This is a genomic window from Dactylosporangium cerinum (genome assembly GCF_042653625.1).
Lineage (GTDB): Bacteria > Actinomycetota > Actinomycetes > Mycobacteriales > Micromonosporaceae > Dactylosporangium > Dactylosporangium cerinum.
Genome location: NZ_JBHSIU010000060.1, coordinates 57,672 through 106,078 on the forward strand (window position 1 = coordinate 57,672; position 48,407 = coordinate 106,078).

General features: G+C 71.8%; 45 protein-coding genes and 1 pseudogene (1 of these 46 only partly in view). 17 read left to right on the forward strand and 29 right to left on the reverse strand.

The window, feature by feature from the left end; genetic code table 11:
• A protein-coding gene (locus ACFPIJ_RS41845; RefSeq protein WP_380124167.1) for a hypothetical protein crosses the window boundary here: on the reverse strand, window positions 1-320 show its 5' portion. It extends 73 nt beyond the left edge of the window; only the first 320 of its 393 coding nucleotides appear in the window; its start codon is at window positions 318-320; the stop codon falls past the left edge of the window.
• Between the two features lie 103 nt (window positions 321-423).
• Between ACFPIJ_RS41845 and ACFPIJ_RS41850 the strand changes: the two genes are divergently transcribed.
• Window positions 424-1,614, forward strand: coding sequence for a cytochrome P450 family protein (locus ACFPIJ_RS41850; RefSeq protein ID WP_380124169.1), 1,191 nt, complete (start codon window positions 424-426; stop codon window positions 1,612-1,614).
• Between the two features lie 27 nt (window positions 1,615-1,641).
• Here ACFPIJ_RS41850 and ACFPIJ_RS41855 read toward each other — a convergent pair whose 3' ends face one another.
• Window positions 1,642-3,078 carry a glycosyl hydrolase family 18 protein gene (locus ACFPIJ_RS41855; protein WP_380124171.1) on the reverse strand — a complete coding sequence of 479 codons (1,437 nt, stop codon included), beginning with the start codon at window positions 3,076-3,078 and terminating at the stop codon, window positions 1,642-1,644.
• Window positions 3,079-3,238: 160 nt separating this feature from the next.
• Window positions 3,239-4,078, reverse strand: coding sequence for a helix-turn-helix transcriptional regulator (locus ACFPIJ_RS41860; protein ID WP_380124173.1), 840 nt, complete (start codon window positions 4,076-4,078; stop codon window positions 3,239-3,241).
• 102 nt (window positions 4,079-4,180) lie between these two features.
• Here ACFPIJ_RS41860 and ACFPIJ_RS41865 point away from each other — a divergent pair, with 102 nt between their 5' ends.
• From ACFPIJ_RS41865 to ACFPIJ_RS41880, 4 genes are all read left to right on the forward strand, one after another.
• Window positions 4,181-5,137 (forward strand): aldo/keto reductase family protein, encoded by a 957-nt coding sequence (locus ACFPIJ_RS41865; protein WP_380124174.1) that lies wholly within the window; start codon window positions 4,181-4,183, stop codon window positions 5,135-5,137.
• Between the two features lie 64 nt (window positions 5,138-5,201).
• Window positions 5,202-5,753, forward strand: coding sequence for an RNA polymerase sigma factor (locus ACFPIJ_RS41870; RefSeq protein WP_380124177.1), 552 nt, complete (start codon window positions 5,202-5,204; stop codon window positions 5,751-5,753).
• Window positions 5,746-6,486 carry a hypothetical protein gene (locus ACFPIJ_RS41875; protein ID WP_380124179.1) on the forward strand — a complete coding sequence of 247 codons (741 nt, stop codon included), beginning with the start codon at window positions 5,746-5,748 and terminating at the stop codon, window positions 6,484-6,486. The genes ACFPIJ_RS41870 and ACFPIJ_RS41875 overlap by 8 nt, the downstream gene beginning before the upstream one ends.
• A 52-nt stretch (window positions 6,487-6,538) precedes the next feature.
• Window positions 6,539-8,560, forward strand: coding sequence for a methyl-accepting chemotaxis protein (locus tag ACFPIJ_RS41880; RefSeq protein WP_380124181.1), 2,022 nt, complete (start codon window positions 6,539-6,541; stop codon window positions 8,558-8,560).
• A gap of 28 nt (window positions 8,561-8,588) precedes the next feature.
• Here the strand turns inward: ACFPIJ_RS41880 and ACFPIJ_RS41885 are convergent, their stop codons facing one another.
• A complete protein-coding gene (locus ACFPIJ_RS41885; RefSeq protein ID WP_380124183.1) occupies window positions 8,589-9,056 on the reverse strand; it encodes a GNAT family N-acetyltransferase in 468 nt (155 codons plus the stop codon).
• A complete protein-coding gene (locus ACFPIJ_RS41890) occupies window positions 9,053-9,865 on the reverse strand; it encodes an alpha/beta fold hydrolase (protein WP_380124186.1) in 813 nt (270 codons plus the stop codon). Before ACFPIJ_RS41890 ends, ACFPIJ_RS41885 begins: the two co-directional genes overlap by 4 nt.
• Window positions 9,866-10,011: 146 nt before the next feature.
• On the opposite strand from ACFPIJ_RS41890, the gene ACFPIJ_RS41895 reads away from it, so the two are divergent.
• The 4 genes from ACFPIJ_RS41895 to ACFPIJ_RS41910 are packed head-to-tail and all read left to right on the forward strand — an operon-like array spanning window position 10,012 to window position 14,192.
• On the forward strand, window positions 10,012-10,602 hold the full coding sequence (locus ACFPIJ_RS41895) for a PadR family transcriptional regulator (protein WP_380124189.1): 591 nt from the start codon (window positions 10,012-10,014) through the stop codon (window positions 10,600-10,602).
• Complete coding sequence (locus ACFPIJ_RS41900; RefSeq protein WP_380124191.1) at window positions 10,599-11,318, forward strand: ABC transporter ATP-binding protein; 720 nt, start codon at window positions 10,599-10,601, stop codon at window positions 11,316-11,318. The genes ACFPIJ_RS41895 and ACFPIJ_RS41900 overlap by 4 nt, the downstream gene beginning before the upstream one ends.
• Entirely contained in the window at window positions 11,315-13,990 is a 2,676-nt protein-coding gene (locus ACFPIJ_RS41905) for an FtsX-like permease family protein (protein ID WP_380124194.1), read from the forward strand. The genes ACFPIJ_RS41900 and ACFPIJ_RS41905 overlap by 4 nt, the downstream gene beginning before the upstream one ends.
• Window positions 13,991-14,048: 58 nt before the next feature.
• On the forward strand, window positions 14,049-14,192 hold the full coding sequence (locus ACFPIJ_RS41910) for a hypothetical protein (RefSeq protein ID WP_203852308.1): 144 nt from the start codon (window positions 14,049-14,051) through the stop codon (window positions 14,190-14,192).
• A 60-nt stretch (window positions 14,193-14,252) separates the two neighbouring features.
• Here ACFPIJ_RS41910 and fusA read toward each other — a convergent pair whose 3' ends face one another.
• The 8 genes from fusA to asnB all read right to left on the reverse strand — a co-directional run bounded on the left by fusA (window position 14,253) and on the right by asnB (window position 22,792).
• Window positions 14,253-16,250 (reverse strand): elongation factor G, encoded by a 1,998-nt coding sequence (gene fusA / locus ACFPIJ_RS41915; RefSeq protein WP_380124197.1) that lies wholly within the window; start codon window positions 16,248-16,250, stop codon window positions 14,253-14,255.
• A gap of 234 nt (window positions 16,251-16,484) precedes the next feature.
• A complete protein-coding gene (locus tag ACFPIJ_RS41920) occupies window positions 16,485-17,783 on the reverse strand; it encodes an MFS transporter (RefSeq protein ID WP_380124200.1) in 1,299 nt (432 codons plus the stop codon).
• 78 nt (window positions 17,784-17,861) lie between these two features.
• Window positions 17,862-18,371, reverse strand: coding sequence for a YfbM family protein (locus ACFPIJ_RS41925; RefSeq protein WP_380124263.1), 510 nt, complete (start codon window positions 18,369-18,371; stop codon window positions 17,862-17,864).
• A 22-nt stretch (window positions 18,372-18,393) separates the two neighbouring features.
• Entirely contained in the window at window positions 18,394-18,552 is a 159-nt protein-coding gene (locus tag ACFPIJ_RS41930) for a hypothetical protein (protein ID WP_380124203.1), read from the reverse strand.
• Between the two features lie 17 nt (window positions 18,553-18,569).
• Window positions 18,570-19,412, reverse strand: a complete 843-nt coding sequence (locus ACFPIJ_RS41935) for a hypothetical protein (RefSeq protein ID WP_380124206.1) — start codon at window positions 19,410-19,412, stop codon at window positions 18,570-18,572.
• Window positions 19,409-19,771 (reverse strand): hypothetical protein, encoded by a 363-nt coding sequence (locus tag ACFPIJ_RS41940; protein ID WP_380124209.1) that lies wholly within the window; start codon window positions 19,769-19,771, stop codon window positions 19,409-19,411. The genes ACFPIJ_RS41935 and ACFPIJ_RS41940 overlap by 4 nt, the downstream gene beginning before the upstream one ends.
• A 468-nt stretch (window positions 19,772-20,239) precedes the next feature.
• Complete coding sequence (locus tag ACFPIJ_RS41945; RefSeq protein WP_380124211.1) at window positions 20,240-20,791, reverse strand: GAF domain-containing protein; 552 nt, start codon at window positions 20,789-20,791, stop codon at window positions 20,240-20,242.
• Window positions 20,792-20,926: 135 nt separating this feature from the next.
• Window positions 20,927-22,792: an asparagine synthase (glutamine-hydrolyzing) gene (asnB, locus tag ACFPIJ_RS41950; protein WP_380124213.1), complete on the reverse strand. Its 1,866-nt coding sequence runs from the start codon at window positions 22,790-22,792 to the stop codon at window positions 20,927-20,929.
• A 104-nt stretch (window positions 22,793-22,896) separates the two neighbouring features.
• Between asnB and ACFPIJ_RS41955 the strand changes: the two genes are divergently transcribed.
• Complete coding sequence (locus ACFPIJ_RS41955; protein WP_380124215.1) at window positions 22,897-23,595, forward strand: response regulator transcription factor; 699 nt, start codon at window positions 22,897-22,899, stop codon at window positions 23,593-23,595.
• Window positions 23,596-23,769: 174 nt separating this feature from the next.
• Window positions 23,770-25,431 (forward strand): sensor histidine kinase, encoded by a 1,662-nt coding sequence (locus tag ACFPIJ_RS41960; RefSeq protein WP_380124217.1) that lies wholly within the window; start codon window positions 23,770-23,772, stop codon window positions 25,429-25,431.
• Between the two features lie 44 nt (window positions 25,432-25,475).
• Here the strand turns inward: ACFPIJ_RS41960 and ACFPIJ_RS41965 are convergent, their stop codons facing one another.
• Genes ACFPIJ_RS41965 through ACFPIJ_RS41975 form a run of 3 tightly spaced genes read right to left on the reverse strand, consistent with a single transcriptional unit; the run spans window position 25,476 to window position 30,107 of the window.
• The gene (locus ACFPIJ_RS41965; protein WP_380124219.1) at window positions 25,476-27,269 is read right to left on the reverse strand and encodes an alpha-galactosidase; all 1,794 of its coding nucleotides are present in this window, start codon (window positions 27,267-27,269) and stop codon (window positions 25,476-25,478) included.
• Complete coding sequence (locus ACFPIJ_RS41970; RefSeq protein ID WP_380124221.1) at window positions 27,269-28,714, reverse strand: glycoside hydrolase family 43 protein; 1,446 nt, start codon at window positions 28,712-28,714, stop codon at window positions 27,269-27,271. Before ACFPIJ_RS41970 ends, ACFPIJ_RS41965 begins: the two co-directional genes overlap by 1 nt.
• A gap of 13 nt (window positions 28,715-28,727) precedes the next feature.
• A complete protein-coding gene (locus ACFPIJ_RS41975) occupies window positions 28,728-30,107 on the reverse strand; it encodes a family 43 glycosylhydrolase (RefSeq protein WP_380124223.1) in 1,380 nt (459 codons plus the stop codon).
• Window positions 30,108-30,353: 246 nt separating this feature from the next.
• On the opposite strand from ACFPIJ_RS41975, the gene ACFPIJ_RS41980 reads away from it, so the two are divergent.
• Together ACFPIJ_RS41980 and ACFPIJ_RS41985 are read left to right on the forward strand one after the other, a co-directional pair.
• Entirely contained in the window at window positions 30,354-30,704 is a 351-nt protein-coding gene (locus tag ACFPIJ_RS41980) for a hypothetical protein (protein ID WP_380124225.1), read from the forward strand.
• A 184-nt stretch (window positions 30,705-30,888) separates the two neighbouring features.
• Window positions 30,889-32,244 (forward strand): hypothetical protein, encoded by a 1,356-nt coding sequence (locus tag ACFPIJ_RS41985; RefSeq protein ID WP_380124227.1) that lies wholly within the window; start codon window positions 30,889-30,891, stop codon window positions 32,242-32,244.
• A 266-nt stretch (window positions 32,245-32,510) separates the two neighbouring features.
• Here ACFPIJ_RS41985 and ACFPIJ_RS41990 read toward each other — a convergent pair whose 3' ends face one another.
• Window positions 32,511-32,867, reverse strand: a complete 357-nt coding sequence (locus tag ACFPIJ_RS41990) for a tetratricopeptide repeat protein (protein ID WP_380124229.1) — start codon at window positions 32,865-32,867, stop codon at window positions 32,511-32,513.
• A gap of 143 nt (window positions 32,868-33,010) precedes the next feature.
• Between ACFPIJ_RS41990 and ACFPIJ_RS41995 the strand changes: the two genes are divergently transcribed.
• Window positions 33,011-33,499, forward strand: a complete 489-nt coding sequence (locus tag ACFPIJ_RS41995) for a hypothetical protein (RefSeq protein WP_380124231.1) — start codon at window positions 33,011-33,013, stop codon at window positions 33,497-33,499.
• Between the two features lie 2 nt (window positions 33,500-33,501).
• Here ACFPIJ_RS41995 and ACFPIJ_RS42000 read toward each other — a convergent pair whose 3' ends face one another.
• Both ACFPIJ_RS42000 and ACFPIJ_RS42005 read right to left on the reverse strand, forming a co-directional pair.
• Window positions 33,502-33,969: a hypothetical protein gene (locus tag ACFPIJ_RS42000; protein ID WP_380124233.1), complete on the reverse strand. Its 468-nt coding sequence runs from the start codon at window positions 33,967-33,969 to the stop codon at window positions 33,502-33,504.
• A 46-nt stretch (window positions 33,970-34,015) separates the two neighbouring features.
• A complete protein-coding gene (locus ACFPIJ_RS42005; RefSeq protein ID WP_380124235.1) occupies window positions 34,016-34,234 on the reverse strand; it encodes a hypothetical protein in 219 nt (72 codons plus the stop codon).
• Between the two features lie 275 nt (window positions 34,235-34,509).
• Between ACFPIJ_RS42005 and ACFPIJ_RS42010 the strand changes: the two genes are divergently transcribed.
• Complete coding sequence (locus tag ACFPIJ_RS42010; protein WP_380124237.1) at window positions 34,510-35,577, forward strand: lysylphosphatidylglycerol synthase transmembrane domain-containing protein; 1,068 nt, start codon at window positions 34,510-34,512, stop codon at window positions 35,575-35,577.
• Here the strand turns inward: ACFPIJ_RS42010 and ACFPIJ_RS42015 are convergent.
• The 9 genes from ACFPIJ_RS42015 to ACFPIJ_RS42055 form a co-directional block, all read right to left on the reverse strand.
• Window positions 35,564-36,391, reverse strand: coding sequence for an alpha/beta hydrolase (locus ACFPIJ_RS42015; RefSeq protein ID WP_380124239.1), 828 nt, complete (start codon window positions 36,389-36,391; stop codon window positions 35,564-35,566). The genes ACFPIJ_RS42010 and ACFPIJ_RS42015 overlap by 14 nt on opposite strands.
• 121 nt (window positions 36,392-36,512) lie before the next feature.
• The gene (locus tag ACFPIJ_RS42020) at window positions 36,513-36,914 is read right to left on the reverse strand and encodes a VOC family protein (protein ID WP_380124241.1); all 402 of its coding nucleotides are present in this window, start codon (window positions 36,912-36,914) and stop codon (window positions 36,513-36,515) included.
• A 34-nt stretch (window positions 36,915-36,948) separates the two neighbouring features.
• Entirely contained in the window at window positions 36,949-38,430 is a 1,482-nt protein-coding gene (araA, locus tag ACFPIJ_RS42025) for an L-arabinose isomerase (protein ID WP_380124243.1), read from the reverse strand.
• Window positions 38,427-39,101 carry an L-ribulose-5-phosphate 4-epimerase gene (locus tag ACFPIJ_RS42030; RefSeq protein WP_203852328.1) on the reverse strand — a complete coding sequence of 225 codons (675 nt, stop codon included), beginning with the start codon at window positions 39,099-39,101 and terminating at the stop codon, window positions 38,427-38,429. Before ACFPIJ_RS42030 ends, araA begins: the two co-directional genes overlap by 4 nt.
• The gene (locus ACFPIJ_RS42035; protein WP_380124245.1) at window positions 39,098-40,702 is read right to left on the reverse strand and encodes a ribulokinase; all 1,605 of its coding nucleotides are present in this window, start codon (window positions 40,700-40,702) and stop codon (window positions 39,098-39,100) included. The genes ACFPIJ_RS42030 and ACFPIJ_RS42035 overlap by 4 nt, the downstream gene beginning before the upstream one ends.
• On the reverse strand, window positions 40,699-41,688 hold the full coding sequence (yjfF, locus tag ACFPIJ_RS42040; protein WP_380124247.1) for a galactofuranose ABC transporter, permease protein YjfF: 990 nt from the start codon (window positions 41,686-41,688) through the stop codon (window positions 40,699-40,701). Before yjfF ends, ACFPIJ_RS42035 begins: the two co-directional genes overlap by 4 nt.
• Window positions 41,689-41,770: 82 nt before the next feature.
• Complete coding sequence (locus ACFPIJ_RS42045; RefSeq protein WP_380124250.1) at window positions 41,771-42,844, reverse strand: ABC transporter permease; 1,074 nt, start codon at window positions 42,842-42,844, stop codon at window positions 41,771-41,773.
• The gene (locus ACFPIJ_RS42050) at window positions 42,844-44,349 is read right to left on the reverse strand and encodes a sugar ABC transporter ATP-binding protein (RefSeq protein WP_380124253.1); all 1,506 of its coding nucleotides are present in this window, start codon (window positions 44,347-44,349) and stop codon (window positions 42,844-42,846) included. Before ACFPIJ_RS42050 ends, ACFPIJ_RS42045 begins: the two co-directional genes overlap by 1 nt.
• Window positions 44,350-44,360: 11 nt before the next feature.
• Window positions 44,361-45,350: an ABC transporter substrate-binding protein gene (locus ACFPIJ_RS42055; RefSeq protein ID WP_380124255.1), complete on the reverse strand. Its 990-nt coding sequence runs from the start codon at window positions 45,348-45,350 to the stop codon at window positions 44,361-44,363.
• 1,002 nt (window positions 45,351-46,352) lie between these two features.
• Here ACFPIJ_RS42055 and ACFPIJ_RS42060 point away from each other — a divergent pair.
• The gene (locus tag ACFPIJ_RS42060) at window positions 46,353-47,354 is read left to right on the forward strand and encodes a LacI family DNA-binding transcriptional regulator (RefSeq protein ID WP_380124257.1); all 1,002 of its coding nucleotides are present in this window, start codon (window positions 46,353-46,355) and stop codon (window positions 47,352-47,354) included.
• 75 nt (window positions 47,355-47,429) lie between these two features.
• Here the strand turns inward: ACFPIJ_RS42060 and ACFPIJ_RS42065 are convergent, their stop codons facing one another.
• Window positions 47,430-48,095 carry a hypothetical protein gene (locus tag ACFPIJ_RS42065; RefSeq protein ID WP_380124259.1) on the reverse strand — a complete coding sequence of 222 codons (666 nt, stop codon included), beginning with the start codon at window positions 48,093-48,095 and terminating at the stop codon, window positions 47,430-47,432.
• On the opposite strand from ACFPIJ_RS42065, the pseudogene ACFPIJ_RS42070 reads away from it, so the two are divergent.
• A pseudogene (locus ACFPIJ_RS42070) lies at window positions 48,061-48,407 on the forward strand (hypothetical protein); the annotation flags it as partial. The gene ACFPIJ_RS42065 and the pseudogene ACFPIJ_RS42070 sit on opposite strands and share 35 nt — an antisense overlap.

Sequence of the window (48,407 nt, forward strand, 5' to 3'; positions counted from 1 at the left end):
TCGGTGCGGCAGCGCATCCCGACGGAGACCCAGCGCACGTCGCCGTCGGCGCGCAGGGCGTAGCCGACGGCGATCTCGAACGTCTCGCCGCCGCACGGGCAGCCGGCCTCGTCGCCGTCCTGCTCGTCGGCGGTGTCGGCGCTGTCCAGCAGGTCGAACTCGTCCTCGCACGCCTCGCAGCGCCGGGCCGCATACCCGACCTCGTCGTCCACCCACAACCGGAACTCCGTGCCGCCGCAGTTGCCGCAGACCGACCGTTCGACCCGGTCCACGTCGTAGCCGCCGGCGCGGTAGGACCGCAGGTACGCGTCGAGCTCCACGATCGGAATCCTAATGAAGGACAGCACAGGGACATTCCCACCGGGAGGGTCACCTACCGTGACCGGGACAACGAAACCCGTGAGAATTGGCTACCGTGAATGGGTGACTACAGCGCCCAGCACGCCGATGTTCACGCAGGACTTCTGGGACGACCCGCATCCGGTCTACGCCGCGATGCGCGAGCAGGCCCCGGTGCACCGGCTGCAGCTGCCGACCGGCATGGAGATGTGGCTGGTCACGCGGTATGCGGACGCCAGGACGGCGCTCGGTGACCCGCGGCTGTCGAAGCGCAACGGCGCCACGGCCAACGCGGCGGCGCTCGCTCCGGAGATCAGTGCGCCGCTGACCAGGCACCTGCTCGCCAACGACCCGCCGGACCACACCCGGCTGCGCCGACTGGTGGCGAAGGCGTTCACGGCCCGGCGGGTCGAGCAGCTGCGGGTCCGGGTGGAGGAGCTCAGCGCGGCGCTGATCGCCGGCATGCGGACCGGCGAGCGCGCCGACGTCATCGACGACTACGCCGTGCAACTGCCCATCCAGGTCATCTGCGAGCTGCTCGGCATCCCGCAGGAGGACCAGGTCGCGTTCCGGCGCTGGACCGGAATCCTGGTCGCGGGCTCCGTCGACCGCTCCGGCGTGCCGGCCGCCGCCACGCAGTTCCTCGGCTACCTGCGGACCCTGATCGCCGCCAAGCGCGCCGACCCGGCCGACGACCTGCTCAGCGCGCTCATCGCGAGCACCGACGAGGGTGACCGCCTCGACGAGGATGAGCTCACGTCGATGGTGTTCCTGCTGCTCATCGCGGGCCACGAGACCACCGTCAACCTCATCGGCAACGGCATGTGGACCCTGCTGACCCGGCCCGACGAGCACCGCCGCCTCCTGGACGACCCGTCGCTGATCCCGAGCGCCGTCGAGGAGTTCCTCCGCCTGGAGTCCCCGGTGGAGACCGCGACGTTCCGGGTGGCGATGGAGCCGGTCACGTATGGCGGCGTCACCATCCCGGCGGGCGGCGTGGTCGCCATCTCGATCCTCAGCGCGGACCGCGACCCGGCGCGCTTCCCGGACCCGGCCGCGGTCGACCTGGGCCGCCCCGACAACCAGCACCTGGCCTTCGGCCACGGCATCCACTACTGCTTGGGCGCTCCCCTGGCCCGCCTCGAGGCGCAGATCGCGTTCCGGGACCTGCTGGCCGCGTTCCCCGGCATGCGCCTGGCCGTGCCGGCGTCCGAGCTGATCTGGCGCCCCGGCGTCCTGATCCACGGCACGACCACGCTCCCCGTCCAGTTGTAGCGAACGGGGAGCGTGGCCGACGCGGTGTTAGGGAAGGACCCAGCGCTGGTTCGCGCCGGCGAAGCAGTCCCAGATCTGCAGCCGGGTGCCGTCGGTGGAGACGTTGCCGGTCACGTCGAGACACTTGTTGGAGACCGGGTTGAGCAGGGTGCCGTTGGACTGGGCCTGCCAGACCTGGGCGCCTGAGCCGTTGCAGTCCCACAGCTGGATCTTCGTGCCGTTGGCGGTGCCGGCGCTGGTGACGTCCATGCACTTGCCGAGGGCGCGCAGGGTGCCGTCGCCGCCGACGGTCCAGGTCTGGGCGTTGGTGCCGTTACAGGTGTAGATCTGCACGGCGGTGCCGTTGGCGGTGGACGCGGCGGCCACGTCGATGCACTTGCCGGCGATGCCGGTGATGCGGCCGGTGCGACCGCCCGGGTTGCTCGTCGTGGGGTTGTTGGTCGGCTGGGTGCCGCCGGTCGCGGTGGTGTAGATGGCGCTCACGAGGGAGTTGGCGCCGGTGGCGTCCTGGGACAGCTCCCAGTTCATGATGCCGCCGGCGTTGGCCATGGCCCAGGTGGTCTTGCGACGGATCGTCGGCAGGCCGTTGTAGCACTCCTGGACGCCGTTGATCGTGGTGCAGTCGCGGTTGGCGTTGGCCGGGTCGCGGTTCACCAGGTCGACGTAGGTGAAGTAGCCGGGCCGCGAGTAGAACGGCACGCCGAGGACCGCCTTGGACGCGGGCAGGCCGCGGCCCTTCCAGAAGTTGACGGCGGCGATGGACCAGTCGTAGTTGGCGTGCGGGCTGCCGCCGTCGTAGGCCATGATGTTGAGCCAGTCGACGTAGCCGAACACGGCCGGCTGGACGCCGTTGGCCGTGCCGCCCTCGGAGACGACGGCGGCGGTGAGCAGCTTGCCGCGGCTGTGCATGGCGGTGCTCAGCTGCGACATCAGCGCGGTGTAGTTGTTGCCGGACGTGCCCGGGTCGGGGTACTCCCAGTCGATGTCGACGCCGTCGAGGTTGTACTGGTTGACCAGGTTCACGATGTTGTTGACGAACGCGGTCCGGGCGGTCGCGTTGCCGGCGAGGCCCTCGAAGCCGGAGTCGTTGCCGTCGTTCCAGCCGCCGACGGCGATGGAGACCTTGACCCCGGCGGCGTGGCCGAGGGACACGATCGACTGCAGCTTCGACGGGTTGTCGAGGCCCTGCAGGCTGCCGTTGCTGTTGGGCAGCACGAACGCGTAGTTGATGTGGGTCAGCTTGCTGTACTGGATGCTGTTGGCGCTGCCTGCCCACGACGGCATGTAGCCGACGCTGCGGAAACCGTTGGGCAGGGTCGCGGCGTCGGCGGCGGGCTGGCTGGCGAGGGCGACGATGCCCCCGACGGCGGCGGTGGCGAGGGCGATGGCCCCGGCGGCGAACGCCGAGCGCCGGGCCCGGTGGCGTCCGGGACGGGCGGCCCCGGATTCACTGGAGGAGGACAAGAGGTGCTCCTTCGGATGGTCGGCCGGCGGCATGGGCAGGGTGGGGATGCCCGGGACCAACGAAGGCGCCACCGGCACGATGACAGGTGGCTGAAACGATAGGAAAGTTAACTATCGGATGTCAATGTAAGTCTCGAAGAAAGTCGATACCAGCGGGTATTCATACACTGAAATGTTGCAGTCCGACCACCGAGAGCAACGCCAGCTTCTCCGCCGCGTCCGTGCCGGGCTGCGGCGTGAGCACCAGCAGCTTCTGCCGCTGGTCCGGGGTCACCAGGGTCTCGCAGTCGACGTGGATGACGCCGACCTGCCGGTTGACGATGCGCTTGCGGTCCGAGCGGCGGACCTTCACCTCGTGCTCGCCCCACACCGCTGCGAACTCCGGGCTCGCCGCCAGCAGCCGCCGCACGAGGCCGTCGACGTCGGGGTCGCCGTGCCGGCGGGCGGCGGTGGCCCGCAGATCCGCCACCGTGACGCGGCTGTGGTGCTCGGCGTCCTCGGCCGGATACACCGCGCGCCAGTCCGCGTCCATGAACCAGCGCCACACGTGGAAGCGCAGGTCACCCCGCAGCCGGGTCTGGTCGCCCAGCAGCAGCATCGCCATCCGGTTCTGGGCGAGGGTCTCCCCCAGGTCCGACCCGATCGTGGCCGGCGTGTCACCCAGCAGGTCGAGCATCCGCAGCAGCCCGGGCCGCGCGTGCGTGACCCCACCGGCGGCCCGCGGCGGCTGCTGCCCCGCCAGGTGGAACAGGTGGTCGCGCTCGTCCTCGGACAGCCGCAACGCCCGGGCCAGTGCCGACAGCATCTGCACCGACGGCTGTGCGCTGCGGCCCTGCTCCAGGCGGACCACGTAGTCGGTGGACATGCCGGCCAGCAGCGCGACCTCCTCGCGGCGCAGCCCCGCCGTGCGCCGGCGGGGGCCCTCGGCCAGCCCGACGTCCGCGGGGCGGATCGCGAGCCGGCGGCGGCGCAGGAAGTCGGCGAGGTCGTCACGTTGCATGTGCCCATCGTCCCGCCTGCCGCACGGGCGCAGCCAGGGACCGCCGCTCCTACGAAGAGCGCTCCGCTGCCGTCGCCGCCGCGCCGGGGGCACTGTCGGGGCATGCAGAACACCATCATCGGCCTCGGCGCGATGGGCATGTCGGGCATGTACGGCCCGTCGGACCGCGCCGAGAGCATCGCCACCATCCACGCCGCGATCGACGCCGGCGTGACCCTGATCGACACCGGCGACTTCTACGGCATGGGCCACAACGAGCTGCTCATCCGCGACGCCCTGCGGCCCGGCGACCGGGACAAGGTCGAACTGAGCGTGAAGTTCGGCGCGCTGCGCGGCCCGGACAACGCGTGGGGCGGCATGGACACCCGGCCGGCCGCGATCCGCAATTTCCTCGGGTACACCCTGGTCCGGCTCGGCGTCGACCACATCGACGTGTACCGCCCGGCCCGCCTGGACCCGGCGGTGCCCATCGAGGAGACCATCGGCGCGCTGGCCGATCTGGTAAAAGACGGGTATATCCGGAAAATTGGGCTGTCCGAGGTCGGTGCCGACGTCATCCGCCGGGCCCACGCCGTGCACCCGATCGCCGACCTGCAGATCGAGTATTCGCTGCTTTCGCGCGGCGTCGAGGACGACGTGCTGCCCACGCTGCGGGAGCTCGGCATCGGGATGACGGCATACGGGGTGCTGTCGCGCGGGCTGCTGTCGGGGCACTGGCAGGCGGACCGCGCCATGGCACCCGGCGACTTCCGGGCACACGGGCCGCGCTTCGCGCCCGAGAACGTGGGGCACAACCTGGCGCTGGTCGAGGCGCTGCGCCGGGTCGCCTCGGCGAAAGGTGTCACCGTCGCGCAGCTGGCGATCGGGTGGGTCGCCGCGCAGGGTGCCGACATCCTGCCGCTGGTCGGCGCGCGGACCCGCGAGCGGCTCGCGGAGGCGATCACCCCGGTCGCCCTGACCGCCGAGGACCTGGCCGCGATCGAGGCCGCGGTGCCGGCCGGCGCCGCCCGTGGCTCGCGCTACCCCGAGCCGATGATGGCGCACCTCGGCTCGCGGTAGTTGGACACATTCGACCCCCCGGTGCTCTCTCCTTCAGTAGGGGCGCCGCACCGGGGAGGATCGAATGATCGATACGACGCATGAGCTTGGACTGGCACCGCCGGACTTCGCCGAGTTCTACCGGCGGGACGCGCCGGGGGTGCAACGGTTCATGTGCGCGTTCGCCGGGCGGGAGCTCGGCGTGGAGGCGACCGCGGAGAGCTTCGCGCGGATGCTGGAACGCTGGCCACAGCTGCGGCGGCTGCAGGACGCCCAACGGCGGGCGTACGTGCTGACCACGGCGAAGAACTACGTGCGCCGGGTCGCGGCGGTCGACGCCAGGTTCGACGCGCTGGACGAGCAGCACGACGTCGGGCTGGCCGACACCGACCTGGACCGGGTCGCGGACAGCACCGGCCTGGTGCAGGCGGTGCGGCGGGTCATCGACGGGCAGCCGACCCGGCGCCGGCAGGTGGCGCTGCTGTTCTTCCTGCACGACGACAGCACCACGGACATCGCGCGGCTGCTCGACATGAGCGAGTCGACGGTGCGCAGTCACGTGTCGGCGCTGCGCAAGCTCCTCCAACCGTACGTGCAACGGTTCCAGCAGCTCGTGGAAGGAAACGGCGATGCCTGAACCCACCGATCCGACGCGGGAGCTGATCCGGCGGGCGTACGGCTCCGCTCCTTCCGACTTCTTCGATCCTGAGGACGGGCTCGCCGATGTGGTCCGGCGCGCCGGCCGCCCCGCGCACGACTCGGACGCGCATGTGGTCGCTCTCTCGCCGCGACGCCGGGCGCGGGGAAGGCGGTTCGCGGTCGTGGGCACGTTCGCCGCGGCCGTCGTCACGATCCTCGCCGTCTACGCCGCGTCCGCGGGCACCGGCCCGCCGCAGGGGGTGGGCGCCCCGACGGCGAGCGCTTCCTTGAAAGGCTCGCCGGACGGCAGCGCGCCGCCGTCCCGCCCCGGCGGTTCGCCGTCCGTCGCTGCCCCCAACGCACTGCCGTCCTCCTGCGCAGCGGCGTGGAAGCTGACGCTGTCCGGCGGCGAGTTCACGATCGCCGCCCGGCCCGAGGCCGCCTGCCCGCCGCTGCGGCCGGACCGCGTGTGGGTGCTCGACGCCGCGAGCGGCAACGGCCGGGTCGGGCCCGGCGACGCCGTCATCTGGCCCGTCGCGCCGGCCAACGGCATGGCCGCGGTGCACCCTCCGCTCACGTTCCGCCCCCGCGACTGGCCCGGTCCGGTGCCGGGTCACGTGTACGAGCTGCTCTACCTGGACCTCGCGGACGCGACGGCGGCGAGGCCCGGCGACGACGCGTACGCCGCCTACCAGCTCGCGTTAACGATCTCCACCTACGTGATCGCATAAGGTCCGGACCCCAGGTGCCGAACTGGTCATCGTGGGTCCCAACGTACGCCGGTTGTCCCGCCTGCTCTTGCCGGTAGCAGGCGGGTTCGCCGGGCTTGCCGCCGCGTTCCTCGTGATGCAGCTGATCACCACCGGGGCGTTCGAGCAGCTCGAGGCGCGCCAGGTCGCTCAGGACGCGGATCGCATCCGGATCGGGCTGAACTCACAGGCGCAGCTGCTCACCGCCTTCGGCGCGACGAACGCGGTGTGGGACAACGCGTACAACGACATCGGCAACAGCGACAAGGACGGCTTCGCCGCCGACTTCCCGCCCGAGGCGCAGAACTCCGCGAACGACATCGACGGCATGTTCGGCATCGGCGCCGACGGCACGCTGCGGGTCGGCGGCATGACGACCGACGCGCCGACCCACGGCACCCCTCCCCCGCAACTGCAGGACCCGGCGGTGCTGCGGCAGCTGTTCGACCCCGCCGCCGAACCCGGCGTGTCGCGCTGCGGCGTCGTGTCGGCGGACGCGCCCTACCTGTTCTGCGGCGTCGGCGCCTTCCAGAGCAGCGGCGAGGGCGCCCCGTCCGGCGGGATGATCCTGCTCAAACGCCTCGACGACGCCCGGGTCGCCCGGCTCGGCACGGCGCTGGACCTGCCGCTGCGGCTCGCCCCGCAGGCCCGCCAGGGCGCCGACCCGCAGCCGACGCTGCACAGCGACCTCGGCGACCTGCGCATCGGCACGAAGGTCCTCGGCGCCGATCACATCGCGGTCGACGCCGTCATCGACACCGTCAACGGCGGCAGCATCGTGCTCGAGGTCGTCGCCGCCCGCCCGATCCACGCCGCCGCCAGCGCCACCGCGGTCAAACTCTTCATCTTCGTCGCGGTCGCCACCGTCCTGCTCGTCATCGCGGTGTTGTTCGCGGTGCGGGCAGCGCTACGCCGACGGGTCGGCCCGCTGCGCCGCACCACCGAGCAGATCGTCGCCTCCGGTGACCACCAGCTGCGCATCAACCCGTCCGGCACCGACGACATCGCCGAACTCGGCCGGGCCGTCGACGCCATGCTCGACGCCCTCCAGGAGCAGGAGCGCAGCCTCGCCGACGAGCGTCTCGCCAAGGAGGCGCAGCTCATGACGACGAACGTACGCCAGCAGCTGGCCGAGCAGACCGTCCGCCGCCGCGCCGGCGAGGTCATCGACGAGACCAGCGCGTCCGCCCTCGCCGAGCTGCGCATCGTCATGTCGGAGGCCGACGACGTCCTCGCCGCCGCCGACGCGATCGAGCAGCAGGCCGCCGCCGCGGACCGGGTCACCCGCACCGTCGTGGACCGCGCCGCCGACGCCGACTCCGCCATCAACGCCGTCACCACCAGCCTCGGCCGCGTCGACGGCATCGCCAACCTCATCGCCGGCGTCGCCGGCCAGACCAACCTCCTCGCCCTCAACGCCACCATCGAGGCGGCCCGCGCGGGCGAGGCCGGCCGCGGCTTCAGCGTCGTCGCCGGCGAGGTGAAGAACCTGGCCACGAAGACGAAGGAGTCCACCGGCGAGATCACCAGCACCGTCGAGGCGCTCGGCGCCGACGCCTCGGCCATGGCTGGCGTCATCACCGACATGAGCCAGGGCGTCAACGCCGTCGGCGACGTCACCGCCCAGCTCACCGCGGTCGCCGCCCGCCAGCGCGCCTCCGTCGAGCAGCTCGTCGGCGCGGTCCACACCGCGATCACCCGCATCGAGAGCCTGGCCCAGGTCACCGACCGCCTCGAACGCCGCCGCCACAACCGCGCCGCCGTCGAAGGCACCGTCCTGCTCAGCCAGGGCGCCCAGCAGGCCGAGGCGGACCTGCTCGACCTGAGCATCTCCGGCCTGCGCTGCGCGGCGAAGTCCGGCTGGCGCCCCGCCCTCGAGACCGTCCTGGACCTCACCCTGCTCCTCGGCGGCGAACGCATCCCGCTGCAGGGCCGCGCCGTGCGCCACCTCGACACCGACACCGCCGGGGAGGTCGGCATCGAGTTCGTCGAACCCACCGCACAGACCGTCGCCACCATCGGCCGCTACATCACCACCCTCCTCGGCGAGGACTGACCCCGCAAGCCGGCGGTGAGGGAGAGTGCTACTCGGCGTCGGGGAGGGCGGCGAGGATGGCGTTGCGGGTGGGGCGGCGGTCGATCTCCATGAAGCGGCTCGGGCCGGCGACCGGTCCGAAGCCGGAGCGGCGGTACACCTCGTGGGCGTCGCGGGTGGCGAGCAGGAAGCGTTGCAGGCCGCCGGCGGACAGGTCGGCGATGATGCTGTCGACGAGCCACTGGCCGAGGCCGTGACCGCGGTGGCCGGTGTCGACGAAGACGTCGCAGATCCAGGCGAAGGTGACCCCGTCGGTGACCGCGCGGGCGAAGGCGACCTGGACATCGTCGCGCCACACGGAGTACGGCCGCGAACCCGCGATCGACCGGGCCACGATGTCGTGGGCGCGGCCGGTGGCCCAGTAGGACTCCTCCGACAGCCAGCGGTGCACCAGGTCGACGTCGACGCGGGCGGGGTCGGTGAACAGGACGTAGCCGTCACGGGACCGGTCGCTCATCGGGTGACCAGCCAGTGCAGGGCGTCGGCGGCGTGGCGCATGACGGTGATGTGACCTTCCGACGGGATGATCCGGGACTCGGCGGTGGGCAGCTGAGTGGCGAGGCGGGTGGCGTGGACGCTCGGCACCATGCGGTCGGCGGCGCCGTGCAGGAGCAGGACCGGGGCGGTGACGGCGGGGAGCGGGAAGCCCCACGGGCGCACGAACGCGAGGTCGTCGTCGACCTGCGGGCCCGGGCCGGCCGCCTGCCCCGCGGCCACGATCTCGCCGAACCAGGACCAGTCCGACGACAGGGCCGCCCAGTCGGCGGGGAGGAAACCGATGTCGTCGTCGCCCGGCGCCAGCGCGTGGTGCTCCCTGGCCGCGCGGCCGGCGAGGGCGGCGCCCAGCGCGGCGACCCCCGCCGGCGCCATGCCGTCGAAGTAGCCGTCAGCGGTGTGCGGGCTCAGCGCCGACACGCTCACGGCGGCGGTGACCCGGTCGGGCAGCAGGGCGGCGCAGGCCAGGGCGTGCGGGCCGCCGCCGGAGTGGCCCATGACCGCGAACCGGTCCACGCCGAGCGCGTCGGCGACCGCGGCGGCGTCGCTTGCGGCCGAGGCGACGGTGCGGTCCGGGCTCGGGGTCGAGCCGCCGTAGCCGGGGCGGTCGTAGGAGATCCAGCGGATGCCGAGTGGCTCCGAGACGGCGAAGAGCGGCGCGGGCGGCGCACCGATGTTGGGCGTGCCGTGATGCCAGAGGATCACGAAATCGCCGCCGCCGGTGTCGTACGTGCGCAGCGTCCGTCCGTCGTCCAGCTGAACGTCCCCCATGGATACGACCCTATCCGGGCACCCGCGGCGAGGTGTACAGATGCGCGGCGACCCGGTCGGTGATCCGGCGCACCGTCGCGGCGGACTGCGGCGGGCGAGGGCAAGGCGCTTGCGCCTCGCATACCGGGTATGCATACTCCGTATCTATGTCCATCAAGTACGGTCTGCTGGCGCTGCTGCAGCGCGGCACGATGTACGGCTACCAGCTGCGGACCTCGTTCGAGGAGTCGACCGGCGGCACGTGGCCGCTGAACATCGGGCAGGTCTACACGACCCTGTCGCGGCTCGAACGCGACGATCTCGTGCGGTCGCTGCCGGAGCACGACGGGGGGCAGCGACCGTACGAGATCACCGACGCCGGGCGCGCGGAGCTCGCCACCTGGTTCGCCACCCCGATCGGCCGCGGCGACCGGCCCCGGGACGAGCTGGCGATCAAGCTGGCCCTCGCGCTGACGACGCCCGGGGTCGACGTGCCCGGCATCATCCAGGCGCAGCGCACCGCGACGATGCGGATGCTGCAGGAGTACACGCGGATGAAGCAACGCACGGCAGGCCCGGCGGACCTGTCCTGGCGGCTCGTGCTCGAATCCATGATCTTCCAGGCGGAGGCCGAGGTGCGGTGGCTGGACCACTGCGAGGCCAGCCTGGCCCGGCACGCCCCACTGCCGACCCTGCCCCCGGCGACGACGCCGGACCAGGACGAGGAAACGGTCCACGACAGGGAGAAGACCGCATGAGCGTGCTGGAGCTTCGGGACGTGCACCGCACCCACGGCAGCGGCGAGGCGACGGTCCTGGCGCTGCGCGGCGTGTCGCTGACCGTCCGGCCGGGTGAGCTGGTCGCGGTCATGGGGCCCTCCGGGTCCGGCAAGTCGACGCTGCTCAACCTGGCCGGCGGGCTGGACGGCCCGACGCAGGGTGAGGTCGCCGTCGAGGGCACCGTCCTCGGCGGGCTCAACCGCAAGGCCCTCGCCGCGCTGCGCCGGCGCAGCATCGGCTACGTGTTCCAGGACCTCAACCTGCTGCCCAGCCTCACCGCGGCGGAGAACATCGCGCTGCCCCTGGAGCTGGACGGCGTCGGGGTGCGGCGGGCCCGCCGGGCCGCGCTGACGTCGCTCGCCGAGGTCGATCTGGAGGGGTACGCCCACCGTTTCCCCGACGAGATGTCGGGCGGCCAGCAGCAGCGGGTCGCGATCGCCCGGGCGCTCGTCGGGCAGCGGCGGCTGATCCTCGCCGACGAGCCGACCGGCGCCCTGGACTCGCAGACGGGTGAGGCGGTCCTGCGGCTGCTGCGCGCCAAGGTCGACGCCGGCGCGGCCGGGATGCTCGTCACCCACGAGGCCCGGCACGCGGCGTGGGCCGACCGGGTGGTGTTCCTGCGCGACGGCGTCGTCGTGGACACGTCCGGCCCCCTCACCGAGCCGGAGCACCTGCTGGACGGGGCCTCGTCGTGAGGGGCTGGCTGGTCTCGCTGCGGATCGCCCGGCGGGAGGCGCGCCGGGCGAAGGGCCGCACCGCGCTGGTGCTGTCGCTGATCCTGCTGCCGGTGCTGGGCCTGTCGTTCGCCGCCGTCATGTACGACATGTTCACCCTCACCAGGTCCGAGCAGCTGGACCGGGAGCTGGGCAGCTTCGAGGCCTCGGCGCGCTGGCCGACCGACGGCAAGATCATCCAGGACGCCGACGGCTACGGCATGGACAGCGTCGAGCGGGGCCAGCCCCCGACGCCGACCACTGACGCGCTGCTCGCGCTGCTGCCGGCCGGCACCCACGTCGTCCAGGTCGACACGCGGGAGATCCGGTTGCGCGGAGGCAACGGCGAGCAGAAGCTCGCCGGCCACCAGCTCGACCTCGCCGACCCCGCGTACCACAAACGGGTCTCGGTCCTGCGCGGCACCGCACCCGGGTCCAGCGACGAGATCGCGCTGAACGAGGCCGCGATGGAACTGGTCGGCGTCAAGCTCGGCGGCACCGTCACGCTGCCCGGGCAGGGCAGCGCGCGGGTCGTCGCGGAGATCGAGTTCCCGGAGACGCTGCGACCCGTCGCCGTGCTGCGTCCGGGCACCCTGCCCGCGCCGGAGCTCAGCTCCAACACCGAATGGCTGGTCGACGCGCCCGGCCCGGTCACCTGGGAGCAGGTGCGGGCGCTCAACCAGCACGGCCTGCTCGTGCGGTCCCGGGTCGTCGTGCTCAACCCGCCGCCGGACGCCCTGATCTGGCCGAGCAGCAGCGAGAACGTCTTCGGCCTCGGCATCCTCGTGTTCGGCCTCGGTGTCCTGGAGATCGTGCTCCTCGCCGGCCCGGCGTTCGCGGTCGGTGCCCGTCGGCGGCGCCGCGAGCTGGCCCTCGTGGCTGCCAACGGCGGCACCCCGGCGCAGCTGCGCCGCATCGTCCTGGCCGACGGGGCGCTGCTCGGCGTGGTGTCCGGTGTCGTCGGCACCATCGCCGCGATCGCGATCGCGTTCGCGCTGCGGGGGGTGTTCGAGGAGCACGTCGCCCACGCCCGGGCCGGCGCGTACCGGGTGTTCCCCATGGCGCTGCTCGGCATCGCCGGGCTCGCCCTCGTCGCCGGGGTCGGCGCGGCGCTGGTCCCCGCGTTCGCGGCCGCGCGCACCGACGTGGTCGCGGCCCTCGCCGGGCGGCGCAACCGGACCGGGCCCGGCCGCCGCTGGCTCGTCGCGGGGCTCTGCACCCTCGGGGCCGGCGCGGCCGCCGCGGGCTACGGCATCGTCGCGATCGACTCGACCGTCGTCATGGCCGGCCTCGTCCTGGCCGAGCTGGGCCTGGTCGTGTGCACGCCGACGCTCGTCGGGCTGATCGCCAGGCTCGGCCGGCGGCTCCCGCTCGCCCCCCGCATCGCCGTGCGCGACCTGGCCCGCAACCGCTCCTCGACCGCACCGGCGATCTCCGCGGTGATGGCCGCCGTGCTCGGCGCCATGACGGTCGGGGTGTACCTCGCCAGCGACATCCAGCGGCAGCGTGACATGCAGGTCGCCGCGCTGCCGGAGGGGTACGCGGAGATCACCCGCGGCGTCGGCAACCGGGGTGAGCGGGCCGACCCGCTGCCCACCCAGCGCCTCGTGGAGACGGCCACGTCGACCCTGCCCGTGTCGCGGACCGTCGAGCTGCGCGGTGTGGCGTGCGCGCAGCCGGCCGCCCCGGACGCGTGGTGCTGGCTGAACCCGGTGCGGCCGGAGCACCGGAGGTGCCCGTTCCGTCCCGGGAACGTCACCAAGGAGGAGGAGCGCAAGGCGGCCCGCGACCCGCGCTGCCGCAGCGACGGGTACATGATGCCCGGCAACGCGGGCAACGCCACCACGATCGTCGATGACGGCACCACGTTCGGGCTCATCTCCGCGGCCCAGGGTGAGGACCTCGCCCGCGCCGAGGCCACCCTGCGCGCCGGCGGCGTCGTGGTGGCCGACCCCGAGCTGGTCGAGGACGGCAAGCTCCTGCTCGGCGTGCCGAGCCCGGACGACCCGGAGGGCGTGAAACACACCGTCAGCGTCCCCGGTTACGTCAGCACCACCGCCGTGTCCAGGATCTTCGTCGCGATCTCGCCGGAGGCGGTCGCCAAGACCGGGCTGACGGTCGACGTGAGGGGCATCGTCGCGGCCACGACCAGGCTGCCGACCCGGGCCGAGGAGGGCGCCTTCAACGCCGCGACGGAAGGCCTCGGCAACTACTACCACGGGGGCATCGCGGTCCCGTACCGGCCGGACGCCACCGTCGAACTGCTCGTCCTGGCGATCGTCGCCGCCGTCATCGCCCTCGGCGCGGCCGGCATCTCGACCGGACTGGCCGCCGTCGACAGCCGGCCGGACCTGGCGACCCTCGGCGCGGTCGGGGCCTCACCCGCCGTCCGCCGGCGGCTGACGCTGAGCCAGGCGGGGGTGATCGCCGGCTTCGGTTCGCTGCTGGGCGCCGTCGCGGGCATCGGCGCCGGGTGGGCAGTACTGGCCTCGCTCAACCGCGTGGCGGGGTCCACGTGGCCGAGCGAAACGCTGTACACGATGCAGATCCCGTGGCTGAACATCGCCGTCGCGGTCCTGGTCGTGCCACTGGTCGCGATGTTCGGCACGGCCCTGTTCACCAGGGCCCGGCTGCCGATCGAACGGAGGGCCTGACTCCGGGAAGCCGGTGTGTCACGGTAGGATGTCCCGCAAGTCCGAAGTGGGAGATCCCGTGAATTCCGACGAAGAGCCCGAGACGTCCGAGATTCAGGACGAGGGCGGCGCCAGCACCAGCGGCTCCGGTGCGTTGATCCTTTTCGGGGTGATCGGCGTGTTGGTGATCGTCGGCTTCCTGTACTCGACGATGACGCGCTGAAGCCGCCACCCAGACGAGCAGAGTGGGCGCCCGCCGAACCTGGCGGGCGCCCACTGTCGTTCAGGCCGTGCCTTCCGGAGCCTGCTGGTAGCCGGCCGGCCGGGTGGTGAACGTGCCCCGGCCCTGGGTGCGGCTGCGCAGCCGGGTCGCGTAGCCGAACAGCTCCGCGAGCGGCACCGTCGCCGTCACCACCACCGTGCCACCCCGGGTCGTGGAGTCGGTGACCCGGCCGCGGCGGGCCGCGAGATCGCCGAGGACCGCGCCGACGGTGTCATCGGGACCGGTCACGGTGACCTCCGCGACCGGTTCGAGCACCGCCATGGTGCTCTGCCGCAGCGCCTGCTGCAGCGCGAGCCGGCCGGCGGTGCGGAAGGCCAGCTCGGAGGAGTCCTTCGAGTGGGTCTGGCCGTCCACGAGCGTCACGTGGACGCCCGTCACCGGGTGACCGCCGATCGGGCCTTCGAGCAGCGCGTCGCGGCAGCCGGCCTCGACCGCCTTGACGTACTCCTTCGGGACCCGCCCGCCGACGACCGCCGAGTCGAACGCGAACGCCTGATCCGAAGAGGTGACGTCGATGAGCACGTGCGCGTACTGCCCGGAGCCGCCCTCCTGCTTGACGTGCCGGTACAGCAGGCCGCTGACACCGGTCAGGACCGTCTCGCGGTAGGAGACCTGGGGCCGGCCGACGTTGACGGTCAGCCCGTTCGCCTGCCGTAGCTTCTCCACCGCCACCTCCAGGTGCAGTTCACCGAGGCCGGACAGGACCGTCTGCCCGGTCTCCGGGTCGCTGCGCACCCGCAGCGACGGGTCCTCGTCGACGAGCCTGGCCAGGGCGACCGACAGCCGGTCGGTGTCCGTGGCCACGCGGGCCTCCACCGCCACGGACACGACCGGTTCCGCGGCGCCGGCGGCCTCCAGCACCAGCGGCGCATCCGGAGCGCACAGGGTGCTGCCGACCTTCGCGTGCTTGACGCCCACCACCGCGACGATGTCGCCCGCGGCGGCGTCGTCCAGCTCGGTGTGCCGGTCCGCCTGGACGTGCAGGATCCGGCTGACGCGTTCGGTGCGTCCGGTGCCGGTGTCGAGCACGGTGGCTCCCTTCGTGATCGTGCCGGAGTAGACCCGCACGTAGGTGAGGCGCCCGGTCGTGGCGGCGTGCACCTTGAAGACCAGGCCGGCGAACGGCGCGTCCGGGGCCGCCGGGCGGTCCGGGTGGACCGGCGGCACGTCCAGCGGCGAGGGCAGGTAGGCCACCACCGCGTCGAGCAACGGTTCGATGCCCCGGTTCTTGTACGCGGAGCCGCACAGCACCACCACGCCGGTCCGGTTGTTGGTCACCTCCCGCAGTGCGTCGCGCAGCGTGGCGTCCTTGAGCCCGTCGTTGGCGACGAACTCCTCCAGGGCGCCGGCGTGCAGCTCGGCGACGGCCTCCTCCAGCAACCGGCGCCGCGCGTGCAGCGCGGCCGGATCGGGCACGTCGACCTCGGTCATCGTCTGCTCGTCCCAGGTGTACGCGCGGCGCGTCACCAGGTCGACCACGCCCACGAACTGCTCCTCGGCGCCGATCGGCAGCTGGACGACCAGCGGCGTGACGTGCAGCCGGGCCCGGATCGAGGCGACCGCGGCGTCGAGGTCGGCGCCGGAGCGGTCGAGCTTGTTCACGAACGCGATGCGCGGCACCCCGCGCAGGTCGGCCTGGCGCCACACCGACTCGCTCTGCGGCTCGACCCCGGCGACCCCGTCGAACACGGCGACGGCACCGTCGAGGACGCGCAGTGCGCGCTCCACCTCGGCGGAGAAGTCGACGTGCCCGGGCGTGTCGATGAGGTTGATCCGGTGGCCGTCCCAGGTACAGCTGACGGCCGCGGAGAAGATCGTGATGCCCCGCTTGCGCTCCTGCGCGTCGAAGTCGGTGACGGTGGTGCCGTCGTGGACCTCACCCTGCTTGTAGGTGGCGCCGGTGCGGAACAGGATCCGTTCGGTGGTGGTGGTCTTGCCGGCGTCGACGTGGGCGAGGATGCCGATGTTGCGGGTCTGGGACAGGTGATGGGTGCGCACGGCCTGCGGCCTTTCAGCGTGGTGTCTGAACAGGGCAGCGCGATTACCCCACGCCTCAGCCGCCGGCGTTGGTCGCCGTGCAGCGTTTCAGGGCAGGGTCCAGCCGGTGCGGCCGCGCGGGCTCACACCAGCGGGCAGGAAGACACCAGGATCACCTCGTGCCGGGACAGGGGGATGACGACGGCGACGCGATAGCGCATGGCGGTCTCCCCCTTCCTCAGCACGACACGGAGATCATACCGGGGCCGCGCCACCCACGGGAACCGCTTTTCCGCCCCGCAGCGCATAGACGGCGGCGAGGACGGTGCCCACGCACAGCGCCGCCGCGCTCAGCCCCAGCGACCAGTGCACGCCGATCGCGGCGCCGAGCAGCCCGACGGTGAAGCCGCTGCCGGCCCGCAGCCCGTTGGCGGACACCCCGTAGACGCCGATGACCCGCCCCCGGTCCGCCGGCGGCGCGAGCAGCTGCACGACGGTCTGCCCGATCGACATCGACGCCAGGTTCGCCACCCCGCCGATGAGCAGCAGCCCCACCGCGAGGGGATAGCTGGTGCTCATGGCGAAGAACAGGCTGGTGACGCCGTAGACGGCGGTGCTGATCACGGCGGCCAGGACGGTCGGTCTGATCCGCCCGGTCGCCTCGAGCAGGATGCCGCCGAGGACCCCGCCGGCGCCGTTGGCGAACAGCAGCACCCCGTAGGCGAGGCTGGCGCCGTCGATGCCCTCCCCGGAGGCCGCGCCGCCGGCCCCGAGATCCTGCGCGAAGATCGGCATCGCGGACTGCATCGACGCGCCGACGAAGAACGACCCGAGCCCACCCAGGATGATCATGCTGACCAGGGTGTGGTTGCTGCCGACGGCCTTGAGCACCCGCACCGACTCCATCAGCCCGACCCGCGCCCGGGGCGCCCCGTGGTCGCGGGTGTGCCCGGTGAACTTCGTGCGGAACAGGAACAGCGTCAGCGGCAGGTAGAACAGCACGTTGACGAAGATCCCGGCGGTCGGGCCGAGCCCGAGCAGCAGCGCCGAGCCGACGACCGGCCCGAACAGCACGCCGAGGCTGCGGAACGTGGCGTTGAGCCGGACCGCGCTGGGCAGCTCCTCGTCGCCGACGAAGTCGTGCAGCATCAGCTGCTCCCCCGGCCCCCACAGCGACCCCGCGAGGCCGTGCAGCACCAGCAGGACACACGCGTGCCAGACCTGCAACGTGCCGGTCAGGAACAGCACGCCCCACGCGACCGACACCGACGCGAACAGCAGCTGCGCGGCCTGGATGACCCGCCGGCAGTCGAACCGGTCGGCCAGGGACCCGAAGTACACCGAGAACAGCAGGAACGGCACCCAGTGGCTGATCACCTGGAACCCGGACAGCGCCGGCGAGTGGAACTTCTCCCACAGCACCCAGTACGTGATGACGTGCTCGATGTTGTCGGCCATCATCGCCAGCGCCGCGCCGAACAGGTAGGGCCGGCAGTCCTTGTTCCGCAGCGCGGCGAACTTGCGTGGCTGCTGGACCTCGCTGGTGGCGCTCATGCGCCTCAGCCTTCACCCCGCCGGAGCGATCTGTCTGCAGCACTCACCCCGAAGTGATCACCGCCACGACGGTGGTGGTCAGGCGATGGCGAGCAGGACCGCCTGCCCGCGGGCGGCGGCCTTGCGGTAGAACGCCCGCAGGTCACCGATCAGCGGGCGGACGATCTCCTCGAAGTCGGCCGGGCTGAAGTCCCAACCTTCCGGGTAGATCTCGGCGGCCGACATCGCGGCCGGGTCGAACCGGCTCCGGAGCGTCTCGACGTCCAAGGCGTCGAGTGCGGTGGCGACCCTGGTGACCGTTGCCGCGTCGAGGAGCCGGGCCGGTCCGTAGCCCCCGTCCTCGCCGATGTCCGCACCGCCGAGGATCGCCTCGCCCAGCCCTTCGGTCACGCCCCAGGCGGTGCCGGTGAACAGGAACTGCACGACGTGCCAGGACTTGCCGAGGTCCAGGTCCGGCTCGGGCATCTCGCCGACTTCGTCGTCGTCCTCGTCGCCGTCGTCGCCGAAGAGCAGCACCTCGACCGCGTCCGGGTCGTCGAGGACCTCCCGCAGCTCGGCGGCCGTCAACCACCGCCCGATCAGCTCCATGCCCACGCGCGCGCCCCCGTCGTCAGCGCCCGAGCGGGTTGCGCTCGGGTCGCGAGGTCCCGACGAGCCCACCATAGGGTCCACCGTCCTCGACGGCGTCGTCGGGTTCCGTGCACTCGACCGCTGCGAGCAGCCGTGCCCCCTCCGCCGGCGCGGCGTCCCGCCGGATCCTCGCGAGCATGCCCGATTCCGTCTCCGTCATCGGCGTTCGAGGTCGACCAGTTGGCCGTCGGCGCCGACAAGGTACCGGCCGGCGGCGGCGAAACCGATCCAGCCGCCGGGCGGTCCGGGCACCTCGGTGGGCGGGCCGATCGTGCCGGCCGGGGTGATCCGCCGGACCGCGGTGCTCAGGCAGACCCAGCCGGACCCGGTCGCGGAGACCTTCGTGATCGACTCCGGCACCGGGAGCCGCGCCCGCCAGGTGACCGTGCCGTCGAGGGCGATGTGTGTGAGCCGGCCGTAGCCGCCGCCGATCAGCACCCCGTCGCCGACTGCGGCGTCGAGCACCCCGAAGCTGCCCAGCGGTTCCTTCCAGTGCGTCGTCCCGGCGGACGTGAGCCCGCCGGGCGTCTGCTGGCGGACGGTGCCGTGGCGGTCGGCGACGAACAGCGAGCCGTCCGGCCAGCCGGCCAGGAGGTCCGCCCGCGCCACCCGGTGGCGGGTGCCGCCGGTCGCACCGAGCACGAGCCCGCCGGTGCGGTCGGTGACGACCCCGGCGACCAGCCGCGCCCCGCCGTCCACCGGCAGCGCCCGGACACCGCAGGCGTGACGGATGTCCCTGCGCCGCCACCGCACGCCGCCGTCCGGGTCGAACCCGGTCACCCCATGCCGCCAGGTGCTGACGACGATCTCCGGGCCGGTCCCGGTGGGGTCGGTCGTGATCGCGATCCGGTCGGACGCGGAGGCGTCGATGCCGGTCCCGAACTGCGCGACGGGCTCGCCGGCGCCGCCCCACACGGACACGATCCCGTGATCGTTGATCGTGGCGAACCGCCCCGCCGGGCCGTCGGCCACGGCCACCAACCGCCCGCCCGCCGTCATCCGGGCCGCCCGCGGACGCCGCGTGGCCAGTGCGCGTCCGCCGTCCGCAGCACCCGGCGGCACCGCTCACACGCCCGGTTGTCGTCGGGTTTCCAGCTGAAGTTCTCCGCCGCCATCCCCGCGCCGGACCGGCCGCAGCCCGTCAAGGTCGAGAACACCAGCGCGTGCCACACGACCGATGCGGCCTGCTCCTCCACGAGCGTGGTCCACCGGTCGCCCAGCGGCCGGAACGGTGGCAGGTCCGGCGGTTCGCCGGGCCGGGTCAGCGCGGTCGCGAAACACGTCCCGCACGACCACCACGTCCCCCACGGCGTTTCGTCGCCGGCGCGCAGCTCCCCGCCGCACACGTCACACCGCACGAACGCTCACCCCTCACCGCGATCCGCACCGGGTCCGTAGTATGCCGCGATGGACTACCTCCGTGCGGCCGGCTGGGCCCTGGTCGGGTTGGCGGCGGCGCTGGTGCCGGCCGGCGCCGCGGGCGTGATCGGCGGGCATCAGGGGACCGGCTGGATGGTGGGCGGCATCGCCCTCGCCATCGCCTCGGCGGTGCTCGGGTGGTGGGTCTACACGTCGCGGGTCGGGGACTACACCTGGGTCGGGTCGCGGGGCGTCGGGCTGTTCCTCGCGCTGTTCGCGTTCGGGTTCGCGTTCTCGGTCTGCCCGCTGTACATGGCGGCCCGCGGGGTGCCCGCCGTCGGGCAGGTCAGCGCGGTCGAGGCGGACGGCGGGGACGACGAGCACCCCGACATCGCCCTCGCCGGTTGGGGTGAGCTGCGGTATCCGGCCGACGCGCGGCCGAAGGTCGGCGACCTGGTGCGGATCCGCTACGACCCGGGCGGTTGGTTCGTCACGACGGGCCCGGACCCGTGGGGCTTCATCGGCGGGCTCATGGGCACGTTCACCGCCGCCGGCGTGGCCGGGGTGGCGGGCTGCGGCGCCCTCGGTGCCATCGGCACCCACCGGCGGGCCCGCCGCAGACCGGCACCCGCCCCGTAGACGCGGCGCCGGTCAGGGCCGCCGCAGCGGGAAGCGGACGTCGGCGGTGACGCCGCCGCCCGGGGTTCGTGCATGGCGGCGGAGACGACCCCGAGGATCAGGCCGTCCTCGTCGGCGACGGGGAATCCGGCGTAGGCCCGGATCCCGTGGACGGCGACCAGTTCCGTGCCGGCGAACCTGGCGTCGGCGGCGGCGTCCCGCGCGATGAACGGCAGCCCGGTGATGACGACCTCGCGGCACAGCGACGCCGACAGCGGGATCTCGAAGCCGGCACCCCCGCCGGCGACGCCGAGCATGATCTGGCTGTCGGCGGTGACCAGCGACACGACCGACACCGGCACCCCGGTCGAGCCGGCGACCAGGTCGGCGAGGCGTTGCACGGACGGCTGCCGACCGGCCAGGTTGACACGGGCACGGCCGACCGCCGCAAGCCGCCGCCGTGCCGCCAGCTGCCTGTGCCCGTTCCACCGCTCATCTCGTCACGCTCCGCGTGCCTACTCTTCGTAGTTTCTTGACTACTTGGTGTACTCCCCGCGGGATCCGGAAATCACGTGGGAGCGGGTGTTCTGCTGGCCGTACCAGAGGCAGAACATCAACACGGTCCAGATCTTGCGGGAATGGTCGGCGTCGCCGCGGCGGTGCGCCGCGAGGAGGCGCTGGACGTGCCGGAGGTCCAGCAGGTGGTCCACGCCCGCGTCGGCGAAGACGTCGCCGGCCCACGCGCCGATGTCGCCGCGCAGCCAGACCCTCGTCGGGGTGGGGAAGCCGAGCTTGCGCCGGTCGACGACGGCGTCCGGCACGATGCCGCGCATCGCCTCCCGCAGGGCGTACTTGGTGGTTCTCGCCACCTTCAACGACGTCGGCAGCGCCGCGGCGGCCGCGTAGACGGCCCGGTCCAGGAACGGCACCCGCAGTTCGAGGGAGTGCGCCATCGAGATCCGGTCGGCCTTGGTGAGGATGTCGCCGGGCAGCCAGGTGTGCAGGTCGACGTACTGCATGGTGGTGACGTCGTCGAGGTCGGCGGCGGCCTGGAACAGCGGGGCCGTCACCGTCGTGTGCGCCTCCGCCGGGCCGCGCATGAGGCGGGCCTTCTCGTCCGCGCCGAAGATGCGGGCGTTGCCGTAGTAGCGCTCCTCGATCGGCGTGGTGGCCCGGTCCAGGAAGCTCTTGCCGCGCAACCCCTCGGGCATGGCCGCCGACACGGCGCGCAGGCCGCGGCGCAGCGGTGTCGGCAGGGCGGCGACGCCGGCGAGCGCGGCCGGCTCGCGGTAGATCTCGTAGCCGGCGAACAGCTCGTCGGCGCCCTCCCCGGACAGCACGACCGTCACGTCGCGGGCGGCGGTGCGGGCCAGGAACCACAGCGGCACGACCGCCGGGTCGGCGACGGGGTCGTCGAGGTGCCACACGATGCGGGGCAGCACGGCGATCACGTCGGCGTCGTGGACCACGGTCGCGGTCAGGTCCACGCCGAGCGCGGCGGCGGTCTCCGTGGCCGCCTCGATCTCGCTGTAGCGCTCGTCGTCGAAGCCCACCGTGTAGGTGCGGATCCCCGGACGCTGCTCCCGCGCCAGCGCCACGACGGCCGTCGAGTCGATCCCGCTGGACAGGAACGCGCCGAGCGGCACCTCGGACTGCAGATGCGCGTGGACGCTGTCGCGCAACGCGTCGCGCACGGCGGCGATCGCTTCCTCGGCGGGCCGAGCCGACGCCCGCAACGCGTGCCGGAAATACGCCGTGATCGCCGGTTGCTCCCCAGGCTTCCAGGTCAGGGTGTGCCCGGCGGTGAGCCGGTGCACCGCCGGGTGCAGGGTCGCCGGCTCGGGGACGTACTGCAGCGTCAGGTAGTGCGACAGGGCCGCCGTGTCGACGCGGGTCGCGGTGCCGGCGAACGGCAGCAGCGCCTTCTTCTCGCTGGCCAGGTACAGCCCGTCCGCGGTCCGCAGGTGGTAGAGCGGTTTGATGCCGAACGGGTCGCGGGCCGCGAGGACGGCGCCGGTGGCCCGGTCGTGCAGGACGAACGCGAACATGCCCCGCAGCTTGCGGACCGCGGACGGGCCCCAGTGGTGGAACGCGGCCGCGAGGACCTCCGCCTCCCCCTCGGTGGCGAAGACCGCGTCGAAGTCGCGGCTCAGCTCGGCGCGCAGCTCGCGGAAGTTGTACAGCTCGCCGTTGAACACCACGGTCCAGGTGCCCCAGGTCACCGGTTGATGACTGTGGGCCACGTCGATGATGGCCAGGCGCTGGAATCCGAAGGCCACGCCGTTGTCCACCCGCAGCGAGGTCTCGTCGGGGCCGCGGTGGCGCATGAGGTCCAGGGCGGCGGCGAGGTCGTCCGCCGCAACCGTGCCGTCCGTGCTCACGAACACCAGGAATCCACACATGGCGCTGAAGGTAGGAAGCCGGTCGTTGGGAACTGATGAAGAACCGTGGGCCGGATCGAAACCCGGCCGGGGTTTCGCAGGTTCTTCACAGTCGGCGCGCGACAATGGCCGCGATGAGCGCACGGATCCTGGTCGCGGACGACGACCCGAAGCAGGCTGAGCTGATCCGGCTGTACCTGGAGCGGGACGGCCACAGCGTGCTGACCGTCCCCAACGGCCGGCTGGCACTCGAGCAGTGCCGGTCCCGCCGCCCCGACCTACTGGTCCTGGACGTGATGATGCCGCTCGTCGACGGCCTCGACGTGTGCCGGATCATCCGCGCCGAGTCGACCGTGGCGATCCTGCTCGTGACTGCCCGCTCGACCGAGGACGACCTGCTGCTGGGCCTGGACCTGGGCGCCGACGACTACATGACGAAACCGGTCAGCCCGCGGGAGCTGGCCGCGCGGGTCCGGGCGCTGCTGCGCCGCTCCGGCATCGGCAGCCCCGGCCACCAGCAGGTGCTGCGCGTCGGTGACCTGGTGGTGGACGCCGGGCGGTTCGAGGTCCGGGTCGAGGACGCGGTGGTGGTGCTGACCGCCAAGGAGTTCGGCATCCTGGAGCTGCTCGCCGGCGAACCCGGCCGGGTCTTCACCCGCGGCGAGATCATCAACCGGGTCTTCGGCTTCGAGCGCGACGTCTCCGAGCGCACCGTCGACGCGCACGTGGTCAACCTGCGCCGCAAGATCGAGTCCGATCCGGCCGAGCCGCGCTACGTGCAGACGGTGTACGGCCGCGGCTACCGGCTGAACGAGCCCGCATGAGCGGTCCGGAGCGCAGCGCAGGAGCCGCGAATCAGAGGCTCAGCCTTGGCTCAGGCCGGCGCCGGAGCGCAGCGGAGGTGACGGCATGAGCGGTCCGGAGCGCAGCGCAGGAGCCGCGAATCAGAGGCTCAGCCTTGGCTCAGGTCGGCGCCGGAGCGCAGCGGAGGTGACGGCATGAGCTTCCGATTCCGGGTGTTCGGGCTGGTGCTGCTGGTCGCGGGCACCGCAATCGGCGTCACCGCCTGGCTCAGCATCAAGCTCACCGCCCGGCAGATCATCGACGCGAACCAGACCGCGACCCGCAGCGAGGCCAGCACCGTCGAGACGTTCCGCACCTACGCACTGCACCACGGCACCTGGGCCGGGATCGACACGGTGGTGCAACGCCTGTCGGCCGACAACCAGCAGCGGATCCGCCTGACGAACCTCTACGGCCAGGTGACCGTCGACAGCGATCACCTCGCCGGGCGCGCCGCCCGGAAGGTCGTCACCTCGCCCGCCCTCGTGGACCCGCGCCCGCGGCTCACCTTCCCGCCCGACGAGGTCGCCAGGGCCATGTCGGCCGGCGACCCGGCGAAGATCGGCTACAAGCTCGAGGCGGTGACCCTGCAGAACATCACCGAGTTCCGGCAGACCGTCCTGTTCGCCCGCTGCCTCACCGACCTGTTCCAGCCACCGCCGCCGCTGACCACCAACCGCTATGGCATCCCGGTCAGCCAGGGTACCGGCGGCGACGACAGCGGCTGCGGCAAGCAGATCGCGCAAGCCGTCAGCCTGGAGCAGACGGACGACATGTCGTACGTCGTCGGCTGCCGCGGCGAGAAGGAACCGGCGCCGTGCCTGACGAGGGCGTTCGGGGAGCGGGTCGGCTCGTTCGCGCCGGAGCCGCTGCAGCTCTACCTGGGGGCCGTCCCCGACAACGCGGCGAACATCGTCGGCCGGTCCGGGCTCATCGCCGCCGGTGGTGTGCTCGTTCTGGTCATTCTCGGCACGGCGGTCATCGCCCGGCACGTGAGCCGGCCGGTGCGCGACCTCACCGCCGCGTCCCGGCGCCTCGCCGACGGGCACCTCGACACGCGGGTGCCCTCCGTCGGCCGGGACGAGCTCGGGCAGCTGTCGACGTCGTTCAACCGGATGGCGTCGGCCCTCGAAGCGTCGGAGCAGGCGCAGCGCCGGCTGGTCGCCAGCGTCGCCCACGAGCTGCGCACGCCGCTGTCGAACCTGCTCGGCTACCTGGAGGCGCTGCAGGACGGCCTCGTCGCGCCGAGCCGGGACCTGTTCGGCTCGCTGCACGACGAGGCGATGCTGCAGCGGCGCATCCTGGACGACCTGCAGGACCTGACGCTCGCCGAGGCGGGGCACCTGGCGTATCGCCGCGGCGCCCTCGACCTGGCCGACCTCGTCGAGACGGCCCGGGTCGCGCACCTCGCCGTCGCCGAGGCCGCCGGGGTCCGGCTGACCGCGGAGACCGCCGGCCCGCTGCCCGTGCACGCGGATCAGGACCGGCTGCGGCAGGTGCTGGGCAACCTGATCGGCAACGCCGTCCGGTACACCGACCGCGGCGGCATGGTGACGTTACGCGCGTTTCCCGACGCGGACCGGGTCGTCGTCGAGGTCCACGACACCGGCTGCGGGATCGCCGCCGCCGACCTGCCGTTCGTGTTCCAGCGGTTCTGGCGCGCCGACCCGGCCCGCGACCGCGCCACCGGCGGCAGCGGCCTCGGGCTCACCATCGCCCGGCAGATCGTCCGCGACCACGGCGGTGACCTCACCGTCGACAGCGCCCCCGGTGAGGGCGCCACGTTCCGGTGCACGTTCCCGGCCGCCGCCACCTGAACTGGGCCGGCGCCCGCACACGGGGGGCGGGCGCCGGCCGCGGGTCAGACAGCGGTGCGCCGCCACTGCTGGTTGGTGCCCGTGCCGCAGGTCCACTGGACGAGCTGCGCGCCGTCGGTCGTGGCGGCGTTGTAGACGTCCAGGCACTTTCCGCTGTGCCGGGCGACGAGCTGGACGTAGCCGGAGCCGGCGTCCTGCAGCCGCCACTGCTGGTTCGTGCCGGTGTGGCAGGTCCACTGCACCACCTGCACCCCGTCGCCGGTCGTGCCGGTGCCGCCGTTGACGTCCAGGCACTTGCCGCTCGCGACCCCAACCACCTGGTAGTAGCCGCCGCCGGCGTCGCGGAACTGCCAGCGCTGGTTGGTCTGGCCGTTGGCCGCCCACTGCACGACGGCCGCACCGTCGGTGGTGGCGCCGTTGTAGACGTCGGCGAGCTTGCCGCTGTGCCGCGCGGTCATGGTGTACGACGGGGTCGTCGGCACCGTGGTCAGCGGCGCGACGCGGTACAACGCCGCGCCGTGTGCCGCAACGGTGCGCGACAGGGATCCGGAGACGGTGCCGAGGCCGGCTCCGGACCACAGGTCGGTGACGGTGGCCGAACCGATGCCGAGGTCGGCCAGGTTGACCGACACCGTCGCGGCGGCGGACTCCCGGTTGAACAAGGCGATGTACCGGTGGTCGCTGCCTGGCACGTCGGCCGCCCAGACCTGCCGGGTGCCGCCGGTCAGCTGCCGGTTGTTCGTGCTGTTCTGGTCGACGCCGAGCACCGCCGCGTTGGTCATGAGCGCCAGCTCGGCGGCCCGGTTCTCGGTGAGGTTGCCGCCCCACATGAGCGGCGACCGGTTGATCGACCACAGCGTCATCAGGGTGCGCTGCTCGTCCGCGGTGAGGTTGGAGTAGCGGGGCGAGCCGACGGGCCCCTGTTTGGAGAGCCGGCCGATCGGGATCATGTCGGGGTCGGGCCACGCCCCGGTGGACCGGAACGGGGTCCAGTCCCGCAGCTTGTCGAACAGCGCGTCCAGCGACGCCCAGTTGTCCCACAGGTCGTTGACGATCCGCCACATGTGCGCGTTTGCCGCCACGTGCGCGCCGCTCGCGAGGGGTGTCGGTCCCGGCGAGAGGCTGAGCACCATCGGCCGGCCGCTGCGCTCGATCGCCAGCCGGTACCCCTCGATCTCGCCCTGCCGGTAGGTCGGGGCGGCGATGTCGTCGACCTTGACGTAGTCCACGCCCCAGCTCGCGTACAGCCGGAACAGCGAGTCGAGGTACGCCTGGGCGCCGGGGTGGCTCATGTCGAGGCCCCAGTTGAGGTTCAGCCAGGACGCGGTGGTGGTGTTGTCGATCTGGTTCGCGGTGTAGCTGGTGCCCTGGATCGGCAGGTTGTCGGCGACGGCCTGGCGCGGGATGCCCCGCATCAGGTGCACGCCGAACTTGAGCCCGGCGGCGTGCAGGTAGTCCGCGAGGGGCTTGAACCCGTTGGTGCCGGTCGCGGACGGGAACCGGGTGGTGTCCGGCAGCGGCCGGCCGTTACCGTCCAGCCGCAGCCGCGGCTGCAGGTTGGCGTCCTGGTTGGGGCTGCCGGTGCCGCTGCCCGGGTAGTACCAGGCCCAGTCGATGACGATGTACTGCCATCCGTACTGGCGCAGGTTGTCGCGCATGTAGTCGGCGTTGGCCTTCACCTGCGCCTCGGTCACGTTCCAGTTGTAGGAGTCGTAACTGTTCCAGCCCATCGGTGGCGTGCTGGCGGCGCCGTTGTTCCAGGCCTGTGCTTGCGTGGTCGGGACCACCAGGAGGGCCGCGCTCATGAGCAGGACGGCTATTTTGTAGTGAAATCGCATCACGACACCACCCTGAAGGTCGCATCGGCGCGGGCCTGCGTGGTGGTGATCGTCTCCAGCTTCAGCAGATAGTTGGAGTGCCGGATGTAGCGGTCCGGGTAGTTGTACGACTGGAACGACGACCACGAGGCGTCGGCGAGCCCGGCGACCTGCCGGAAGGTGGCGTCACCGGCGAACGTCGACGTGCCGTCGTTGGCGGCGAGGACGAAGTCGAACGCGTAGTGGCGCAGGTAGTAGCCGGGGAAGTTGACCGACTCGAACGACACGTAGCCGGACGCGTTGGCCAGCCCCGGCACGACCCGGAACTGTGCGTCCTGGGTCGGGGAGACGTTCGGGTCGATGCGCACGTCGAAGTTCGAGTGGCGCACGTAGCGGTCCTGGAAGTTGTACGACTGGAGCCGCTTGGCCGCCGTCGTGGTCCCCCACTTCGCCAGGACCCGGGTCTCCTCGGCGGCGGTCAGGTTGAGGATCGAGCCGTGCCGCTTGCGGTCGGTGCCGAGGCTGTAGTCGGTGCGGGTGCGGAAGTTCTGCGTGCTGCCCAGGTTCGTCGAGCTGATCGGCATGTAGCCGCGGCCGGTGGCGTACTGGTCGAGCCACAGGTTCCACTCGTTGCGCCCGTTGAACTGCGCCCACATCGGACCCTCGACCACGTTGCCACCGGTGGCGCCGTTGGAGATGCCCAGGTGCGACAGGTTGCCGATGGTGGTCCAGGTGCCGAGGATCGTGTTGCTGCCCTCGATGGTGATCTGGCCGTCGGCGGAGGCCCGGTAGTACCGGTACCCGCCGACGCTGCCGGGCACCTCGATGATCTGCGTGTCGATGACCCCCTGGCCGGTGCCGCGCTCCAGGTACAGCTGCGGCGCGGTGAACGTGCGGAAGTCGCCGGTGCGCACGTAGAAGATGCGGTGCTTGGTGACCCCGTTGCGGAGCGAGTTCGTGGCCCAGTAGACGACGTAGTCGTTGGTGGCCGGGTTCCAGATCGCCTCGGGCGCCCACGCGTCGCCGGCGCCGGAGATGCTGCCCGCGACGTTGATCAGCCACGGGGCGGACCAGTTCACCAGGTCCCGGGACTCCCAGACGACCAGCGAGGTGCTGCCCCGGCTCGACGCGTCGCCCCAGGACGTGCCGCTGGCGATGCGCAGGTCGGTGGCGATGATCCAGTACCGGTCACCGGCGGGCGACCGCACGATCGCGGGGTCGCGCACGCCCCGGGTGCCCACGGTGGACAGCAGCACCGGGGCGCTGCCGTTGAGGTCGGTCCAGTGCAGGCCGTCCTTGCTGTGCGCGAGGTAGAGCTGCTCCCCGTTGGCGGTCTCACCGGTGAAGTGCGCCATCAGGTAGCCGGTGAACGGGTCGAGCGCGTCGGCCCGGCCCGGTGCCGTGACGGACCAGGACGCGAAGATCAGGCAGGCGAGCACGACGAACGTGCCCATCCGTTTCAGCATGGGAGTCTCGCTTTCAGAGCGTTGGCAGGACGGGCTGGATGGTCCCGTCGGCGTTGAACTGCATCCGGTCGATGGCGGTCTCGCGGTTGGTGCCGTTGCCGGCGGGCACGGCGAAGCGGTGGTAGGCGATGTACCAGACGTCGGTCCCGGGCGCCCGCACGACCGAGTGGTGCCCGGTCCCCCGGATGCTCCCGCTTCTGCTCAGGACGACCCCGCGGTTGGTCCACGGCCCCACCGGTGACGGTCCGGTGGCGTAGGCGACGCGGTAGTCCTCGCTGCGGGTGTCGTTCTCGGACCACATGAAGTAGTAGGTGCCGTTGCGCTTGAACACGAACGGCGCCTCGTTGTATCCGGCCGGCGTGATCGTGCGGACCTGGGCGGGGTCGTAGGAGATCATGTCGCCGTTCAGCGGGACCACGCGGGCGACGCCCTGCCCCCAGTACAGGTAGGACCGGCCGTCGTCGTCGGTGAACACCGCCGGGTCGATGACCTGCCCGCCCGCGAACTGCCCCGCGGCGACGAGGGGGCGGCCCAGCGCGTCGCGGAACGGCCCGGTCGGCGCGGCGGACACCGCGACACCGAGCTGCTTGGCGGTGTTGCCGGTGGCGAGGCCGCCGCTGAAGTACAGGTAGTACTGGCCGTTCCGGTTCGCGATCGAGGGCGCCCAGGCGGAGTTGTCGGCCCAGGATACGTCCGGCGCGAGGTCGAGGATCACCCCGTGGTCGGTCCAGGTGACCAGGTCGGTGGAGGAGAACGCCTTGTAGTAGGTGCCGGCCCAGCCCGCGTAGCCGTCGGTGGTCGGGTACAGGTAGTAGCGGCCGCCGAAGCTGGCGATCTGCGGGTCCGCGAACAGCCCCGGGATCACCGGGTTCCGGTTCGCCTTCGGTGCCCAGGCGGCGGTGACGCGGAACGAGCTGTCGGCCGCGCTCTGGATCGGGTCCAGCCACAGCGCGAAGTCCCGGTGCCGGATCCGCCGGGACGGGTAGTTGTAGGACACGAACGAGACGGACCCGGCAACCGATCCGTCCGCCGCACAGAAGGTGGCGTCCGCGCGGAAGGTGGCGTCGCCGGTGTTGGCGTCGACCCGCAGCCGGAAGTCCCGGTGCCGCAGGAACAGCCCGCTCTTCGTCTGGAACGAGTAGCAGCCCGGCGACGCGAGCCCGTTGACGACGGTGAAGGTGGCGTCCGCCTTCGTCTGGGCGGTGCTCGCGGTGGTGACCGGGTCGATCCGGCCGAGCGAGTCCAGGTGCCGGACGTAGCGGCCCGGGTAGTTCACGGACTCGAGGGACACGGCACCCGTGGGCACGGTGGCCGCGGCGGCCGGCCCGGCGGTCACCACGACGACGACACCCGCCGCGGTCACGCACAGCGCCAGCGCCGCGGCTATCCGCATCGGCCCTGCTGAATGTGAGCGCTCACAATGCTCCCGTACATGTGGAAGTGTTTGGATGTTTCGTGGATGTGACAAAGTGTTGACGCCGATGACTGCACTGTCAAGAACTCCGTCGATCGACTGCCAGATCGGCACGCTGTGATCGCTCACAGCCTGGTTCATGGAACGGCTCATGGAACGGCTCGCAGAACGGGCGAGTCACAACACCGACAACCGTCGGCCCGAAATGATCAATACAGTGCAGCCATGTTCGACAACCGCCGGATCCGCAAGCACGGCCACACCGCACCGGCACTGGTGCTGTCCGCGAAGGAACACTCCACCTTCAGCTCCAACGAGAAGCCCCGCTATGACTTCGTGCTGGAGGTCCGGCCCGAGGACCGCGCACCGTTCCAGGCTCACGTCCGGCAGGCGTTCTACATCGCCGAGCGCAAACCGGTCGAGGCCGACGTCGTCCAGGTGAAGTACGACCCGTCCACCCTGAAGGCCATCTTCGACCTCGCCGGCGACCCGCGCTTCGACCTCGAGGCGATGCAGGCCCGCACCAACCAGCTGAACCGGGAGACCCGCCGCCTCCGCGACGAGCAGGGCCGCTGACGCCTGTTCACACCCCGTCATGAGCAGGTGGTCGACCACACCGGCCGGCCCGACGAACCGGTCGTGCCGGAGGACTTCCGCGTGGTGCACCGGGCGTTCCGGCTGATTCCCTGACGGCGGTCGGCGATCATGCCACCTGTACGGCCGACAACGAGGTCGACGGTCCGATGGCAAGATCGCCGGCGTGCTGGTCGACAACGCGTCACAGTGGTCGGTCCTCGCGTTCGCTTCGGTGCACGTCGGGGGCCTGCTCACCCACCATTCCGTGCCGTGGTCGGCAACGCTCGCGGCGGCGTCGCTGCTCGTGGTGGCCTTTTCCGCCACGGTACGGGCAGCGACCGGCACCCTCCGGAGCCTCGCCCTGCTGTCCGGGCTGACGGCCGTGGTGCTGCTGGTGGCCGAGGTGGAGTACCACGGCGGCTGGTCGTTCTTCTTGGCCGGGGCTCCGGCGGACGACGATCAGGTCCTGGTCGAGGCGGTGCTGCTCACGGTCGCGGTCGTGGGGCTGTCGGCGGCCGCGTTGCTCCCGGAGCACGGCGCCGAGGAACGGCTACGCGCGCTGCACGCCCGGTTCGGTGCCTGGCGCGAAGACCGGCGCACCTGGGTGCTCGACCTCCACTCCCACTCCACAGCACCCCCGGCAGAGCCGGCCACCGGCGCGGGCGCACCCTCCGTGCTCGATCCACACGGAACGCCTTCGGTGCTCGACCCACACGGAACGCCTTCCGTGCTCGACCCACACGGGACGCCTCCGATGCTCGACCTCGGGGTGCTTGAGCCGCACGGCACGGTCCCCGAGGCGCCGGCCGTCCGGCCGCGCCGCCCGGCCGGACGGTGGCGGGCCCGCCTCGCCCTGACCGGTGGCGTCGCGGTCACCACGCTGGTGCTGCTGCTGGCGACCGGGCCGATGTGGGAGCCGGACACCTACGGGCAGCTGCCCCTCACCGCATCCCCGGACCGCGTCGGGCTGTTCCTGGCCACCGTGCCGATCGTCCTCGCCATGCTCGCCGCAACCATCGTCGCCTGCCTGAACCTGCGCCGACCGGGTCGCCGGGGCGTGGCACTCGCCGCGGCCGCGCTCGTCGTCCTCGCCGTGCCGGTCGCCTGGACGCGGGGCGGGGATGACCGGTACACCCCCGAGCCACCGCACTCGGCGCAGGCGTGGCACGCGGCCACGCTGAGCGAGGTCGCCCGCGGGCCCGAGCCCCACGTGAAGATCGAGCCCGGCTATCCGATGACGATCACGTTCGACGAGCAGGAGATGCACGACTTCCTGAACGAACAGGCCAACTTGAAGCAGCAGGCCCGGTTCGGCGAGCAATACGGCCGGGCCGAACGCTCCACCCTGTCCTCGCGGCACTATCAGGACACGCCGCCCGGGTGGACGGACGGCAGTTGGTGGAGCAGGCCGGTCGACTGGGACGACGTCCTCGACGGTGTCAGGAGCGGGCTCCCCGTCGTTGCGTTCCTCGCCCTCATCACCGCCCTGCTCCCGGCACCCCGCCGCACCGAGCTGCCGCGTGCCGGCCTGCTTCACTGACGCTGCCCACGTGCTGACGCTGCCTGCCGGCGACGCTGCCCACGTGCTGACGCTGCCCACGTGCTGGCCTGCTCAACAGTGCGTCAGCGTCGCCGGCAGGCAAGACCGCCGCGGCGACGCTGGAACCACCGCTCACACCTGTGGCCCGTGTCGCCGCACTGCTCTTTAGACACTAGCACAACCGAAAAAATAACTTGTCGGTCATCTACGCATCGTAGCTGCTGAACTCCTGGTGGTCATTGCGCTCCGGCAACCAGCCCCAGGGGTCAGCAGGTGCCCTCCACGCGCTGGACGGCCTGGGCGTAGTCGGGGACGGTCGCCATCGCTGCGGCCAGGCGCAGGAACGGCAGCGCCTCGCGCGGCTTGTTCTGCCGCTCCAGGGTGCGCCCCAGCAGGTGGTGTGCGTAGTGGTCGGTCGGGTCGCGGTCCACCAGGGCGCGCAGATGCGTCTCGGCACGGTGCAGCTGCGCCGAGGCGAAGTAGGCGCGGGCCAGCCACAGCCGCACCTCCGCGTTGCCGGGCTCCTCGTCCAGGACGGTGGTGAGGATCTTCGCGGCCTCGATCGGGTCGCCGGCGTCGAAGTAGAGGACTCCCCTGCGGTACTCAGCCATGACGTCGTTCATGAACGAGTGCAACGGCGCCGGCCGTCCCCGCATTCCGTCCCGCATTCCAGAGCAACCCGAGGACAACCCTTGCGGTGCCCGTACACCACCATCCGCCGCCGAATCTGGACGGACCTGTCCCTGCCGAACACCGACGAGGTCCCATGACGCGTGTGCCTGCCCGGATCGCGGCCGTCGTGCTCACTGCCGCCGCGATGCTGCCCGCAGTGCCGGCCCACGCCGCCGCGACGACCCCCACCAAAGCGGAAACCCCTACCAAAGCGGAAACCCCCGCCACAGCGGCAGCCACCACCAAAGCGGCAACCACCAAAGCGGCAACCACAGCCGCGACGAGCCCGGCCAAGGCGGCCACGCCGTCGCTCGGCGTGAACCTGAACGCGCCGGTCGACTGGACGACCGAGTGGCCGTTCGTGGACCTGTTCCGCACGTCGAGGGACTGGATCTCGCAGAAGACCGGCACCACCCGGGTCACCGTCGCCGGGGTCACCGTCCCGTTCGTCGTCACGTCAGCGGAGCGGCTGACCCTGACCGTGCCCGCCCACGCGGCCGGCGCCGGGCAGGTGCTGGTGACGACGGGCAACGGCACGAGCGCCGCGGCCGGCGACCGCACCACCTTCACCTGGCGGCCCTGACGTCACTTGTCCAGGCTGCAGTAGATGGGTTCGCTCGGCGTCGACAGGTAGTACTCGAGGTCGTCGAAGCTGGTCCAGTCACGTTCCGCGTGGGCGGCGAAGATCTCCTCGTCGTACGGCGGGGTCGTGAAGCGGACCTCCTGGTCGGTGTTGTCGGTCTCCGGCTCGATGTGCCAGTTGTACTCACCGGCGGCCTTGGTCTCCACCAGCTCGCCGGCGTCGTTGCGGGTGCGGTGGATCGGCAGGTCGATGACGGTGGCCGTGCCGTCGGCCCGGATGCTCACCGTGCCGCCGCAGTCGCTGGTCCAGTCGCCGACCAGGTCCTGCTCGGTGAAGGTGTGCCGCGACCCGCCGAAGATCTCGTCGAAGAGCAGGCCCGGCAGGGCGCAGCAGCCGCAGCCGAGCAGCAGCGGCAGGACGAGCAGGGCGACGGCGACCTTCATCGCCGAGGAGCGGGCACGCGAGGGCATAGCGATGATCATCAGGTCGGATCGACATTCCGGCAAGTCCCGGAGGTCACCCCGGCGGGAGCTGGGCCGCCCGGACGAGCACCTGCACCGGGCCGACCTCGGTCCCGTCGCTGCGCAGCCGCACGCCACGCACCGGCAGCCACGCCTCACCGTCGAGCGTGACCGCGCCGGCGCGGTCCACGGCCTCGACCCGCAGCCGGAGCGGCCCGGTGCCGTAGCGGTAGTCGCGTTCGTCGAACACGATGACCGCCCTGTCCGCCGTCATGGCGCACCCGTTTCTGCATCGGATCGCAGCACTTGCATGCACCCGACCCTAACGTTCGAATCTGCGGCCTGACAGCAGCTAAACCGATTAGTTACAGCAGCACTCGGCCAGGTGGACGTCCCGACCGGCGACCCGGCCGGGCGGTATCGCGGCGGTCGCCGCCCGGTGGCCGCCCGGACGACAGCTGATCGGTCAGCATCGCTGGATGATCGTTGCCGGTCATCGGCGAAGGGGGTGCGGGCCGTGCACTTCGCGCGGTTTGGGAGGATCAGACGATGCAGCCGCCGGACGCCACGCCTCCCGGCACCTGGCGGAGCCGCTGGCTGCGCCTGCTGCTCGTGGTCGTCGCGGTGCTGGTCCTGGCCGCGATCGGGCTGCGCGGGCGGCTGCCGGACCCCCAGGAGCTGCTGACCGCGTTGAGCGGGGCCGGCTACGGCTGGGTCGCGCTCGCCGTGCTGCTGCAGGCCGGGTCGATCGTCGCGTTCGCCGGACAGCAGCAATACCTGTTCGCGGTCCTCGGCACCCGCATCCGCCGCCGCCGCGTGCTGGCGATCACCCTGGCCCGCACCGCCATCTCGATCTCCGTGCCGGCCGGCGCGGCGGTCTCCACCGGGTATGCGATCCGGGAGTACGAGCGGGCCGGCGCGCCGAAGGAGATCGGCGCGGTCACCGCGATCGTCTCCGGCCTGGCGTCGATCGGCGGCCTGGCCCTCATCTACGCCGCCGGCGGGGCGGCACTGCTCGCGTACGGCACGACCACGTCGCTGACCTGGCGGCCGCTGGCGGTCGTCGTGGCGATCGTCGCGCTGACGGCCCTCGCGGTCGTCGTCGGCCGCCGGCTGTTCGACGACCACGAATCCGAGCGGCGCGAGCAGCCGGAGCGGCAGGGGCGGCTGCAACGGTACGTCCAGCGCCTGCTCGCCTCGGCCCGGGACGCGTGGCGGGCCGGTGCCGGGCTGCGCGCGCGGGACTGGTGGGCCGTGGTCGGGTACGCGGCGGTGAACTGGCTGACGGACCTGGCCTGTCTGGCGGCGTGCACCCACGCGCTGGGCCTGCCGGTGAACCTGCCGACCCTCGCCGGCATCTACCTCGGCGTCCAGATCGTGCGGCAGGTGCCGCTGTCGCCGGGCGGCATCGGCGTGATCGAGACCGCCCTGGTCGCCGGCCTGACCGCGTCGGGCGCGACGGCGATCACCGCGGCTGCGGCCGTGCTGCTCTACCGGCTGCTGTCCTGCTGGCTGCTGATCCCGCTCGGCGGGGCAGCCGCGGTGATCCTGCGGCGTCCGGGCAGCGCACCGGCCTCGTCGCCGCCGACGCCCGACCGGGACGTCAGTGCGCCTTGAGCCACGCGACCAGGTCGTCGAGGACGCGGTCGCGCTCGGGCTCGTTGAACACCTCGTGGTGCAGGCCCTCGTAGATGTGCACGGTGAGGTCCTGTGCACCGGCGGTGTCGGCGATGAGGCGGCTGCTCGCGGCGTCGACCAGGCGGTCCTCGGCGCCGTGCAGCACCAACGTGGGCAGGGTCAGCTCCGGCAGGCGGCGCTGGAACATCCCCATCGTGGTGAGCATGGCGCCGCCGACGCCGGCCGGGACCTTGCCGTGGTAGACGAGCGGGTCGGCGTCGTAGGCGGCGACGACCGCCGGGTCCTTGGAGATGAACTTCGAGTCCAGGGCCTGCACGGGGGTCGCGGGCGCGACCCGGCCGAGGACCTTCGCGACCGCGATCGCCGGCTTGCCGATGCCCGAGCCGGGCACGACCGGCGTGCCGGACAGCGCGAGGGCCCGCAGCGACGCCTGGTGCTCCAGCGCGTAGGCGAGCGCGATCATGGCGCCCATGCTGTGCCCGAGCAGGAACGGGACCTGGCCGGGGTGGCGGGTCGTGACCTCGCCGAAGAGCAGGTGCAGGTCGGCGGTGTACTCATCGATGCTGCGCACATACATCCGCTTGCCGCCGGAGCGGCCGTGGCCGCGGTGGTCCGGGGCGTAGACGGCCAGGCCGAGCTCGCCGAGCCGGGCCACGACGTGGTCATAGCGCCGGGCGTGCTCCCCCATGCCGTGGGAGAGCACGACGACACCGTCGACGTCTGCCGGCGTCCACGCGTCGTAGACGATGCGGACCCCGCCGCCACCGGTGAGGCTGTGCTCCTCGCGCTGCATGGCTGCATCGTCCGCCCTGAACGAGCGTGAAGCAAGCGGCTGCCACGGCGCGACCGGCGGCAGTGGCCGGGCCGGCGGCGGCTGTCCCTGCGCCGCCCGCAAGAAACGGCGCAGGGACAGGTCAGGACGCGGCGCGCCCAGCTGCGCGTTCAGTGGCGCTGCGCTCCACGCAGAACTCGTTGCCCTCGGGGTCGGCCATGGTGACCCAGCCGGTGCCGTCCTCCTTGCGGAAGTCCCCGACGATGGTGGCGCCCAGCCCGAGGATCCGCTGGACCTCCTCGTCCCGGGTGGCATCGGTGGGCTGCAGGTCGAGGTGGATGCGGTTCTTGCCGGCCTTGCCCTCCGGCACCTCGACGAACAACATCGCGGCCGAGCCGTCCGGGGCCTCGATCGCGGCCTGGACGTGCTCCGGCAGGTTCGGGTCGTCGGGGTTCTCACGGAAGCCGGTGAGGGCGCTCCAGAACAGCGAGAGGTCGTAGCACTTCGCGCAGTCGACGGTGATGTGCCTGATTCGTACGGTCATGCACCCACCTCACCAGATCCGGCAACCCGTTTTCTCAGAAGCCCCGCGCGAGGCGATGGTACGCCTGATTCCAGCGGACCTCCTTGGCGAACTGCCGGACCGTCGTGTCGCCGTCGATGACGAGCAGTTCGGTGCCTGTCATGTCCGCGAGGTCCTGAAGCTCCTCGGTACCCACGGCGAACGACAACACCGTGTGGTGCGGACCGCCCGCGGTGAGCCACGACTCGGCCGACGTCGACAGGTCCGGCCGGGGCTTCCACACGGCGCGGGCGACGGGAAGCTTGGGCAGCGGCGCGGTCGGGGCGACCACGTCGATCTCATTGGCGACGAGCCGGAACCGCTCGCCCAGGTCGGCGAGGCCGAGGACGACGGCGGGGCCGGGGGTGGCGTCGAAGACGAGCCGGACAGGGTCCTCGCGGCCGCCGATGCCGAGCGGGTGGATCTCGCACGACGGGGTGTCCAGCGCGATGCTCGGGCACACCTCCAGCATGTGCGCGCCGAGGATGACCTCGTTGCCCGGGGTCAGGTCGTAGGTGTAGTCCTCCATGAACGACGTGCCGCCGCCCGGGGACATGGCCTTCAGGGTGCGCACGAGGACCGAGGTCTTCCAGTCGCCCTCGCCGCCGAAGCCGTACCCGTCGGCCATGAGCCGCTGCACCGCCAGGCCCGGCAGCTGGCGCAGCCCGCCGAGGTCCTCGAAGTTCGTGGTGAAGGCCTTGAACCCGCCCGCGTCCAGGAACGTGCGCAGCCCGAGCTCGATGCGGGCGGCGTAGCGCAGCGAGTCCGCCCGGTCGCTCTTCAGGGCATCAGAGACCCGGTACGTGTCGTGGTACTCCTTGACCAGGTTTTCCACGTCCGCGTCGAGGGTCGCGTCGACCGCTTCGACGAGGTCGTTGACGCCGTACGTGTTGACCGACACCCCGAAGCGCAACTGCGCCTCGACCTTGTCGCCCTCGGTCACCGCGACGTCGCGCATGTTGTCGCCGAAGCGGGCCAGCCGCAGCGACCGCATCTCGGTCCAGCCGGCCGCGGCCCGCGCCCAGGCGCCGATCCGGGCGGTGACGCGGGGGTCGGTGACGTGCCCGGCGACGGTCTTGCGGGCCACCCCGAGCCGGGACTGGATGTAGCCGAACTCGCGGTCGCCGTGCGCGGCCTGGTTCAGGTTCATGAAGTCCATGTCGATGTCCGCCCACGGCAGCGCGACGTTCGCCTGCGTGTGCAGGTGCAGCAGCGGCGTGCGCAGCGCGTCCAGGCCGGAGATCCACATCTTGGCCGGCGAGAACGTGTGCATCCACGCGACGACACCCACCACCTGCGGGTCGGCGTTGGCCTCCAGGCAGGTCCTCAAGATGTCGCCGGCGCTGGTCAGCACCGGCTTCCACACCACGCGCACCGCGATGTCCGGCGACTCGTCCAGCGTCGCGGCGAGCTGCCTCGACTGGGCCGCGACCTGGTCGAGCGTCTCGGGGCCGTACAGCCCCTGGCTGCCGGTCAGGAACCAGACCTCGTGCGTCATGATGTGCTCCTCTGCCCGCTCTGGGGCTGGCCGTAGACGTTCTGGTAGCGGTCGTGCAGCGACGCGACGGCCTGGTCCGGCAGCCGGTCGACGGACCCGAGCTGGCGGGCGTAGTGCATGGTTCGGGCGACGTCCTCGCACATGACCGCCGCCTTGACGGCGGCCTTCGCGGTGGCGCCGATGGTGAACGGGCCGTGCTGCAGCATCAGCACCGCCGGCGACGGGTGCCCGGTCAGCGTCTCGACGATGCCGCGGCCGATCGCGTCGGAGCCGATGAGGGCGAACGGCCCGATCGGGATGTCGCCGCCGAACTCGTCGGCCATCGCGGTGAGCGAGCACGGGATCGGCTCGCCCCGCGCGGCCCACGCCGTCGCGTACGGGCTGTGCGTGTGCACGACCCCGCCGACGTGCGGCATGTGCCGGTAGACGTACGCGTGCGCCTCGGTGTCGCTGGACGGCGCGTGCGCCCCCTCGACGAGCCTGCCGTCGAGGTCGCAGATCACCATCGCGTCGGGGGTCAGCTCGTCGTAGGAGACGCCCGACGGCTTGATGACGAGCAGGTCCTCACCGGGGACGCGAGCCGAGACGTTGCCCGAGGTCCAGGTGACCAGGCCCCAGCGGATCAGCTCGCGGTGCAGCTCGCAGACCTCCTTTTTGATCGCCTCGATCACTGGGCCACCTCTTCGCGCAGGTCGCGGAGGCGGTGCAGCACGTCATTGCCGCCCTTTCCGAAGTACTCATGCAGCTGCTGGTACTCGGCGTAAAGTCGGTCGTAGACGTCGGCGGCGGCCTCGTCGGGCGTGTAGACGGCCCGCTTGACCTTGCCCATCGCGGCCGCGGCGGCCCGCACGTCCGGGTATTCGCCGGCGGCGACCGCGGCGTGGATCGCCGAGCCGAGCGCCGGGCCCTGCTCGGAGTCGATGACGCTGATCGGGCGGCGCAGCACGTCGCTGTAGAGCTGCATGAGGAACGTGTTCTTGAGCAGGCCGCCCGCGGCGATGAACTCGGTCACCGGCACGCCGGCGGTCTCGAGGGTCTCCACGATGGTGCGGGTGCCGTAGGCGGTCGCCTCGATCAGCGCCCGGTACTGGTCCTCCGGCTTCGTGGCGAGGGTCTGCCCGACGATGACGCCGGACAGGTGGTGGTCGACCAGGACGGACCGGTTGCCGTTGTGCCAGTCCAGCGCGACCAGGCCGTGCTGTCCGGGGCGCTGCGCCGCGGCTCTCGCCGTGAGCTCGTCGTGCGTCAGGCTGCTTTCCAGGGAGTCGACGAACCAGCCGAAGATGTCGCCGACGCCGGACTGGCCGGCCTCGTAGCCGTACAGGCCGGGGATGATCCCGTCGGCGACGACGCCGCACATGCCGGGCACGTCGGCGAGGGTGGCGCCGCTCATCACGTGGCACGTGGATGTGCCCATGATGGCGACCAGCTGGCCCGCCTCGACGGCCTGCGCGGCGGGCGCGGTGACGTGGGCGTCGACGTTGCCGACGGCGACCGCGATGCCCTCCGGCAGCCCGGTCCACGCGGCGGCCTCGGCGGTGAGCCGGCCGGCCAGCCCGCCGAGCGGCGACAGCGGGCCGTCGACCTTGTCCACGAACGTGCCGAAGCCGGGGTGCAGTGCCTCGAAGAACTCCCGGGACGGGTACCCGCCGTCCTGGTAGGCGCCCTTGTATCCGGCGGTGCACGCGTTGCGGGTCTCCACCCCGGTCAGCTGCCACACGATCCAGTCGGCGGCCTCGATGAAACGCTCGGCCCGCGCGAAGACGTCGGGGTCTTCCTCCAGCACCTGCAGCGCCTTCGCCAGCTGCCATTCCGAGGAGAGCTTGCCACCGTACCGGCTGAGCCAGCCCTCCCCCCGCTCCCCGGCGAGCCGGTTGATCCTGTCGGCCTGGCGCTGCGCGGCGTGGTGCTTCCACAGCTTCGGGTAGGCGTGGGGCCTGTCGGGGAGGACGTCGCCGAGGGGCGTGCCGTCGGCGAGCACCGGCAGGAACGTGCACGCCGTGAAGTCCGTGGCGATGCCGACCACCTGGGTCGGGTCGATGCCTTCCAGGGCTTTGGGCACCGCGTGGCGGAGCACGTCGACCCAGTCCGTGGTCATCTGCAGCGCCCAGTGCGGCGGCAGTGCCTCACCGGTGGCCGGCAGGGTCCGCTCGACCGCGCCGTGACGGTACTCGTGGACGGCGGTGCCGACCTCGGTGCCGTCGTCGACCCGGACCACGACGGCCCGTCCCGAGAGGGTGCCGTAGTCGACCCCGACTACATATTTCGTCATGAGGTTCTCCGCGCCACGGCCCGCTGCAACACGATGAACGCGAACAGCAGCGCACCGATGACGATCTTGGTCCACCACGAGCTGAGGGTGCCCTCGAACGTGATGATGGTCTGGATGAGGCCGAGCACGAGGACGCCGAGCACGGTGCCGAACAGGAAGCCTGAGCCGCCGGTGAGGACGGTCCCGCCGATGACGACGGCGGCGATCGCGTCGAGCTCCATGCCGAGGGCGTGCAGCCCGTAGCCGGATGAGGTGTAGAAGGTCAGCAGGACCCCGCCGAGCGCGGAGCACAGCCCGCTGATGGTGTAGACCGCGATCTTCGTCCGCCCGACGGGCAGGCCCATGAGCAGCGCCGACTGCTGGTTGCCGCCGATGGCGTAGATGTTGCGGCCGAGCCTGGTGTACGCCAGGACGTACGCCCCGACGAGCACCACGACGAGTGCGATGACGACGCTCCACGAGATGTGGAACCCGCCGAAGCGGATCTTGTAGTCCGCGAGGGACGTCCACAGCGCGTTGTCGATCCGGATCGCCTCGGTGCTGATGACGTAGCACAGGCCCCGGGCGAGGAACATGCCGGCGAGCGTGGCGATGAACGGCTGGATGTCGAAGAAGTGGATGATGCTGCCCATCGCCAGCCCGATCACGGCGCCGACGAGGAGCACCACCGGCAGCACCGCGATCGGCGACCAGCCGGCCCGCACCAGTGACGCGAAGATCATCGTGGTGAGCGCGACGACCGCGCCGACCGACAGGTCGATGCCGCCGGTCAGGATCACGAAGGTCATACCGACGCCGACGACGAGCAGGAAGCCGTTGTCGATGAAGACGTTGAGCACGATCTGGGTGTCGCTGAAGCCGGTGTACCGCACGACGCCGGCGCCGTACATGACGCACAGCAGTGCCAGGGTCGCCAGGACCGGGATGTGCCGCTGCTGCGGCCTGCGGATCACCCGCTTCTGCAAGACTTCGAATGTGGTGCTCATGCCGTCACCTCCGCTGCGCTCCGGCGCCGGCCTGAGCCAACCTGCCATTCCGATGAGCGGCCCGAGCCGCTCCGCTGGCCGCTCATGCGGTCACCTCCACCTTCTGCTGCGGCGCCTGCGGGGCCGGCGCGGACGGGCGGCGGCGCTGGAACTTCTCGCGGAACTTCGGCGCCTGGGCCAGGCACAGGACGACCACGACGACCGCCTTGAACAGCAGCGTCACCTCGGGCGGGATGCCGACGGTGTAGATGGTGATGTCGAGGGTCTTGATGATGACGGCGCCGAGGATGGTGCCGGCGATCGAGAACCGGCCGCCGGACAGCGAGGTGCCGCCGATGACCACGGCGAGGATCGCGTCGAGCTCGATGAGCAGGCCGGCGTTGTTGCCGTCGGCGCTGGACACGTTGGAGCTGATCATCAGCCCGGCGATGCCGGCGCAGAGCCCGGCGAACACGTAGACGATGAGGATCAGCCAGCGCGACTTGATCCCGGCGAGCCGGGACGCCTCCGCGTTGCCGCCGACGGACTCCAGCAGCAGGCCCAGCGCCGAGCGGCGCACGATGAGACCGGCCACCACGGCGACGCCGACCGCGATGATGACGCACAGCGGCAGGCCGAGCCAGTAGCCGGCGCCGATCATCTTGTACGGGCTGCTGTTGATCGTGATGATCTGCCCGTCGGTGATGAGCTGGGCGAGCCCCCGCCCGGCGACCATGAGGATCAGCGTGGCGATGATCGGCTGGATGCCGACGGTCGCGACGAGGAACCCGTTCCAGACCCCCAGTGCCAGGGACAGCAGCAGGGCGAGGCCGACCGCGAGGAGGACGCCGGTGACGCTGTTCTGGTCGTCCAGGCCGCTGATGCGCAGGCAGGCGAGCGCCCCGGCGATCGCGACGACGGCGCCGACGGACAGGTCGATGCCGCCGGTGGCGATGACCAGGGTCATGCCCAGCGCGACGAGGCCGAGCGGTGCGCTGGCGCGCAGGATGTCGATGACGCTGCCGTACAGGTGCCCGTCGCGGAACTCGACCTTGAAGAAGCTGCCGGAGAAGAACACGTTGGTGACGAGCAGGATCACGAGGATCACCGCCGGCCAGAACAGCCGGTGCCGGGCGGCTCTGGTGATCGACAGCCGGGTTTCGGTGATCGCCGCCATCAGGTGCCGCTCGCAATCGTCTCGGTGAGGCGGTCGAGGTCGACCGCGTCGGTGTTCTCCAGCTGGGTCACCAGCCGCCGGTCACGCAGGACGCCGATGCGGTGGCTGAGCCGCAGCACCTCCTCCAGCTCGGCGGAGATGAACAGCACGGCCATGCCCCCGTCGGACAGCTCGACGACCAGCCGCTGGATCTCGGCCTTGGCGCCGATGTCGATGCCGCGGGTCGGTTCGTCGAGGATCAGCAGCCGCGGCTCGGTGATGAGCCACCTGGCGAGCAGGACCTTCTGCTGGTTGCCGCCACTGAGGTTGCGGACCGGCAGCTCCGGGTCCTTCGGGTTGATGTTGAGCGCGTCGATGTACTTCTGGACGAGCTCGTCCTGGCGCCGCCGCGGTAGCGGGCGGGTCCAGCCGCGGGCCGCCTGCAGGGCGAGGATGATGTTCTCCCGGACAGACAGCTCCTCGACGAGGCCTTCGGTCTTGCGGTTCTCCGAGCAGTACGCGATGTCGTGGTTCATGGCAGCGCGCGGGCCGTGCATGGTGACGGGTATCCCGTCGATCTCCAGGCGGCCGCTGTCGGCCTTGTCGGCGCCGAAGAACAGCCTGGCGAGCTCGGTGCGGCCGGAGCCCAGCAGCCCGGCGAGTCCGACGACCTCGCCCTTGTGGATGGTGAGGTTGAACGGCTCGACCGCGCCGGTGCGGCCGAGGTCGTGCGCCTGGGCCACGGCCGGCGCGGCGTCGAAGGACCGCTTGCCGGCGTCCTCGAGCCGCTCCAGCAGCGCCAGCTCCTTGCCGATCATGAGGCTGACCAGCTGCAGCTGGCTGATGTCGGCGACGAGGTGCTCGCCGACGAGCCGGCCGTTGCGCAGGATCGTCATCCGGTCGCAGATCTCGTAGATCTGGTCGAGGAAGTGCGAGACGAACACGATCGCGATGCCCTGCGCCTTGAGCTGCCGCATGATCCGGAACAGCTGAGCGACCTCACCGGCGTCGAGGCTGGAGGTCGGCTCGTCCAGGACGAGGACCTTCGCGTCGACGTCGATGGCGCGGGCGATCGCGACGAGTTGCTGGACCGCGAGGGAGTAGGTCGACAGCTGGGCCGTGACGTCGAGGTCGAGTTCGAGGCGCTGCAGCAGTTCGGTGGCGCGGCGCCGCATGACGCCCCACTGGATCCGGCCGAACTTCGTCGGCTCCCGGCCGATGAAGATGTTCTCCGCCACCGACAGGTTCGTGCAGAGGTTGACCTCCTGGTACACGGTGCTGATCCCGGCCTCGGTGGCCTGCTGCGGTCCGGCGAACCGGACCGGACGGCCGTCCAGTGCGATCTCGCCCTCGTCGATGTCGTAGACGCCGGTCAGCACCTTGATCAGCGTCGACTTCCCGGCGCCGTTCTCGCCCATGAGGGCGTGGATTTCCCCTTGGTACAGGCGGAAATCCACACCCTCAAGAGCCTTGACGCCGGGGAACTGCTTGCTGATGCCGCTCATGCTCAGCAGTGCGGTCCCCATGTTTGCGCCTCTCAGTACTTGCGGTTCGGAAGCTCGGTCTTGGCCTGCTCCGGCGTGAACGCGGACTCCTCGGTCAGCACGCGCTGCGGGATCGTCTCGCCCTTGATGACCTTCTTGGCCAGGTCCATCAGCTGAGGGCCAAGCAACGGGCTGCACTCGACGATGTAGTTGATCTTGCCAGCGGCGAGGGCCGTCATGCCGTCCTTGACCGCGTCAACCGTGATGATCTTGATGTCGACGCCGGGCTTCTTGCCGGCCGCCTCGATCGCCTCGATGGCACCGAGACCCATGTCGTCGTTGTGCGCGTACAGGACGTCGATCTTGGGGTTGGCCTTCAGGAAGGCCTCCATGACCTCCTTGCCCTTGGCACGGGTGAAGTCACCGGTCTGCGAGGCGATGACCTTGAACTTCGGGTCGGCCTTGATGACGTCGGCGAAGCCGGACTTGCGGTCGTTGGCGGGGGCGGAACCGGTGGTGCCCTGCAGCTCGACGATGTTCACCGTATCGGTCTTGCCCTGGTACTCCTTGACCAGCCACTCGCCGGCCTTCTTGCCCTCGAGGACGAAGTCGGAGCCGATGAAGGTCTTGTAGAGCGAGGTGTCCTTGGAGTCGACCGCGCGGTCGGTCAGGATCACCGGGATCTTGGCGTCCTTGGCCTCCTTGAGCACGGTGTCCCAGCCCGACTCGACGACCGGCGAGAAGGCGATGATGTCCACCTTCTGCGCGATGTAGCTGCGGATCGCCTTGATCTGGTTCTCCTGCTTCTGCTGCGCGTCGGAGAACTTCAGCTCGATCCCGGCGGCCGTGGCGGCCTCCTGGATCGACTTGGTGTTCGCGGTGCGCCAGCCGGACTCGGCGCCGACCTGCGCGAAGCCCATCGTGATCTTGCCGTCGTCCTTCGTGCCACTGCCTGCGTCGTCGGCCTTCTCGCCGCCGCACGCACTGAGCGCGCCTACCACCAACAGGCCGCTGAGCACGGCTGCGGACCACTTCTTCAGCACTACGCCTTCTCCTAACGGGGTGTCTGGTGCAGTTCGCGTGAACGTTCACATTCAAGGGCGGACCGCCCCACCGCCGGGGTGTGTGGCGATGGGGGTACCTTGCTCCGGCCATGGTTACATTGGCCGTCGCGGTTGTATGTCGAGAGTGTTAGCGTTCTCATCCCCGGCGTCAAGTCTGTGACGTCGATTCGTGACCGGAGGTGCTCGTTGGCCCACCCCGCGCGCTCCGGGCGGGACCGCGGAGCCTCCGCTCGTGCCGCCTCCGCCGCTGCAAACTCGACCGATCGTGTCGTCATGCCTACGGAACGTATCGCCTTCGGGGGTCGTGGTGACGGTCCTTCCACAGACCGTGACACTGCACCTCCCGAACGCGATGTTCCGGCTGGCCGGGCATTGTCCCCGGACAACCGCGGGCGGTCCCCGGACATCGGGGGGCCCGCGACGAGGGTGCCAGGCGCGGGCGGCGCACCGTCCCCGGGCGGCGAGGACGCCAGGCGGCGTTCCGCGACCGGCGCCGGGTCGCCGGGATTGCCCTCCTCCGACGGGGCGCGGTCTTCGAGCGGCGGCGCACGGTCCTCTGGCGGCGGGTCACCGGCACGGCCTTCGGACAGCGGCGGGCGGCCTTCGGACGGCGGCGGGCGGTCTTCGGACGGCGGCGGGCGGCCTTCCGGCGGCGGGTCACCGGCACGGCCTTCGGATGCCGGCGCGCGGCCCTCGGACAACGGCGGACGGTCTTCCGGCGGCGGGTCACCGGCACGGCCTTCGGATGCCGGCGCGCGGCCCTCGGACAACGGCGGACGGTCTTCCGGCGGTGCATTGCCGGCACAGTCTTCGGGCGGCGGGTCGCCGGCACGGCCTTCGGGCGGCGGGTCGCCGGCGCCGTTGCGGCGGGTGGGGGTGCCGGGGCCGACGGGGCCGGACCGGAGCCGGCGGGGGCCGGTCGCACACGCCGGGGGCGCCGTCCCCGACGCGGTGTCTGTGCCGCCGCCACGGAAGGTCGGGATGCGCGACGTGGCCCGCCTCGCGGGCGTGTCGCACCAGACCGTGTCGCGGGTCCTCAACGACCTGCCGAACGTCAGCGACGGCACCCGCAGCCGGGTCCTGGACGCCGTGCGGATCCTCAACTACCGTCGCAATCTCGCCGCGCGCACCCTCGTGACCAGCCGGTCCAGGACGATCGGCCTGATCGGCTTCGAGACCACCCTGGCCGGCCCCGCCTCGATGATCTACGGCATCGAGAAGGCCGCCCGCGAGGCGGGCTACTACGTCAGCATCGCCACCGTGCGCTCACTGGACCGCCACGCCGTGCTCGACGCCCTGGAGCAGCTCTGCGCGCAGGCCGTCGAGGGCATCATCGCCATCGCGCCGAAGAACTCCGTCGCCGACGCGCTCGCCCAGGCACCGCCGGGCACCCCGACCGTCGGGGTCGGCGGGGCCGACGACGGCGCCGTGCCGATGCTGCGGGTCGACAACGTGCGGGGCGCCTGCCTGGCCACCAGCCACCTGCTGGACCTCGGCCACCGCACGGTCCACCACGTCCCGGGCCCGGCCGACTGGCCGGAGGGCCGCGACCGCATCGACGGCTGGCGGCAGACCCTGCACGCCGCCGGCGCCCCGGTCCCGCCGGTCACCGCCGGCGACTGGTCCGCCCGCTCCGGGTACCTGCGCGGCCAGCTCCTCGCCGCCGACCCGGGCGTCACGGCCGTCTTCTGCGGCAACGACCACATCGCCCTCGGCGTCCTGCGCGCGTTCCACGAGGCGGGCCGTTCGGTCCCTGACGACGCCAGCATCGTCGGCTTCGACGACATGCCGGAGTCCGGCTACTTCCTGCCCCCGCTCACCACCGTGCACCAGGACTTCGCCGAGCTCGGCCGGCGCAGCGTCGACCTGCTCGTCGCCCGGCTCGCCGGCACGCCCGCCCCCACCGCCCCGGTCCACCTCGCCCCATCGCTGGTCGTGCGCGCCAGCGCCGCCCGCACCCAGGACCACCCGCGCCCCTCCTGAGCCTCCGGAGTCGCATGCCGCCGCGTGCCCGGTGGCCGATCACCGGGAAGGACCCGCGGCGCGGAACGTGTGGGGTCAGTCCTCCCAGACGACCGCGCGGTCGACGGCGTCCAGGATGCGGCGCCAGTCCCCTACCACCCGCACGGTGTCGACGGTGCGCAGGCGGCGGCGGGTCGACCAGCCGGCCACGGACCGCTGCGACCGGCGCAGCACGTCGTCCAGCTCGTCGAGGCGCGAGCCGCGCGCGATCAGCCGCGACACCTCGCGCAGGGCGAACGCGGCGGCCAGCTCGGCGACCAGGTCCCGGCTCCTGACCAGCAGGTCGGGCAGCCACTGCGCCGGCGGGTGCTGCAGGATGAGCGGGACGATCTCCAGGTCCACCCGGTCCTCGTCGTCCGGGGTCAGGACGAGGTTGGCGAACCAGTCCTTCACCCGGGCCCAGCCCTCGATCCCGGCCAGCAGGTGGTCGTCCCGCTCGAGGTGCCGGGCGAGCCCTTCGGTGGAGCGGAACAGCAGCGGGCGGCCGTCCCGGTCGAGGAACCCGATCTCGTCAGGGTCCTGGAAGCAGGCCCGGATCGTGTACCCCCGCCCCGACGGCAGCGTGACGTGCAGCGGATGGATCGGTGCCTCGAACCATGGCCGGCCCGGCATGACGAACCCGCGGTCCGGCTGCACCAGCCACGCCCAGGGCGAGCCGACGACATAGGTGGAGAACGCCTCGATCTCGTCGTCGTCGGGCACCCCACGCGCCGGCGCCGCCTTCCGGGCCGCCTTCACCGGCGACCGCACAACGGGCCGCGCAACCGGCGCCGCAGCCTTCGGCGACGCAACCTTCGACGCCGCAACCGGTGAAGCACCCTCCGGCGCCGCAGCCTTCGACGCCGCAACCGGAGAAGCACCCTCCGGCGCCGCAGCCTTCGACGCCACGACCGGAGAAGCACCCTCCGGCGCCGCAGCCTTCGACGCCACGACCGGAGAAGCACCCTCCGGCGCCGCAGCCTTCGACGCCACGACCGGAGAAGCACCCTCCGACGCCGCAGCCTTCGACGCCAC

What these genes read in the sequence shown, in the direction of transcription:
- ACFPIJ_RS41875 (WP_380124179.1), top strand. Translation starts at nt 5,746, where the DNA reads ATGCCTGAACCCACCGATCCGACGCGGGAGCTGATCCGGCGGGCGTAC.
- ACFPIJ_RS41980 (WP_380124225.1), top strand. Translation starts at nt 30,354, where the DNA reads ATGTTCGACAACCGCCGGATCCGCAAGCACGGCCACACCGCACCGGCA.
- ACFPIJ_RS41860 (WP_380124173.1), bottom strand. Translation starts at nt 4,078, where the DNA reads ATGCAACGTGACGACCTCGCCGACTTCCTGCGCCGCCGCCGGCTCGCG.
- ACFPIJ_RS42045 (WP_380124250.1), bottom strand. Translation starts at nt 42,844, where the DNA reads ATGGCGGCGATCACCGAAACCCGGCTGTCGATCACCAGAGCCGCCCGG.
- ACFPIJ_RS42010 (WP_380124237.1), top strand. Translation starts at nt 34,510, where the DNA reads ATGCAGCCGCCGGACGCCACGCCTCCCGGCACCTGGCGGAGCCGCTGG.
- ACFPIJ_RS41920 (WP_380124200.1), bottom strand. Translation starts at nt 17,783, where the DNA reads ATGAGCGCCACCAGCGAGGTCCAGCAGCCACGCAAGTTCGCCGCGCTG.
- ACFPIJ_RS41930 (WP_380124203.1), bottom strand. Translation starts at nt 18,552, where the DNA reads ATGCTCGCGAGGATCCGGCGGGACGCCGCGCCGGCGGAGGGGGCACGG.
- ACFPIJ_RS42060 (WP_380124257.1), top strand. Translation starts at nt 46,353, where the DNA reads ATGCGCGACGTGGCCCGCCTCGCGGGCGTGTCGCACCAGACCGTGTCG.
- ACFPIJ_RS42035 (WP_380124245.1), bottom strand. Translation starts at nt 40,702, where the DNA reads ATGACGAAATATGTAGTCGGGGTCGACTACGGCACCCTCTCGGGACGG.
- ACFPIJ_RS41955 (WP_380124215.1), top strand. Translation starts at nt 22,897, where the DNA reads ATGGCCGCGATGAGCGCACGGATCCTGGTCGCGGACGACGACCCGAAG.
- ACFPIJ_RS41865 (WP_380124174.1), top strand. Translation starts at nt 4,181, where the DNA reads ATGCAGAACACCATCATCGGCCTCGGCGCGATGGGCATGTCGGGCATG.
- ACFPIJ_RS41960 (WP_380124217.1), top strand. Translation starts at nt 23,770, where the DNA reads ATGAGCTTCCGATTCCGGGTGTTCGGGCTGGTGCTGCTGGTCGCGGGC.
- ACFPIJ_RS41900 (WP_380124191.1), top strand. Translation starts at nt 10,599, where the DNA reads ATGAGCGTGCTGGAGCTTCGGGACGTGCACCGCACCCACGGCAGCGGC.
- ACFPIJ_RS41990 (WP_380124229.1), bottom strand. Translation starts at nt 32,867, where the DNA reads ATGAACGACGTCATGGCTGAGTACCGCAGGGGAGTCCTCTACTTCGAC.
- ACFPIJ_RS41925 (WP_380124263.1), bottom strand. Translation starts at nt 18,371, where the DNA reads ATGGAGCTGATCGGGCGGTGGTTGACGGCCGCCGAGCTGCGGGAGGTC.
- yjfF (WP_380124247.1), bottom strand. Translation starts at nt 41,688, where the DNA reads ATGAGCACCACATTCGAAGTCTTGCAGAAGCGGGTGATCCGCAGGCCG.
- asnB (WP_380124213.1), bottom strand. Translation starts at nt 22,792, where the DNA reads ATGTGTGGATTCCTGGTGTTCGTGAGCACGGACGGCACGGTTGCGGCG.
- ACFPIJ_RS41965 (WP_380124219.1), bottom strand. Translation starts at nt 27,269, where the DNA reads ATGCGATTTCACTACAAAATAGCCGTCCTGCTCATGAGCGCGGCCCTC.
- ACFPIJ_RS42050 (WP_380124253.1), bottom strand. Translation starts at nt 44,349, where the DNA reads ATGGGGACCGCACTGCTGAGCATGAGCGGCATCAGCAAGCAGTTCCCC.
- ACFPIJ_RS42015 (WP_380124239.1), bottom strand. Translation starts at nt 36,391, where the DNA reads ATGCAGCGCGAGGAGCACAGCCTCACCGGTGGCGGCGGGGTCCGCATC.
- ACFPIJ_RS41995 (WP_380124231.1), top strand. Translation starts at nt 33,011, where the DNA reads ATGACGCGTGTGCCTGCCCGGATCGCGGCCGTCGTGCTCACTGCCGCC.
- ACFPIJ_RS41870 (WP_380124177.1), top strand. Translation starts at nt 5,202, where the DNA reads ATGATCGATACGACGCATGAGCTTGGACTGGCACCGCCGGACTTCGCC.
- ACFPIJ_RS41975 (WP_380124223.1), bottom strand. Translation starts at nt 30,107, where the DNA reads ATGCGGATAGCCGCGGCGCTGGCGCTGTGCGTGACCGCGGCGGGTGTC.
- ACFPIJ_RS42000 (WP_380124233.1), bottom strand. Translation starts at nt 33,969, where the DNA reads ATGCCCTCGCGTGCCCGCTCCTCGGCGATGAAGGTCGCCGTCGCCCTG.
- ACFPIJ_RS41935 (WP_380124206.1), bottom strand. Translation starts at nt 19,412, where the DNA reads ATGACGGCGGGCGGGCGGTTGGTGGCCGTGGCCGACGGCCCGGCGGGG.
- araA (WP_380124243.1), bottom strand. Translation starts at nt 38,430, where the DNA reads ATGACGCACGAGGTCTGGTTCCTGACCGGCAGCCAGGGGCTGTACGGC.
- ACFPIJ_RS41895 (WP_380124189.1), top strand. Translation starts at nt 10,012, where the DNA reads ATGTCCATCAAGTACGGTCTGCTGGCGCTGCTGCAGCGCGGCACGATG.
- ACFPIJ_RS41970 (WP_380124221.1), bottom strand. Translation starts at nt 28,714, where the DNA reads ATGCTGAAACGGATGGGCACGTTCGTCGTGCTCGCCTGCCTGATCTTC.
- ACFPIJ_RS41890 (WP_380124186.1), bottom strand. Translation starts at nt 9,865, where the DNA reads ATGGGGGACGTTCAGCTGGACGACGGACGGACGCTGCGCACGTACGAC.
- ACFPIJ_RS42020 (WP_380124241.1), bottom strand. Translation starts at nt 36,914, where the DNA reads ATGACCGTACGAATCAGGCACATCACCGTCGACTGCGCGAAGTGCTAC.
- ACFPIJ_RS41885 (WP_380124183.1), bottom strand. Translation starts at nt 9,056, where the DNA reads ATGAGCGACCGGTCCCGTGACGGCTACGTCCTGTTCACCGACCCCGCC.
- ACFPIJ_RS42005 (WP_380124235.1), bottom strand. Translation starts at nt 34,234, where the DNA reads ATGACGGCGGACAGGGCGGTCATCGTGTTCGACGAACGCGACTACCGC.